This window comes from Shewanella sp. BC20 (assembly GCF_003129585.1).
Taxonomy (GTDB): domain Bacteria; phylum Pseudomonadota; class Gammaproteobacteria; order Enterobacterales; family Shewanellaceae; genus Shewanella; species Shewanella seohaensis.
The window spans coordinates 1-57,671 of the sequence record NZ_NHRI01000027.1 but is presented as its reverse complement, the minus strand read 5'-3'; the positions used below and the strand labels follow the sequence as shown (position 1 = coordinate 57,671).

Genomic DNA, 57,671 nt, shown 5'->3' with positions numbered 1-57,671 from the left:
ACCGCGCTTGCTTTCGCTGTCTGCCGTGTCAGTGGATGCGCATTATAGGCAGCAGAACTTTTTGTGCAAGGGCTTTTTTAACAAATCACGTCAAGTGAGCAAATAACCAGCAAAACTGCAAATATCGGATAAATATGCTGCAATCTTTGTCACTCGGGTTGATAAGTTTGGCATATGCGGCATCGATGTGCAGGGAATTATATAGATCGAATAGCCTTAAGAATGGGCGCTTTAAAACTTTTGTATATATAGATGTATAGGTGTCAAATGAGGAAAACGGTTCAAGAATAACGACTCTTGAACCGTAGAACAGACTCATTGAATAAAGCTTGCGAGTGTTGGAACTGTCGGACTAAGGATTATCCGTAGAATTTGTCGAACTCTTGGTATCCTCTCCCGTGCCTTGTTCCTTTTCATGATCGCCATCGCCCACAATGTGCGCCACTTTTAGTTTTCTCACGGTGCGAATGGTGATCACAGGCCCAGAAATGGCGTAGAGGTAAAAACCGATACAGAGAATTAATGCTGGTTGCACCGACACCACCACAAACACGCCAACCACAAATAAAATCGCAATGAAATTCACTTTGCCGCGCCAGTCAATTTCCTTAAATGAGTGATAACGGAAATTACTCACCATTAATAATCCCGTGGTGGCCGTAATCAATCCGGCAATCCAACTGATATTCTTACCATCGAGGTTGTACTGATTGCCAAGCCAAATGCTACCGGCAATAACTGCCGCAGCAGCGGGACTCGCTAAGCCTTGAAAATAACGTTTATCAGCAACGCCGACCTGAGTATTAAAACGTGCCAACCTTAATGCGGCGCCCGCACAATAGATAAATGCTGCGAGCCAACCAACTTTGCCTAAATCCGCAAGCGCCCAATTGTAGGCGAGTAAGGCAGGCGCCATACCAAAAGACACCATATCCGACATGCTGTCATATTCGGCACCAAAGTCACTTTGCGTATTCGTTAACCTTGCCACTCTGCCGTCTAAGCCATCGCAAATCATGGCCACAAAAATCGCAATCGCCGCCGCTTCAAAGTTAGCATTCATAGAGGCAATCACAGCATAGAAACCAGAAAACAAGCCTGCGGTGGTGAATAAATTCGGCAGTAAATAGATACCTTTATTCTTTACTGTTTGATTTGAGGAATTTTGCATACACTTATAAAGCTATGAGCTGAAATGGAAGTAGGCTTCAAGATAGCATATTTTACTATCATGTCGATGGTGACCCTTAGGGATGATTTTTATGTTAAGAAAAGCCAAGGTTAGCGCAATGTTTCTGCGGATTGCATGCTTAATGCTGCTCACTCAGCCCGTATTCGCCGGGGTGATTTACACTTGGGTCGATGAGAATGGTGTCACCCATTACAGTCAGCAGCCACCGGAGCAGGAACAACCCAAAACGCAGCAACTTTATAGCGAAGATATCGAGCCTGGTAAAATTGGCTATATCGCTCCCGCTAAAAAAGATGCGCCCCCTGAAATGTCCGAGTCCGAAAAGTCAGCAGCGTTAATTAAAGAGAAAGACGCTAAGCAAGCCGAAACGATTTGTGAAAACGCTAAACATAATTTAGATGTGTTAACGACTCATACCAAGCTCACCCGCCAAGAAGAAGGTAATAAAGAGCCGGTCGCAATGACTGAAGAAGAGCGCCAAGCGGCAATTAGCGAGAATCAGCAGCGGATAAAACTGTTTTGCGATAAGAAATAATGCTCTGCGTTTGTTGTAGCTGCATGCAAACCTTGATAGTCACGCCACACTATCGCGTGCTGCTCTTTTAGGGTTACAGCACATTTATCTGTAGCGTGTAGATATAAAAAACCGAAGTCTAAGACTTCGGTTTTTTTATTTAGGTTAAGCTGCATTTAGCACGGTAAGCATCCGCGTAAATTATTGCTCGAATACCAACTCACCACCGGCGCAACTGACCTTAATCGGTTTACCGGGCAGCAAATCGCCACGCAATAATTTTTGCGCTAATGGGTTTTCCATCTCTTGCTGTAAGGCACGTTTCAGCGGTCTTGCGCCATAGACTGGGTCGAAACCAATTTCGGCGATTAACGATAATGCCTCGTCGGTGATCTCCAGCGTATAGTCTTTCTCTGCCAAACGCTTACGCAATGAAGCAATTTGGATAGATGCAATATGCTTGATATTTTCCGCATCCAAGGGATGGAATACCACAGACTCGTCGATCCGGTTTAAAAACTCGGGTCTAAAGCTATGGGTCACCACATTCATCACCGCGCTCTTCATTTCGCTATAACTTAGGTGACCGAATCCTTCTTGGATAATGTCAGAGCCTAAGTTTGAGGTCATGATGATCACCGTATTTCTAAAGTCAACGGTACGACCTTGACCATCAGTTAAGCGGCCATCATCCAGCACCTGCAGCAAAATGTTGAACACGTCTGGGTGAGCCTTTTCCACCTCATCGAGCAATATCACTGAATAAGGCTTACGACGCACCGCTTCGGTTAAGTAACCGCCCTCTTCATAGCCGACATAGCCTGGAGGCGCCCCCACTAAACGGGAAACCGCATGTTTCTCCATAAATTCAGACATGTCGATGCGCACTAAGGCCGATTCCGTATCGAAGAGGAACTTAGCCAACGACTTACATAACTCAGTTTTACCCACACCGGTTGGTCCTAAGAACAGGAACGAACCAATAGGACGATTCGGATCGGCCAGCCCTGCGCGGCTACGGCGAATCGCATTGGCCACCGCATCCACGGCTTCGTTTTGGCCAATCACCCGCTCATGCAGTGCCACTTCCATTTGCAGCAGTTTTTCACGCTCGCCTTCAAGCATCTTAGAAACCGGAATGCCCGTCGCCTTTGAGAGCACTTCGGCAATTTCTAAGTCAGTAACTTTATTGCGTAGCAGCGTCATATCCTGCATTTCGGCTTGCGAAGCTAAGTCCAGTTGCTTTTCAAGCTCTGGAATACGGCCATATTGCAGCTCGGACATACGGGTCAAGTCGCCCGCGCGGCGCGCCACTTCTAAATCCATCCGCGCCTGCTCAAGGTCGGCTTTAATATGCTGAGTCCCTGCAAGCGCCGCTTTTTCGGTGCGCCAGATTTCATTAAGCTCCGACGCCTTAGCCTCAACATCATGCAACTCGACACGTAAATGTTCGAGTCGACGGCGGCTCGCCTCATCGTTTTCTTTGGCTAATGCCTGCTCTTCCAGTTTCAATTGGATAGCACGGCGCTCCAATCTGTCGAGGGATTCAGGCTTAGAATCCATCTGCATACGGATGCTCGATGCCGCCTCGTCAATCAAGTCGATGGCTTTGTCGGGTAATTTACGGTCCGACACATAACGGTGCGACATGGTGGCCGCTGCCACAATCGCCGGATCGGTAATTTCCACATGGTGATGCAGCTCGTAACGCTCTTTGAGACCACGCAAAATCGCGATGGTATCTTCAACGCTAGGCTCATCCACTAATACTTTTTGGAAGCGGCGCTCAAGGGCGGCATCCTTTTCAATATATTGACGATATTCGTCGAGAGTGGTCGCACCCACACAGTGAAGATCGCCACGGGCCAACGCAGGCTTTAACATATTGCCCGCATCCATGGCGCCATCACCTTTCCCCGCGCCCACCATAGTGTGCAGCTCGTCGATAAAGAGGATCACTTGGCCTTCTTCCTGCGCCAGCTCGTTAAGCACGGCTTTTAAACGCTCTTCAAACTCACCACGATATTTAGCACCCGCAATCAGTGCGCCCATGTCTAAGGATAAAACGCGTTTATTTTTAATCCCTTCAGGCACTTCACCGTTCACAATTCGCTGCGCGAGGCCTTCAACAATCGCGGTTTTACCCACGCCAGGCTCACCAATCAGCACTGGGTTGTTTTTACTACGACGTTGCAGCACTTGAATGGTGCGGCGGATTTCATCGTCGCGACCAATCACAGGGTCAAGTTTGCCTTGTTCGGCACGCTCAGTGAGATCGACGGTAAACTTTTTCAGCGCTTGGCGTTGATCTTCCGCGTTAGGATCATCCACATTCTGACCGCCGCGCACTTGCTCAATGGTTTGCTCGAGCAGCTCTTTGGTGGCGCCGGATTTCTTTAAGCATTGCGCCAAGGCATCGCTGCCTTCGAGTGCCGCTAAAACAAATAACTCACTGGAGATATATTTGTCTTTGCGCTTTTGCGCCAACTTGTCGCACAGGTTTAATAAGCGAATTAAACCTTGGGATAATTGTACATCGCCGCCCGTGCCTTCGACCTGCGGTAGACGTTCAAGCTCTTGGCTCAACAGCGAGCGCAGCGCACTCACCCGAATGCCAGCTTGGGTTAATAAAGGATGGATAGAACCAGAATCCTGGTTCAGCAGCGCCATCATCAAATGTAACGGTTCGATAAACTGATGATCACGCCCGAGCGCGAGCGACTGGGCATCTGAGATGGCAAGCTGAAATTTATTGGTCATACGATCGAGTCGCATACAGCCTCCTAAAACTCACAAATTAGGTATAACATTTTGTTAGTTAAAAGATGGGGGCTATTTAACCGATTTCAAGCAAGACGGCGGGAAATTAATACAAATTGTAGGGGAATAAACCTAAGACTTAAGCCAGATCAATGAAGCCATGCGGCCAGTGATTTTATCGCGGCGATAAGAGAAATAATCAGGGTTAGAGACAGTGCAGATATCGGCACTGTAGACCTGCGTAATACCCAGTTTCTTTAAGCGCAATTTGGCTAATCCGATAATATCGGCAAGGTATTTGTCAGGCTTAGTTGCCTGACATTGAGCGACAAAGCAGTTTGCAGCGTTTGGATCTGTTGCCATAAAAGCAGCACGCACCTCGGCGCCAACCTCAAAGGTCTCTGGCCCAATGGCAGGCCCTAGATAGGCAATCAGCTCGCTTGGCTTAGAGGCAAACTTAGCCACACTCGCCTCAATCACTCCATCACAGAGTCCACGCCAGCCGGCATGGGCAGCGGCGACTTCTGTACCTTGTTGGTTACATAAAAGTACTGGCAAACAATCGGCGGTCATCACCACACACACACGTCCTGCGAGGTCGGTATAGCTGGCATCGGCCACCAAAGGTGGCGTATCTTGCGCGGCCACACTCTTAGATTGAGCTTCTTGGGTAAGATTGATTGGGGCGATATCCGCCAAATCAACCACCTGAGTGCCATGGACTTGCTCCAACCACACAGGATCAGTCGCAAGCCCCAACTGTTTCGCCAACATGCCACGATTAGCCAATACCTGCTGCGGCGCATCCCCCACATGTAGCCCTAAGTTCAGGCTATCGTAGGGCGCGAGACTCACACCGCCGTGGCGGTCAGTCATCGCAATTGCCACATTATCCGGTACAGGCCAATCGTGAAGCAGCATAGCTTAGTACTCGACTGGGTGTTCTAAGGTGTCTTGACGCAGCGCTTTAGTCAGAATCACCATGTCTTCAGGGATAGGCGCGGTCCAGCTCATGATTTCACAAGTCACAGGATGCGCTAACTCCAAACGCACCGCATGCAGTGCTTGGCGTTTAAAGTTTTTCAGGATCTCGAAAAACTCAGGACTTGCTGCCTTGGGTGGTTTTGGACGGCCACCATAAACAGGATCGCCCACCAACACATGGCCAATATATGCCATATGCACACGGATTTGGTGAGTACGGCCCGATTCTAAACGCAATCTTAAACGGGTGTGATTACGGAATTTTTCCGCCACACGGTAGTGAGTCACCGCGGGTTTACCCGAATGATGCACCGCCATATGGGTACGTTTTGTCGGATGACGACCAATGGGCTCATCGACTGTACCACCCGCCGTCATAGTGCCGAGGACAATCGCCTCATACTCACGGGTGATTTCACGGGCTTGCAGCGCGGCCACTAAATGGGTTTGCGCTTCAACCGTTTTGGCCACCACCATCAAACCTGTGGTGTCTTTATCCAAACGATGCACAATACCCGCACGTGGCACGTGCTCGATATTAGGGCAATGATGTAGCAGCGCGTTCATCAAAGTGCCATCGGCATTGCCAGCACCGGGGTGAACTACTAAGCCCGCTTGTTTATTGATGACTAAGATATCATCGTCTTCATAGACAATATCCAGCTCAATGGCTTGCGCGGCCGCATGCACTTCTTCTTCGAGCGTGGCATTAATTTCAATGCGCTGCAGCTCGAATACCTTTTCGCGCGGCTTATTCACCATCACGCCATCAACATAGACTGCATCAGATAGGATCCATTCCTTGATGCGCGTGCGCGAGTAATCTGGGAACAACTCAGCCAGTGCTTGATCCAATCTCAGGCCAGTTTGTGTTGCCGAAATCTCGCTTTTTAGATTAATCTCTTGTGTCATAGGAACCGTATCCCCATTTTGGGGTCAAAAAATGTGTGCTATCTGTTACAATCGAATGCTTTCTATTTTATCGTGAAATGGAAAAATTCTTAACTACAACTTATAAAGAATTGAATTCAAGTATGTATAAATTCTCCAAAGGCTTAACCTTAGTCCTATTTTCGCTAGCGTTATCAGCCTGTAGCAGCAGTCCTGAAGATAACGATATTGCCGCCAAAACCTCACCTGATGTGCTCTATTCTCAGGCAAGAACCTCCATGGAACTTGGCAATTACTCTAAAGCCGTCCGTTCATTGGAAGCGTTAGACTCACGCTTTCCCTTCGGACCACATAAAACTCAGGTTCAGTTAGATCTGATTTATGCCTATTACAAAATGGACGATGTTGCCTCTGGCATTGCCAACATTGACAGATTCATCCGTTTAAACCCAACCCATCCCAATATCGACTATGTCTACTATATGCGTGGACTCGTCAATATGCAGGCGGATAGCTATCTGTTCCACGATATGTTGAATATCGATAGAACCGACCGCGATCCTAAAAATGCCCAAGATGCCTTTAAGGATTTTGATCGTTTAATCAAAACCTATCCCAACAGCAAATATGCTGCTGATGCGCAAAAACGCATGTTGTCGCTGAAAAACCGTTTAGCAAAATATTCCATTCAAGTTGCTGAGTATTATATCAAAATGAACGCTTGGAGTGCTGCGGCCGTTCGTGCTCAATCTGTGTTGGAAACATATCCCGGCACTCCTTCAACGGAACGTGCACTGGAGATTATGGCAGAAGCTTATGGCGAGTTAGGTCAGAACCAACTGAAGCAAAACGTGCTCATGGTAATGCAAGCTAACTTCCCAAACAACGAAATCTTATCGAACTAAGCGTAAATGCCCCTTTATAAGGGGCATTTTTTTATCCTTTGTTCGGCGTTTCACGCCCCCTCCCTTTTAGGTTCCACAGCGCGCTAAGTTCCTTTTCAGCTGGGTAAGAGCCAATAAATACGCTATTCGAGTAAAACTTATCCAACCGCACCACTTTTTACATTATTTCGTAAAAATCAGTTGACTCAAAAGCCGAAAAGCCTTTAAATTGCGCCCGTCGCCCGAATAGCTCAGTCGGTAGAGCAGAGGATTGAAAATCCTCGTGTCCCTGGTTCGATTCCGGGTTCGGGCACCATCTTTAAATTGGTTGCCTTAGCGACCAGTGTTAAAGAATCGCAATAAAGTACAGTGCAGGTGTGGTGGAATTGGTAGACACGCTAGCTTCAGGTGCTAGTGCCCTTGCGGGCGTGGAGGTTCAAGTCCTCTCACCTGTACCAAATTGCGATTCAAATTAAAATTCGACACAATGTCGGATACTAATGCAGATGTGGTGGAATTGGTAGACACGCTAGCTTCAGGTGCTAGTGCCCTTGCGGGCGTGGAGGTTCAAGTCCTCTCATCTGTACCAACATTTAAACCTCGCTTAGCGAGGTTTTTTTGTATCTGCGATTAAATTTCCTTAAGTAACTTATCACCTTCCTTAAATTTGCTATAACTATTCATACAGACTCATCATAGGGACAGCTCGAGCTCTGCCTAAAGGACTCCCTTGTTTCACCGAGGAAATCCATATGAATGGTCTACAAATAAAACAAAAGATGTTTATTGGCATTCTCGTGCCACTTGTGATGCTGCTCACTATCGGTTTTATCGCTATCAATATGATGGGAAAAATCGAATATGGCGTCGAACGTATCTATAACGACCGCGTCGTCCCCCTTGATGATCTTAAAGTTATCGCCGACAAATATGCCGTGGATGTAATTGATGCGGCAAACAAGGCCAATGCGGGCGGGTTTAGTGCTTCTCAAGCCATTGATGCCCTTAGCAGTGCCAAATCTACCGTCAATCAACGCTGGCAAAAGTATCTCGCCACAGAGCTGACCAAGGAAGAGTCCCAACTCGCCCAGCAAGCCGAACGCTTATTTATTCCAGCCAACGATCAGATAGAGCAATTAATCACTTACCTCAGGGGCTTTAATGGGGATGTTGTCCATCAACTGAATGACAAAATATTGCCATTATATAACGCCATCGACCCTATCAGCGGTAAAGTTTCCGAACTGATTGACCTGCAAATTAAGATTGCAGGGCAAGAAAAAGATAACGTAAACAGCATCTATCATTCATCCATTTCGATTTTTATTATCCTCGCGGGTATCGCCATGCTGATCAGCATAGTGATTGGACTCTGGGTCAATCGTAGTGTGATGAATCCTATTCGCGACATAGTGCAAAACCTGAAGATCATTCGGCAAGATTCCGATCTCACCGTCAAATTTAAAACCTTCAACGATGATGAACTCGGACAGATCTCCACTAGCCTGACTCAGGTTATTGAACATTTACGAGGAATTTTGCACTCCATCGCTGAGGCGGCAAATACTGTGAACAGCTCGGCCACCGAGCTTGGTAGTTTTACCCAAGAAACCAACAAACGAATGCAGCAGCAACAGGCTGAAACTGAACAAACCGCCACCGCCATGAATGAGATGACGGCCACGGTCGCCGAGGTGGCTCAAAGCGCCGCAGCAGCAGCGGATTCAGCTAAGGATGCCGATAATTACGCCGCCAATGGTAATCACATTGTGATGCAGTCCATTACCAGCATGTCGCAACTTTCTGAGCAAATTCAAAAAACGGCGCAAGTGATTGGCTTTTTATCCAATGAAAGTCAAAACATCGGTCGAGTATTGGATGTGATCAAAAGTATTGCCGAACAAACCAATCTACTGGCATTAAATGCGGCGATTGAAGCGGCCCGCGCCGGAGAACAAGGTCGAGGCTTTGCGGTCGTAGCCGACGAAGTCCGGACATTGGCACAGCGCACCCAAAAATCGACCCAAGAGATTGAAGCGATGATCGCCACTCTGCAACAAGGGGTTAAAGAAGCGGTGAATGCAATGGAAGTAGGGATTAATCAAGTTGATGATGCCAACGACAAGGCGAATCAGGCTGGCCAAGCGCTGAAAGAGATTGTCGCATCCGTCGACAATATTACTGAACTGAATACCCATATCGCCACGGCTGCCGAGGAGCAAAGTAGTGTGGCCGAGAGCATCAACCGTAGCATTATTGCCATTAGCGATATTGCCGAACACTCCACCAATTCGGCCTTAGAGCTGAGTGAGTCGGTGATCAACTTAACCAAGCTTGCCAACAGTATGCGTAATCAGGTGAGTGCATTCAGACTCTAGTTCATATCGCTGGCACAGGCCTGCTGTGCCAGCCCTATTCCTTCGTGCTGTTACCACTCTCAGTCTACTATTCATCCAATACCTAACAGCTTTAGCTGTAATTATTATTGATCTAAATCAAATGAATCTTTAAACTCAAATAACATTCATAAATAAAGCATGTTAAGGATTCACTATGTTGGATAGCCGTACCATCCAAATCATCAAGAGCACGATTCCCCTTCTCGAGTCAGCAGGTCCTGCACTCACCCAGCATTTTTACCAACGGATGTTTGCCCATAATCCTGAGTTAAAAGACGTATTTAACTTGGCTCATCAGCATTCTGGCGGTCAACCTGTAGCCTTATTTAATGCAGTTGCAGCCTATGCTAAGAACATCGATAACCTAGGTGCATTAGGTACGGCCGTCGAGCGCATTGCCCAAAAGCACACAGGATTTTTAATTCAGCCGGAACAATATGCCATCGTCGGCGGTCATCTACTGGCCACGCTAAAAGAGTTGGGGGGAGAGGCGGTTACCGAAGAAGTGCTCACCGCATGGGGCGATGCTTATCAGTTTTTAGCCAATATTTTTATCCAGCGTGAAGCGCAGATCTACCAAGAAAGCGCAGAGCAAGATGGCGGTTGGTCTGGTGAACGTGAGTTTGTTATTCGTGAGAAAACAGCCGAGTCGGCCGTGATTACCTCGTTCGTATTAGCGCCAGTCGATGGGCAAGCGGTAAAAGATTTTATCCCAGGACAATACCTCAGCATTAAGCTGCAACATCCTAAGCTCGATTTCGATGAGATTCGCCAGTATTCGCTGTCCGACGCACCTAACGGGAAAAGCTACCGCATTAGTGTAAAACGTGAGCCTAATGGCCAAGTGTCGAACCTGCTTCACGATGAGTTAAAGGTGGGCGATATCCTTGCTGTTATGCCACCAGCAGGAGACTTCACCCTAACGGCTCAGCCAGAGACACCTGTAGTGTTAATTTCGGCGGGTGTTGGACAAACGCCAATGAAGAGCATGTTGAATCAGCTACTAAAACTAAAACACCCAAGCACAGTGACTTGGTTGCACGCTTGCGAACATAGTGACGTGCATGGGTTTAAAGCAGCGATTAACACTAAACTCGCTCAACACGCTAATCTTGTCAGCCATGTGTGGTACCGCGAGCCGAAAGTAACTGACATCTTAGGCCAAGATTATGATTTTAAAGGAATGATGAACTTAACCTCCGTCGCCGATATAATCGTGGCCAACGCACATTACTATTTCTGTGGCCCCATTGGCTTTATGGCTTCGATCAAGCTGCAATTACTCGCCCTGGGTGTACCTAGCGCGCAAATGCACTATGAAGTCTTTGGCCCCCATGCCGAACTCTAAGGCTGCAACTTCGTTATCCATCATCGATAGATAACGAAAGTATGAAGCCATCTTCCCGCAAGGTAAGGTGGCTTAATACTTATTCCATAAGCACAGAGTTAAGCTGACGTCCCTGCAAGATAAACTGAAGCCACCTCCTCTGCTGTCAACATACGATTCTCGCCCGGCTTTAAGGCTTCATCCAAGGTAATCTCACCGATAGAAAGGCGATGCAATCCCACTACTGGATTGCGGAAGCGACCAAACATCCGTTTGATTTGATGATACTTTCCTTCCCTTAAGGTCACCTCTGCAACATGGGGGTCGAGGATAACAAGCTTTGCCGGCTGCGTGGTAATATCTTCAAAGCCAAAATACATGCCCTGCGCGAATGCCGAGATATAGTCTTCGCTCAAAGGATTTGCCAGAGTCACCCGATACACTTTATCCACTTTTTGCTCTGGCGACATGAGTGCCTCGGACCAACGGCTATTATTGGTCAGCAGCAATAAACCCGAAGAGTTTAAATCTAACCGCCCTGCAATATGCAGCTCATGGCGAGCATCACAGTCGAGTAAATCAATCACTGTTCGATGCTCTGTGTCTTTGGTGGCACTCACTACGCCAACGGGTTTATGTAGCATCAGATACACAGGCTTATTGGCCTGTAAGACTTGCCCATCAAACACTATATGGGAAAATTCATCCACCAGCAGATCGAGCGCTTTTGCAGGCGCGCCATCCACATACACTCGCTCCGCCAGCAAGAGTTCTCGCACGGCTTTACGGTGAATTTGCAGCTTAACGGCAAGATATCTGTCGAGACGACCACGTTTTGATTGCATAACCCCACCCAGCGCTAAGATAAAGGCGCAATGCGATAGGCGCAGCGACGGGCGCCGTCGATGATATGCTCTTCACGGCTTACAGTGGCGATATCGGCAAATAATTGCTGGAACTGTTGCAGTTCGGAGCGGCAAAAGTTTTGGCACTTAGTCGCAGCACTGCAAATTGGGCAGTGATTCTCAAGCAGCCAGAAAACCCCATCCGCTTGTTCCTGCGTCGCCATATAGCCCTCGAGGGTACGCAGCTCCACCAGTTTAGTTAGGCGACTGGCAATATCCGTCATGCCGAGCATCGCGCTGCGATACTGCTGCAAGGCCGTTTGTTCCCTATGCTCGATCAGTTTATCTAGGCCTTGATCGCCAAATATCATTTTAACAGAATCAATCAATTGCAAACTAAGCTCACTGTGGCGATCGGCAAAGTGAGTCCGACTCTGCTCGGTTAATCCCCAATATCGAGTTGGGCGTCCACGGCCCTCGACTCTATCTTCAATATCAACATCACCCGCATCCTCTAAGGCCTGCAAATGCTGCCGGACGCCCATGGTCGTCAGGGCGAGTTCTTCTGCTAGGGTCTTTGCCGTTAAAGGACCGTGCAACTTGAGTAATTGAATAATCTTATCAGTGGTTTTCATATGCGCTCTCCGCTCTTCACCTCGGATTATCCCTCAATCGCCCACCTTTTAACAGAATAAATAAAGTTTTTTATTTATTTTATCCTTTACAAGATTAAATAAAGTAATTACCTTATAAATGATTTATAAACAAATAGGTTTACATAATGAACTTACTCATCATCAGCACCAGTCAAAGAGCCAACTCGCAAAGCGCTAAAGTCGCGAAATACATAGCCGAAACCAGTTTTTTATCGCCCCATAGTGTCGGTTACGACGCTATCCATCATTTAGAACTTTGCCAGTTCAATCTGCCATTTTGGGACGGTGAAGAGGACAACAAGGGCGAACATTGGCCTGAGATTGAGCAAAGAGTCGATGCCGCGGATGCCCTCGTTTTAATTACGCCCGAATGGGGTGGAATGGCATCGCCACTGCTTAAAAACTTCCTATTGATGTGTAGCCGTCAAGAAACCGCCCATAAGCCAGTGTTGCTGATTTCAGTTTGCAGCGGCATTAGCGGCGCCTACCCTATTGTGGAAGTCAAAATGAATGCACTCAAAAACAATAAACTGGTGCCGATCCCCGACCATTTGATCATCCGTAATGTCGAGAATGTACTCAACGATACACCCCAAGGCACACGGGATATCAACCTCAGGGAAAGAGTGCAATATAGCCTGTTTATGTTGCATCAATACGCCCAAGCCTTAGCGCCGATACGCCAACGCCATATTCATCAACCCTACCCCAAGCAGCAGGAATACTGCTACGGTATGTAAGCAGCTTGGATGTGAATCACACTGATTAAAATCATTACAAGGAACGCATTATGATCCACTTAGAACACATCAACCTAGTCGTCGACGACATCCCCAAAGCACTCACTTTTTATCAGGCAGCCTTCCCACATTGGCGTGTCCGTGGCGGAGATAAAGGGACTTGGTACGGCAAGCCGCGCAATTGGATCCACTTTGGCGATGATTATCAATACATTGCCTTTAGTGATAACGGTGAGGGCGAAAACCGCGACTTAATGGGCCATCAAATTGGCTTAGCCCATTTTGCCTTTGTGGTGAGTGATCTAGATGCAGTGATAGCAAGGCTGACCCAAGCTGGTTTTCCGATAGCTAAAGATGGTATGGAAGACCCCTTCCGCCGCAATATCTACTTCTTCGATGCCCATGGCTTTGAGGTCGAGTTTGTCGAATATCTCAGCGATCTGCCCAATGAACGCAATCGCTATTAAGCCGTAAGGTTAATTGGCGGCGGGATACATAAAACCAGTATTCCGCGCCAGTTATTCCCATCTACGCCAGCCTAAAAATCGTTACTTTGGCAAGCTAAACCGCTAAACTAGCGCGTAATCAGGCTTTCCAATATTAGATAACTCGATGACAACACCTTATTGTTATTCCACTACTTATATCTTAGATAAAGCGCATTTTGACGAGTGTTACACCCAGTCAGTCAAACCCGATCCCACGCTCAAGCCTTACTATAAAGCCATGGGGTTTGGACTCATTGGTATTGCACTGATTTTTGCGGATGTCAGCCTCTATCTAGCCTATTTCTTTGTCGGGCTTGGAGTCATTGAAGCCTTGAATGTGAAATACAACAAAGCCTGGTGGTTGATGCGGCAGATGATGAGTAAGGCCGCCAATAATGAAGTCACGCTGGTTGTCGACGATCAAGGCATTAGCACCCAATCACAATACGTTAAGAGCCAGATCCTCTGGACGGATATTTACCGGATGGTGCCAACGGAAAAAGGTTTTCTGATCACCCATAAAACTGGTACTAGTTATATTTCGAATCGCAGTTTAGATGAGACCTGTAGCGCATTTATTAAGGCAAAAATCTAACCTAAACGGTAGTTGCTTCCAAAAACAAAAAGGCTGAATCATTCAGCCTTTTTGTTAAACACTAAGAATGACGCTTAAGCCTTTGCTTTTAACTCGCCAATCGGCAAAATCGTGCGGCCATATTCATTGTTAAGCACTTGCGCCATGGCGAAGTAAATCGCACTCGCACCACAGATAATCCCTTCAAAACCCGCGATAGTGCCAATCAAGGCGCTGCCAGTGAAATCTCTTGCCGCCAACAGGAAGAACAAAATAGTGAGCGAGGCAAACACAAACTGTTTCGCTCTTGGGTAGCGTAGCGAGCCTACAAACATAAAGGCGGTAAAGCTCCCCCACAGGGTTAAATACCATCCCATAAAGTGGGTTGGGCTCGCCGCAATCCCGGCATTAGGCATTAAAATCAGCCCGACTAAAGTTAGCCAGAATAAACCGTAGGAGGTAAATGCGGTTGTCCCAAAGGTATCACCCCGCATAAAACACATAATGCCGACGATGATTTGGCCTAGTCCGCCATAGAAAATACCCATCGCTAAAATCATTGCATCAATCGGAAAATAACCCGCATTGTGAATGTTCAGCAGGATAGTCGTCATACCAAAGCCCATTAAACCTAATGGAGCAGGATTCGCCAGTTTTGTCGACACAGAAAGTCCCCAAAAATAAATAAGTTAATCTCAGTACCTAGCCAAATTCTAGGTACTTATTGTTTTATAAAAAGCGGCGAATTTTAGATAACTACCAAAGGGATCACAATCAAAATATCAATACCGAACAAAAACAATAATTAACCATTAAAAATCATATAGATAAAAACAATTAAATCAAATTAAACCTAAAGTTTAAAAATTAATCCAATAAGATTCAAACAACTACAAAACATCGACACAAAGAGTGCGCCACATCTGATTTATCGGTTAATTTTGCTCGACTTCAAACTTCCCATTTCCCCACCTAAAAATAACGTTAGCCCGCGTAGAGGGAAAGCCTCAAAAACATTAACTTCATCCCATAACGCTATCAAAGATGAGATAAGTCTAGTTTTAGACAAATTCATAACATTTAGACGCGTGTAGCAAGGAAACTTAAGCCGTTTTAGAGAGTCTTAATGGAAGCAGCCAAAGCTTGGCGCAAGAGTGGACGCGATTGAGTGGCGACCGATTGAGTGGCATTGTGCGGCGAATTCATCTTTGTAAAACAGGTCTCAAGCGTCGATAAAATTGCCCATAAAATAAGCGACTTTTGCTGGCAAAAATGGCTCACCAAATTAGCGAAAAATTATTTATATCTAAAAAATAATAGCAGTGATAGATTGCTATCTGTTGACGCAGCGGCATGATGGGAAACCAGTTAGGCTGTTGTTAACTATCAATAACTAAAGGAAATAAAATGAAAACCTTATCAGCTGTTATCACACTGTCGGCACTTATGAGTTTCGCAACCTTTGCCGACGAATCGACTCTTCCACCCGCCCCTGCAAATGATATCGCTCAACTGACAGAAGTGTGCCAACAAATGGCCTCTGAAGATCAGGTCGAAAATGCCGAGCTTAAGCAATACGTGCTCGACTGCGTGAATGATCAGCTCACTGAAATGGGTTATCAAACCGTCAAAGAACTTAACTGATCGTTTTTACTTCCTTTAGCCTATAAGCTCTTTCGGGTTTTAGCGCCTTGTCCTGATGCCATTCACATTCTGAATGGCATTTTTATTGGCAATAAGCAAGTCGCCAACAATCACCACAACAAAAGCCAACAGATAAGACACAAAAATCCAACCGCGAAAAAAGTGTTAAACGACGGCCTCTGAGGCTTTTATTTTGTCTTTCAATTGATTGCGTAATCTACATATCAGCTATTTATATGATATCTGTATCATTTTGCATCCCTTCAGGTGAAAGCACTGTGGATTTAAGCATAAAATGCTAATCTGTTGACCATTACCGACCGACATTACACCCGAACGCAAAATCATGTATCGAAGACTGTTTATCTTACTCGCCGCACTTAGCCTACCTTCAATAGGAATGGCGAAAGAGCCGTGCGTCACTAAAGATGAATGCATTGAAATGCGTAACTGGGATTTAGGCGTGGCGGTCGGCTGGGGACAAAAGACCAATCCATTGCGGGATTTTGATGATATTCCGGTCTTTTTTATTCCGACCGTAGCTTACTATGGTGAACATTGGTTTTTTGATAATGGCAACTTAGGCTATAGCCTGCTCGAGAAGCCTTATTTCAGCTTAAATTTAGTCACTAGCTACAGCATGGATAGAGCGTATTTTTATCGCTGGGATCCCTCGAATATCTTTTTGAAGCGCAGTTCACAGGAAGAAGCCAAGATGCTCGCCACCAATACGGCCCTCAGCACTGAGCCTGATCCCGTATTCAACTCCTTAGAATCGCGAAACTTTACCATGCTGGGCGGTGCAGAAGCCTTTATTTATAGCCCGTTAGGTGTAGTTAGATTAGCCTACACCCATGATATGTTTAACGTACATCAAGGCGCTGAAGCGCAAATAAAATGGACCTATGGTTGGCATTTAACCCGCTGGGTCGTGGATATGTCGCTCGTATTTGATTGGAAAAGTACCAATGTCGTCGACTATTACTATGGTGTACGCCCGAGTGAAAACGCTTATTGGAGCCAACATTACCATGCAGACGCTGGTTGGAATAAAGGAATAGAAATGACAGCCCGTTATATCTTAACTGATAACTGGGATCTGCTGTTTGCGTTCCGCTACACACAACTTGCAGACGAAATTGCCGCCAGCCCCTTGCTCGATCAAGACTATAGCAGCACATATTTTATTGGCGCAGCGTATAGGTTCTGACACTAGTGACTCCCCTTCATATCAGGATGCTGTGCTGGTTAGGCCTAAGCGTGAGCTTGATGGGGCCAAGCCATGTACTTGCCGCATCGGATGAAGAGTCAAAGTTAAAACTGACCCCGGAAATTTGTATCACAGGAGATGAAAGCCAAGCCTGTGAGATCCGTGTCGAGTTACAGTGGCAACTCGCCCACGACGAGCTAGTCTGTATCTTGTCCGATAATAACGCCTATCCCAAATGGTGTAGCGAATCGTTAGAGCAACACGAAATCACTTTGAATATTAGTACATTAAACGATATTCAATTTGTCTTAGTGAGTAAGGACACCAATCAAACACTGGCTGGAGCCAAATTAAAAATCACGTCAACCTCGCAGCCTCAGGTGCGCAGACGTTACCGTAACCCTTGGAGTTTATTTTAATGACGAATCCACAATCACCCCACAGAGTGTTATTGGTTGAAGACGATGTCCGTCTTGCGAATTTAATCGTAGATTATTTGAAATCCCACGGCATGCACGTAGAAGTCGAGCGCCGTGGTGACACAGTCCTAACCCGCTTAATCAACTACAAGCCCGATATCATACTGTTAGACATTATGTTGCCAGGTATCGATGGCCTAAGCCTGTGTGAAAAGCTGCCCGATTACTTTGCCGGCCCCATCCTACTGATGAGCGCTCTGGGCTCTAGCGAAGATCAAATCAAAGGTTTAGAACTCGGCGCCGACGACTACGTGGTGAAACCCGTCGACCCTGCATTACTGGTTGCCCGTATCAACAACCTATTACGTCGCCAAAACCAACCGCCTCAGGCTGAATCCCACTGCCTGACCTTTGGTAAGCTGAGCATCGATCCCCACACCCATGCTATACGCCTCGACAACAAAGAAGTCGACCTCACCAGCCATGAGTTTGAACTCCTGTGGTTGCTGGCCTCACAGGCGGGACAAGTGCTGAGCCGTCAATACATCTATCAATTACTGCTTAACATTGATTTTGATGGTAAAGATAGAAAGATAGACGTGCGCATTTCAAGACTGCGTAAAAAGCTCAACGACAATATTGAAACCCCCTTCAGAATTAAAACCGTCTGGGGACAGGGTTATCTCTTCGCCCCCGAGGCTTGGAACAACTAAGAGCTCCCGTGAAACGTCTCTTTATCAGCTTATATTTACTGCTGAGCCTCAGTTTTCTAGGCATAGGCTGGACACTGGACAGCCTGTGGCAGAAAAATGTGGATGAAAATAATGCGTTAGACGCTCCTCTAGTTGCGTTAGCCCAGCTGCTAACCCAACTGCCAGAGGAGAATCGTAACGCCTATCTTGAGGCGCTGCCCAGCCATGCTCAGTTGCCCCTCAATCTGCTCAGCCCAGATCAAATCGCGTTAGCCAAAGACCAACAGCTCACGCCCAATCATGTGGTTACCACCACGACCAGCGAGGGCGAACAATTCCAGTTTATTCAGGTAGGCGAGCAAGTGTTAATGGCGGGTCCCATCGAGATAGACCCTAGAGCCTCGCTGCGTAATCTGTTTACGCTGTTTTTCTATCTCTCGCTGGCGTTAGTTGCACTGATTTGGGTCGGCCCGCTGTCGCGGGATTTAAGCATTCTACGTAAGGCCACCAAGGATTTTGGCGAGGCCAAATGGGATACACGCATTAGCCTTTCAAACCGCTCCCAGGTTAAACCCTTAGCGAACACCTTTAATGAAATGGCGCGCCATATCAGTGCGTTAATCGAAAACCAAAAGCATTTATCCAATGCGGTTTCCCACGAGATCCGCACACCACTTGCGCGGCTGAAATTCGCCCTCGCCTTAATGCCCATGTACTGCCAGCCCGATTCTGACGAACAAAAGCGTCAGGACTTTCTCAATGAGATGCAACTCGACATTAAAGAAATGGAGAACCTGCTGCAGGAACTGCTGACTTACGCCAGTCTGGAGGCTCAGCGCGAAGGCACACCGTTGGATGAATACGATCTGCTCAGCTTAGTTAACCAGTGCATTAAACGTTTAAGCAGCCTAAGTGATACTCCCATCCGCTTACAGACGGAGATGACGAGCCTCCCCTTGGTCGGCGAACCTGCACTAATTGAACGCGCCCTGCAAAACCTACTGACCAATGCCCAGCGTTTTGCCCGCCAGCAAATCTTGGTTGAGATAAGCCAGACCCCGCAAAGGGTGACGTTGAGTGTGAGCAATGATGGAGAGCCTATCCCCGAGGTGGATTTACCTATGGTGTTCGAGCCCTTTTACCGTAGCCAATCGGTGCAAAATGGTAACAAGGGGCATGGCTTAGGGCTGGCGATTATCAAACGGATCATGCAGCGTCATCAGGGCGAAGTGAGCGTCGGCAGCAATCCCACTCAAACGTGTTTTACCTTAAGCTGGCCAAAAAAGCGGGAGATTTAAGCGCTTAGTTGGTGCTCTCAAAGTTAGATTATTCCTCGAGATCAAAATCCCCGAGGTCCAATTCGGCGGCATCTTGCGGCGCAAAATCGAGTTGGGGATTAAGCGCCGCTCTCTCCTGCTCAAGTGCTTGCTGACGGGCTTTGTATAAGGCCAACTGCCGCCGACGTTTACGTTGGTGGCATAAACGGATCACATCGTGCTTTTGCGCGTCGGTAAAGTGCAACCAATTGAATCGCTCATCACGACTACGCAGGCAACCTTTGCAATAGCCGCGGGCATCGGTTTGGCACACACCAATGCAAGGACTAGGTATTTCGAAAAAGGCTAACTGTTCCATGATGTTGAGCTACTCTGGCAAATTAAGCACTTAAAAATGCGTGACCTTAAATACACAAGTAAAACAATACAAAAATTAAACACTTTTCACTAAATTACTTGCAGTATTGTTGTTAATCAAGGCACATTGAACAGAGTTTGTACAACTTGGAGTGTCATCATGGGATACAAAAATATCGCCAGTCTGTTTGTCGCCTTGGTCTTAGTCAGCGCCTGCAGCAGTAAGCCGAAAAACGATTACGATCTCAATTACGACTTTAAGGCATTACAGAGTTTCAGCCAGCTCGCTCCCCAACCTAGCGACGACCCACTCAGCGCCCAGCGCATTCAAACCGAAATCACCCAACAATTAAGCCAAAAAGGCTTTACTGAAAATGCCACTGCCCCCGATTTTAAAGTCGCCTATGGGTTATTAACCCAAGATAAGCCTAAAGACTCGGGTCTCTCCATAGGTTTAGGTACGGGCAGTTTTGGCCGTTCTGGCGGCATTGGCGTAGGCACAAGCGTCGGCGTACCACTTGGCAGTGACACGGAAAAAATTCAAACTATTCAAATTGATATTATCGATACTAAAACCAATAAGCTGATTTGGCGCGGCACAGATAGTTTCGATTTTGACGGGGGCGGCGATAAAAAAGCCCAAGACACAGCCAAGGCCGTTAGCCGGATTTTGGCGCAGTTTCCACCGCAGCCATAAGCCAGTGCTAAGTGTTAAGTGCTATTGATTGGTCTGATGGTGGTTAACCTTTGATGATTTGAACTACAATGACTTGAACCACAATGGCTTAAACCACCGTGGCTTATGCAATAGTCAATAAAAATGGGCGATTAACGCCCATTTTTATTGCCAAAGGAAGGTCAAATCCTAAGCGTGAAGCTTAGTCAGGGTTAAGAAAATAACCCAGATGACAGATAACGGTCGCCCCTATCACACACAATCGCGACCACAACGGAACCCGGATTCTGCCTCGCAATCTCGAGCGCCGCAAACACAGCCCCGCCAGAACTCACGCCAGCACAAATACCTTCTTCACGGGCCAAGGTTCTTGCCATGGCTTTCGCATCTTGCTCCTCAATATCCATCACGGCATCGACACGGGCAGCATCGAAAATACCCGGTAGATATTCCTGTGGCCAGCGGCGAATCCCCGGAATCGAACTGCCATCGGCGGGTTGTAGCCCGACAATGGTGACATCGGGGTTGCGGCTCTTTAGGTATTTCGACACACCCATAATAGTTCCTGTGGTACCCATGCTAGAGACAAAGTGAGTGATCTTACCTTGGCTCTGCTGCCAAATTTCGGGGCCAGTGGTCTGAAAATGGGCGTTAGCGTTATCTTGATTATTGAACTGATCCAGCACCTTACCTTTGCCTTGTGCCTGAAGATCTAAGGCTAAATCCCGCGCGGCTTCCATATTGTCCACCAGCAGCAGCTCGGCGCCATAGGCCTGCATGGCATCCTTACGCTCTTGAGTCGAATTCGACGGCATGATCAGGATCATCTTGTAGCCTTTAATCGCCGCCGCCATGGCTAAGGCGATACCCGTATTGCCACTGGTCGCTTCAATCAGGGTATCCCCAGGGGCAATCTCTTGGCGAAGCTCCGCCTGAAAAATCATATTCAGCGCCGCGCGATCCTTTACCGAACCCGCGGGGTTATTCCCCTCCAGCTTTAACAATACCGTTGAGCTACCACAATCAAGTCGCTGCAAACGTACCAGCGGAGTTTGCCCAATACAGGCTTCAATAGTCGGAAAGTCAGACACTCGGATGATCCTTTTAATAAAAGCGATTCAGCATAGGGTTATTTTAAGGGGGTTAGCCACAACAAACACGATGAATCTCACCCGAGGCATACAATTATTCGCTCATAGTTATTCAAAAAAGTTCTATTTGTGTGGCTTTTTATAAATAAAATCTTCTATTACTCTATTCCTATACACTGACACAGTTGCCAGATTAAGGAGTACAAAATGCCAGTAAAATTGACTAAGGCCCTGCTGGGAACCCTATTGCTGGGAACCACCCTCAATGTGGCAGCCGCCGATCAGACACTCTTAAATTCCTCGTACGATATCGCGCGGGAATTATTCAATGCCTATAACCCTGTTTTTGCTAAACATTGGCAAGAACAAACCGGCAAGACCGTTGAAATCAAGCAATCCCATGCGGGTTCTTCCGCCCAGGCTCGCTCGATTCTTCAGGGCTTACCCGCCGATGTCGTGACCTTTAACCAAGTCACCGATGTGCAAATTCTGCATGACCGCGGCAAGTTGATCCCAGAAAACTGGCAACAACTGCTGCCTAATGCTAGCTCACCTTACTACTCTACCATCGCGTTTTTGGTGCGTAAGGGCAATCCAAAGCAAATCAGCGACTGGAATGATTTAGCCAAAGATGACGTTAAGTTGGTGTTCCCGAACCCAAAAACCTCGGGTAATGCGCGTTACACTTACTTAGCGGCCTTAGGTTATGCCCAGAAAAACTATGGTAAAGATAATCAAGCCTCATTAGATGAGTTTTTGAAGAAGTTCCTCGGTAACGTTGCCGTATTTGATACGGGCGGCCGTGGTGCAACCACGTCGTTTGTTGAACGTGGCATCGGCGATGTGCTGATCACCTTCGAATCTGAAGTGAACAATATTCGTCAGCAATATGGTGCCGATGATTACCAAGTTGTCGTGCCAAAAACCTCGATTCTGGCAGAATTCCCCGTTGCCGTAGTTGAGAAAAATGCTAAGCGTAACGGCACGCAAGAACTCGCGACCGAGTATTTAAACTACCTTTACAGCGAAGAAGCACAACGTTTGTTAGCCGGATTTAACTATCGTGTTCACAACGAGAAGGTTGTTGCCGAATTTACCAAGCAATTCCCTGCGGTTGAGTTAATGACCGTTGAGCAAATCATAGGTAACTGGGACAACGCGATGAAGACCCAATTTGCCAATGGCGCTAAACTGGATCAGTTATTAAAGCGTTGATCATCCGCTTGGGTAGCTAAATCACCAAATCCACAACCCGGGCAATGTCCCGGGTTTTGTGGTTATATCGCGGCAACGGACAAGGTCGCTATCACAAGTTGTCTTTATCGCGATTGAGCAATAATGTGCTAATGGCATAATAATATTGGATTAACTCCATTAACCTTATCGGGTGGTTATTCAGTGATATTTAATAATGGGCGCTTACGCCACAAGCGGGTTTTGCCGGGGTTTAGTATCAGCCTAGGTGTGTCTTTGCTGTTTGTCAGCTTGATTCTCTTACTCCCCACCACAGGCCTGATTATGCAAACCAGCCAGATGAGCTGGGCAGAATATTGGGGCGTGATTGCCGATCCCCGCGTGCTGGCAAGTTATAAAGTCACTATTTTATCTGCACTGGCCGCATCCCTGTTTAACGGTCTTTTTGGCCTGTTACTCGCCTGGGTGTTGGTGCGTTATGAGTTTCCGGGTAAGCGCATCCTCGATGCCTTAGTCGATTTACCCTTTGCCTTACCCACCGCCGTCGCGGGTATCACCTTAGCGACCCTGTACGCCGAGAATGGCCAGATTGGTAGCCTGTTGGCCGAAATCGGTATCAAAGTGGCCTACACGCCATTGGGGATTGTGGTTGCGATGATCTTCACCAGCATTCCCTTCGTGGTACGAACCGTTCAGCCCGTACTGGAAGAGTTGTCCCACGATGAAGAAGAAGCAGGCATGACCTTAGGCGCAACCGATGGCGCCGTGTTTTGGCGGGTGATTTTACCTTCCCTCTGGCCAGCCTTAGTGGTCGGTACGGCGCTGTCTTTTACCCGCAGTCTGGGTGAGTTTGGCGCGGTGATTTTTATCGCGGGCAATATGCCCTATATCAGTGAAATCACCTCCCTGATGATTTTCGTTCGTCTACAGGAATTTGATTTTGCCGGTGCCAGCGCAATTGCCTCCGTTGTACTGCTGACGTCGCTGTTGCTGCTACTGCTGATTAACCTGTGGCAGGCGCGTTATTTACGCCGCATTCACGGCCGATAAGGAGCCACCATGAACTCATTTAAACCGTTAAGAGTCGGTGAAGCGCCCCTCATCAAATGGAGCCTAATCACCCTAGCCGTGTTTTTGGCCATGGTGTTGTTGCTGCTGCCCTTAGTCAGTATTTTCCAGCAGGCCTTCGTCGGTGGTTGGGAGCGTTATATCGAGCATCTGAGCCAACCCGACTCACTCCACGCCATCGGGTTAACCCTGATGGTTGCAGCGCTGACCGTGCCGATTAACTTAGTGTTTGGGGTACTGCTCGCCTGGAGCGTAACGCGCTTTGAGTTTCCGGGGCGTAAGTTGCTCATCACCTTGATTGATATTCCCTTTGCCGTATCGCCCGTGGTCGCAGGCTTACTCTATCTACTGCTTTACGGCAACAGTGGCTGGCTCGGCGCTTGGCTATTTGAGCACGATTTACAGATCATGTTTGCCTGGCCGGGCATTTTGTTAGTCACCATTTTCGTGACCTGCCCCTTTGTTGCCCGAGAATTAATCCCCTTGATGCAGCAACAAGGCGCATCGGAGGAGGAAGCCGCAGTCATTCTTGGCGCTTCATGGTGGCAACTGTTTCGCCGCGTGACTCTGCCCAATATCAAGTGGGCACTGATTTATGGGGTGATCCTCACCAACGCCAGAGCCGTAGGTGAGTTTGGTGCCGTTGCCGTAGTATCTGGCAATATCCGTGGTGAAACCAACACCTTACCTTTGCATGTGCAATTACTTTACGAAGATTATCAGGCCGAAGCCGCCTTCGCGAGCGCGTCACTGCTTGCCTTGATCGCCCTATGTACCTTACTGCTAAAAGCCTTAGTAGAGTGGCGCCAACAACGCAGCTTATCCGCCAATGACAACCAAGAGCAGAGCCAATCATTATGAGTATTCGTTTAACTAATATTTCCAAAAAATTTGGCCAATTTCAGGCGCTCTCGCCGCTCAATCTGGATATTCAAGAAGGCGAGATGATAGGTCTTCTCGGCCCTTCCGGCTCGGGTAAAACCACCCTATTGCGGATTATTGCCGGCCTTGAAGGCGCAGATAGCGGCCAAATCCATTTCGGTAATCGCGATGTAACCCAAGTGCATGTGCGCGACCGCAGAGTCGGCTTTGTGTTTCAAAACTACGCCCTGTTCCGCCATATGACGGTCGCCGATAACGTCGCCTTTGGACTCGAAGTCATTCCGAAAAATCAGCGCCCGTCTAAGGCCGAAATCCAAAAGCGCGTCAGCCATTTACTCGAAATGGTACAACTGGGCCATTTAGCCCAGCGCTACCCTGAGCAGCTTTCGGGCGGACAAAAACAGCGTATCGCCTTGGCCCGCGCCTTAGCGACTCAGCCCGAAGTACTGTTACTCGACGAACCCTTTGGCGCCCTCGATGCCAAGGTGCGTAAAGAACTGCGCCGCTGGTTGCGCAGCCTTCACGATGAGCTGAAATTCACTAGCGTGTTTGTGACCCACGATCAGGACGAAGCCTTAGAGCTTTCCGATAGAGTGGTGGTGATGAGCAACGGCCATATTGAACAGGTTAATACGCCCATTGAGTTGTATGCCCAGCCCAATAGCCGCTTTGTGTTTGATTTCTTGGGTAACGTCAATCGGTTTGAAGCAAGCTGGCAACAGAATCGTTGGACCAATGGTGACGCTTTCTTAGTGCCGCCAGAGCAAGCGCCACTGCAACAAAACGGCGCGCTCTATGTGCGTAGCCACGAGCTGGCACTGGCGGATAAACCCAACAGCCAAGCCCATATTCCCTTTACCATAGTGGCAATAACACCAGTTGGCGCAGAAGTGCGCGTCGAACTCGCGCCTATCGGCTGGCAGAGTGAAGAACTGTGGGAAGCCACCTTTACCCACCACCATCTGCAAGAATTAGGACTGCAAAAAGGCAGTGTGGTCTACGCCACCCCAAGAACGGCTTATTTCTTTGGAGAACAAAGTGATGGCTCGCCTATTCGTCAAAGCTGGCCCTTCCTCCCACCGGGCAGTTTGGCCTTCGATATTTAATCGCAGCCAGCATTCACCAGCTGCATATAACAAAAAAGCGCTAACAGTCTTGTCAGCGCTTTTTTATTCACTCTTGGACAGCTTAAAACCAGATCCAAGCAAAGTCGTTAGCGTAAAACTTCGCTAGTGCCCATCGAAGAACAGATAGTTTAACCAGCCCTGCATCCGCAGCAGCACTTTACGCATCACGGCGACATGATGGAAATGTTCAGTGTACACAGCCACTTGTCCCGCAACGCCCGCTGGGAATTGGCGGCGTATCGCATCGTCTTCAATATCGATTAACACGATAACCCGCCCTGTTTGGAATAGCTGATTGGACGATTGCAGCGTGCCATTCATCTGGATCTCGCCTTCGGCCATCGCTGGGAGAACCTTAGCGACTTTGCCCTTAAACACTTGTCCAGGCGCCGCATCTAATACCACTTCCGCCTCATCCCCTTCCTGTAATCGCAGCAGGGAATTTTGCCAGAATGCGCCGGCAAAATAACGCTGCTCGTCGGGGATAAAACTCATCACCGGCCGTAAAGGCAAAGGCACCGCCATCGCACCTGGGCGCAGCGCCATTTGAGTCACAATACCATCGGCTGGTGCCCGCACTACGGTTTGCTCGAGATTATAGAGCGCGCTTTCAAGGTCACCCTGTAGTCCCGCCACTTTAGAATTGACCCCATCCACATTGGACTCATAGGCAAGACGTGCGCGTAACTCTTCCGCCTGTGCGGCTGTTAGCTGAGCCTCTGAGGCTAAAAACAGTTGGCGTCTATTGTCTAATTCCAGCGCTGTGAAGGGTGAGTTCGCCCCACCTTTGCGGTGGCCTTGCTCATAACGGTCATAGGCCGATTTATTACGTTCCCTATCCGCTGCCACTCTGGCCACATTCGCCTTGGCAGACTCCCAAGCGGCCTCAAGTTGTGGCACTTCCTGCTCCGCCGCTAACAGAGCGGCTCTTTTGCGTTTAACCACGGCTTCAAAGGGAGTGGGATCGATTCGAAACAGCACATCCCCTTGTTTCATCGGCGTATTAGGCTTAGCTTCCACCGAAATCACTAATCCTTTTACCGCTGGCGTAATCGGGATTGTGACATAGTATTCCCGCGCAAAACGCGAATAGGGGTGGTTGTAGTTCATGATAAGTAACAGCGCACCGATGAGGATCACGCCCCCGAGTACGGCGGTCGGCACTGTCCATTTGTTCATCGGGATCTTAAAGACTTTAAAGATCACAATGCAGAACGAGGCGTAGGTCAATATCAGTAGTAAATCCATGTTACACCTCGGCTTTTGGGCTAGTTTCTGTCACGCTAGCTTCTGTTGTTATCGCATCCATTGGCTTGTTTACCGCTGGTACGGCTGGCGATTCGAGCTGCTCAAGCTTTGCCTGTAAGGCCAATACGGTTTCCCTTAACGCTTTAACATCCTCCTCCAACGCCTGCTCGCGCTTCATCACAGTGCTAAAGCCCCATCCCCTATCCTCTCGGTACAAGGTCGCCCAAATCCACAGAAATGGCCAAATAGCATGTAAGGTAAATAAACTGACCCAACCCGCGATATGCAATGCATCCTGCTGGGGATGATTGCGCTTTTTCGCAATTTCATAGGGGATGTCGTGAATCGCAATCACGCCATAAAAAATCACCACAATGACAAAAAACAAAATGCCTAAGGCAAAATAGTCCAAAAACATGCTCTGCTCCCACTCCCTTCCCAATCTTAATTTCGGTAAAACCACCCATACCAAAATCGTGCTTTGTCCCGCCGTGTCGTTCAATTTGCGACACAATATAGATCTACACCAGAATGACAAATTCGCAACAAACCCATCTAAATAGCTTGATCAAAAACACAATTGTTTATTTCGATGAAACAAATGACATCCAAGGAAAGGCAGTCACTAACGACAAGTCGCGTACGCCCAGATGTGTTGACGAACCAGATATGTTGACGAATGTGTATTAGCCCAGATGTGTTCACCAAGAAGTGAATTGTTTGCCAAATGCAGCAAACGGCGGGAAAGGGATGCTCCAACGTCTAGGCCTTTAAATCTTGTATCAAGAAGGCGCTAGCGTGAGTGAGCAAAGCGTAATGCAAACAAAGGTTAAGTTTTTGCGGGAAGCAAATGTCAGCTTAGTTTTTTTATGGGGTAACACCCGATGTTGAGGCGATCAAACCAAGGTTGGATACGATATGACAGCTCCCCCTGAGTATCAGCCCGAGAATACAACCGCCCAAACGTTTCATTTAAAAGGTGTTTTATTTCAAACGAGTTAGCATCGTTCTTGCCACTGACTCTCGACTAAATTGAACTCATAGTGGCTGTCATGGGGGGCGATATTGGCCTTTAACTTAAAGTTTTGGCCGCCTGCGGCAATCCAGCACTGGGAGAACCATTCAATAAGCGCGCTTGTCGCGATATGCCAAGGGTCAAGGTCCTCATCCTTTTCGATATATTCCTCTTCAAACTCATCGGGATAGACATGGTCTATGTCGAGCAAATTTGGATTGACTGGGGACGGGTATGCGGCCTTGCCATCGATATCAATAAAATACTCGGTGTTATCTTTATCCATAAAAAATACCCGCACCGGAAATTGCGATGAAAAACTATCGACAAAGACTTCAAACGCCAGCGTGACCACCTCTTGGGGATAATCATGCTCAATCAGTTGCTTAAGAATGGGCTGTAACTTATCGGTGAGATTGTCTAAGTAGCCACCGACTTTTTCTGTAAACTCTTGCTCGAAACTCATCTCTTCCCTGCTTATCATGCTGTACGGCTCAAACGGCGAATATTACTCACACTAAAAACTTGCCATTAAAACTGAAAAATAATCTATATCGACCAGCAAGTTAACACCGGCGGTGATGATATCCAACTCTTTCCCCAACCCAAAGCCAACACTAAAATCTAAAGCCGCTTATCGTGGATAAGGCTCAGCCGCCCCATACGCCGCCCATACGTCACCAGAATGCGATCAGTCATAGCGGGTTAAGTTGCTACTCATGGGCATTGACTGTGCGCCCTGCGGCCCATTGTCTTAGGGCATTAATCTTATCGCCCATCACTATGGATAAAGGTTTAGTTTTGGTCAGCTCTTCTAGCAACATGTCTTGGTCGAGCGTTCGCGCTAAACTGCGGGCGCTGTACATGGCGGCGATAACGGCTTGCTCGATTTCAGCTCCCGAAAACCCTTGGCTGTGGCGCGAAAGCTGCGCAAGGTCGAGCCGAGTCACATCAATACCACGGCGCTGGCAATGGATCAGGAAAATCGCCTGACGTATGGTCTCGTCGGGTAAATCGACAAAGAAGATTTCATCCATTCGCCCCTTACGCATCAGCTCAGGCGGCAGGGCTTGAATATCGTTAGCGGTGGCGACCACAAATACCTCAGACTTACGCTCCGCCATCCAAGTTAACAGTGTGCCAAGAATGCGGGTCGAAGTGCCCTCATCACTGCTACTGCCGCTTAAGCCTTTCTCTATTTCATCAATCCAAAGGATACAGGGCGACATCATATCGGCCAGCTCGAGAGCATTACGCAGGTTCTTTTCGGTTTCGCCTATGTATTTGTTATATAAGGCGCCCATATCGAGTCTGAGCAAAGGCCGTTGCCACACACCCGCTACCGCTTTGGCCGCAAGGCTCTTACCGCTGCCCTGCACTCCGAGTAATAACACGCCCTTGGGCGCATCGGGTTGTACAGTAGCCTTGGCATCGGTGGTTATCTGCACTGCGGGCGCGCGCTGCTTTAACCATTTTTTGAGATTATGTAATCCGGCAATCTGCGAAAAATCACTGGTGTCGTATTCAAATTGCAGCACACCGTTAAGATCGAGTAATTGGAATTTGGCTTTATTGATAAGGTCCACATCCGAGTGGGTAATGGCGCCATCATCCACAATCGCTTTATGGATCAATCGTCTGGCATCATCTAAGGTTACACCGCGCAGGTTTTCCGCCAGTTTGACCACGGCTTTATCATCCACAGTAAGCGGCATGCCTTGGCCGCGCACTTTATCCACTTCAAGGTAAATCAAGTTCTCAAGCTGGGAGGTACTCGGCAGGGTAAGCTGAAAATAGGCGCAATAACGCTTAATTTCGGGCGGGATCTCAAAAGCATGACTCACTAGCACCAGCGTATGTTGCAGCGCATCGTATTCGAGGGCGATTTCTTTAAGCAAACGGACATTCTTTGGCGCATCAACCACAAAGGGATGAAAATCACAGAGCACATAGATGCCCTGCTGGGTCGTCGATTTAATTTGCCCTAGGATATCGCCAGGTTCAGTATTAAATTTCTGCGCCGCCATGGGTTTATCGACCCGCGTCAGTCCTTGGGTAATGCTCCAAGTAAATAAGGGCTGATAGATCACATTCGCCACCCGCTTAAGCATGTCTACAACACGGTATTCTTCGTAGGTTTCAATCACTACGATAGGCGTTTTAGAGCGTAGTACAGTGGTCAAATCGCGAATGTCTTGCATCTTAGGTTCCCATAATCCGTTATGAAACGAAAAGTTAACATAAAACACCGCCACAAACAGGATTTTTACTATGCCCAAGCACTAATAGCTTGATCGAAAACACAGTTGTTAATTTCAGTCTCATGCTTTAGCGCCAATCGGGGTAGACTATGGCCCAAGAACGTCCAAAGGCGTCAATTATCCCAATATAAAAAGGTACCCACACCATGATAGGAACTCCCTACACAGAGGGCGCTCGACGCGCCATGTTGCTTGGCTGCGGTGAGCTAGGTAAAGAAGTCGCCATCGAGCTACAACGCTTAGGTGTTGAAGTGATTGGCGTCGATCGTTATCCCAATGCCCCTGCCATGCAAATTGCCCATCGCTCCCATGTGATCAATATGCTCGACGCTAAAGCGCTTCGCGCCATTATCGAGCTAGAAAAGCCCCACTTAGTGATCCCCGAAATTGAAGCTATCGCCACTCAAACCTTAGTTGAGATGGAAGCCGAAGGCCTCAATGTGGTGCCGACAGCGCGCGCGACTCAGCTAACCATGGACAGAGAAGGCATTCGTCGCCTCGCCGCCGAAACCTTAGGCCTACCGACCTCGCCCTATTTCTTCTGCGACACTGAAACCGAGTTTAATCAAGCCATTGGCAAGATTGGCGTGCCCTGCGTAGTCAAACCCGTGATGAGCTCATCGGGCAAGGGTCAAAGTGTTATCCGTGATGTATCCCAAAGCGCCAAAGCCTGGCAATACGCCCAAGAAGGTGGTCGAGCGGGCGGTGGCCGTGTGATTGTCGAAGGCTTTATCCCCTTCGATTACGAAATTACCCTGCTGACCATTAGCGCAGTGAATGGCATCCACTTCTGCGCGCCAATTGGCCACAGACAAGAAGACGGCGACTACCGCGAGTCATGGCAGCCTCAAGCCATGTCTGCCGACGTGCTAGCAAAATCCCAAGCAATCGCCAGCAAAGTGGTGGAAGCCCTCGGCGGTTACGGCTTATTTGGGGTCGAGCTGTTTGTGAAGGGCAGTGATGTGTACTTCTCTGAAGTCTCGCCTCGTCCGCACGATACCGGCTTAGTCACCTTAATTAGCCAAGATTTGTCCGAGTTTGCACTGCATGTCAGGGCAATTCTTGGCCTGCCAATTCCGAATATCCACCAACATGGCCCCAGCGCCTCGGCGGTAGTATTGGTGGAAGGTAAATCGAAAAACATTCGCTATCAAGGTATTGCCGATGCCTTGGCGGCGGAGAATACTCAGCTCAGATTATTCGCTAAGCCTGAAATCGATGGTCGCCGCCGTTTAGGGGTTGCCCTCGCCCGCGATAAAGATATCGAAAGCGCAGTCAACAAAGCGCTGGATAGTGCATCTAAGGTAAAAGTGATTTTCTAGGCTTGAATGCTTAACGACTTGTCGCCAATACCTTGGCGACAATCACTGCGCCCAGCCCTGTTGCTGGGCGCGTTATTAAGGCATTTAAACCGAGTTAACCGCCATCTCTTATTCACTCAAATTGATTTCGCGTCTAATGCAAAAGCCTGATGCAATCCAAGGTGGTTTTGAGGCATAGTAGTCCTCTATTTGGCATGCCCCACGCTAGGCTTTTACTCTTATCCCATGGATTTACGCAGTCGTTATTCCACTCTCTTTCATGCTAAGCGCTTTCACTCTAGGCGATCTCACTCTAGTCGCTTTCAGTCCAAGCACTTTGAGCACAAGCACTCAAAATCCTTGCAAGCGGTAAATCGCACCCTTTCACTATTGCTCAGGTTATCCAAGCTACTGGCGTTATCCTTTGGCTTAGTTTTCCTTAGTGCCTGTCAGCCTGCGAATCAAGATACTCCGAGCATCAAAACAGCCACCACCGCCCCGCGTGAATTAACCCAAGAGGTGTATGTGTGGCAGCGGCAATGGCGCGATGCCAATCAAAGCGCCTTGGTCGAAAGCCAAAACGCCTTTAATGGCGTGCGCATTCTGGCATTGCAAGCCCACCCTAAACCCAATGGCGCGGATATCTGGTTTGAAGTGCAGGTCAATCATGCCTGGTTACAGGCCGATCCTCGCCCTAAAGTGGCGGTGATAAGATTAGATGGACAACTAACGCGCCTAAATAATCGCGAAGTCATCCAAAAAATCCTCGCACTAGTTCGAGACTGGCAGGCAAAGGGCACCAATCTTGCGGGAATTGAAATCGACCACGATAGCGCCAGCAGTAAACTCGCGGCCTATAACGCTTTTTTACGCGAGTTAAAAAGCCAATTACCTCATACGCTTAAACTCAGCATCACCTCCTTACCCGCTTGGTTGAGCAGCCCTGAGTTTCCGCCGTTGTTTGACAATATCGATGAGCTGGTACTGCAAATTCACAGTGTCAGCGATCCGCGTTTAGGGCTGTTCGACGCCACCCAAGGTTGGCAATGGGTCGAGCAGCTGTCACGGTTAGCCAAGGTGCCATTTCTGATTGCCCTGCCATCCTACGGCTCGGCGGTGTATAGCACGGCATCGGGTTATCGAGTGGAGAGTGAAGTGCCGATGCGAATGCCTTTGGCAGACACGGCATCTTCGCAGCATCTTGCGCACCAAGAGCTGATGGCCGATCCACAGGTATTGCAGTCCTTCGTTAAAAAACTGCACACCTTTGCTGACCCAAGGCTTAAGGGAATGATTTGGTTTCGATTACCCCTCGAAGGGGATAAACGGGTTTGGCCACTCTCGACCCTGATTGCGGTCGCCCAGCAGCAACCACTCGCCCCGCACATTGAGCTAGAAATCTTAAGCCAAGCCAATACCTATTCGGCCCAACATGAGGCGCCGGGAAGCCACTTATTTCAACTGGTGTTAGTCAATAAGGGCAATCTTGCGGGCAAGTTACCGAGCCAGTTGTCCCTAGCGGCGCAGGCGTGCAGCGGGTATGATGCGCAAAACGGTTATCAAGCCAAATTAACCCAAGGAACATTAGTGTGGCAGTTACCGCAAGCCACCTCATCGGAGCGCGCAACCGCGCCAGCCTCCTCGCAGTTTGCGCCGAATTTAATCTCAGCGGTCGAGCTAAGCCCAAACGGACGCAGAGTCATAGGCTGGGCACGTTGTGAGTCATTACATTTACAGGGAATTTATGCGCCATAAGCCACATTCATTGCCAGCGAATCCTCTCCCTCGCTGGAAAACCAAATTAAAACAAACCAGCCTGATTGGCTTAAGTCTTTTCTCCCCTGCGCTATTAGCCTGCGGTCCAGACTTTCCGCTGCAATTAACCCAAGACAGGCAATACAACTTAAGCTATTTACCGCAAACCAGCTTTAGCCAGCAAATCAATGAGCTTGCTAAGCCGTTAGCTTGGCAATTTCAAGATGAGCCCGCAGCGCAGGAATATCTCTGGGATGAGGTGCATAGTCGCTATCTATCCCAGACTCGCGCCTATGAAAACAGCGAGTTATCCGAGGCGCAGCTCGCGCTGGTCAAAAGTCTGCGTGATGCGCAAAGCTTGGCAGAAGCCGAGCAAATCGCCGCGCAGTTAAAAGAGAGTTTAGCGCCCGCCTTAACCTGGTACAGCCTTGGCGCTATGGCGTTTGATGCCAAAGAGTACGATAAAGCCAGCGATTACTTTAAAAAAGTCATCGCCCTACCTGAGACTGAGCGCGCGGGTCGCAGCCTATGGGCGCTGTATAGCTTGTCTCGTATCGAGCTGATTAAGAGCAAAACCGCTAGCGATAATAGCCACTTTGTCCAAGCTAATGCTTACTTGCAGCAACTGCAAACTGAGGTGACCCAAGGCGCCGCCGATCCGCTACGCTTGAGCTTAGCCGGCCTTGGCGAGCAGGCTTATATCCTGCTGCATCAAGGCCAAGCTCAAATCCAAGTGGCTCATGGGGAATATGAGCCGCCAAAAATTGATGTGGCCTTAAATCCCGCGACGCTGGATAAGATTATCGAGCTGTATGCCACTCAATCGGCCGAGGGCGACAGCAGCGGTTATGATTCGCTGTTGATGTTAAGCCGCACCTTAATGGCGAAAGATATCACTGAGATTAAGCCCTTATTGCAGCAACCAAGTGTGCAGCAGTTGCTTATCGCCTACTGGCAGAGCAGCGCCAATGACTTAGCCTTTGATGGACAGCTTACAGAAATGGGTCAACAGGTCGCTAAAACGCTGACAGTCTTCCCAACCGACGGCCTGATGCTGAGCCAAGGCGATAAGTTAGCCGCGATTTATTATCAGTTGGGCGACTATGCCAGTGCCGAACGCCTCATTGCCCTCGCAAAACCCAGCGGCCTCACTTGGTGGCTCACGGCAAAATTAATGATGCAAAAAGGCGATCAAGCCCAAGCCGCCAAAGCCTATGCCGAAGCGGTGCGCCATTTCCCAACGGATATGAACGCTACTGCCGCAACAGGTAGCCAACAGGATGCCCAGCAGCAGGCCATTAAAGCCGATGCCGAGCAAGCCACCTATTGCCGTATTCGCGCCGAGCAGGGCGTGTTATCCCTTGAGCGGGGCGAATATGTTGACGCTCTCAGCCAACTGTTCGCCAGTGGCGATGAGTATTGGCAGGATATTGCCTATGTGGCCGAGCGCGTGCTCACTACCGCCGAGCTTAAGCTGTTTATCGACGAGCATGTGCCGGTAATGACTTTCGAGTATCCCAAGGACAGCGATTGGTACGACAGTGTCGAGCCAATCAACAATCGCCTGCGTTACCTACTGGGTCGTCGCTTACTGCGTGAAGGTGCCATTGCCGAGGCTCCTGTTTATTTCAGTAATCCCACACTCAACGCCAACATGCTGGAGTATGGCAAGGCGCTGACCACAGCCAAGAATAGCAAGGGCATTGAGAGCGCCCGCGCCTATTGGGCGGCTGCCGAACTCGCGCGTCATCAAGGGATGGAAATCTTAGGCTTTGAATTAGCGCCGGATTATTCGATTTATGCTGGAATGTTCGACTTAAGAGATTGGTATGCAGCGGATAAGCTCAGCGATAAAGAGCAGCAACGCATCAGCGCCAGCCAAGCGATTCCCGATAAACGCTTCCACTATCGCTACCAAGCCGCCGAACTAGCAAGCAAGGCCGCCGACTTAGTCCCCCACAACAGCCAAGCCTATGCGGCGTTATTGTGCCAAGCCACAGGTTGGGTGTTATATCGCGATGATGAACTCGCCCAACGCTACTATAAAAAATACGTCGCCAACGGCCCCTTTGTGCCTTGGGCGGAGAATTTTGGTACGCAGTGTGAAACCCCAGACTTTGACCGCGCCGTCGAACGGGAAAAAGCCAACCAAATCGCCGAGTGGAATGCGATTTACCACAAACTGAAAAAGCCAGTGGCCGTTAGCTTTGCCATCATCGCCGCCCTACTCGGCGCTTACGCGTGGCGCAGAAGAAAGCGTAAACAGTAATAATGCAAAGCGCCTTGCTTATATCACCAAAGAAAGGCGCTGGTACTAAACGCTGAATCGCATAGTTCACTGAATACATTGCTCTTAACCATTTCATTCAGGCATAAAGCTTTTTACCCAAAGCAAGATTTCTGAAGAGTATACGGCGTTATACACATTGCCATTGTTTCCCCTGTGACACGCCGTGCATATATCCCTATAGGCTCGACGGCGGCATCCATGCCGCCAACGGTCACAGTTACAACAATGGCAATTTTGACGAACATTAAACTGTTCATATGGCCAAGAGCTTATGCCCCATTAGCCTCAAAGTTCAAAAAGCACAAAAGGCGAGTAAAGATGTGGCTACAGAAAAACTAGTGCGATGTGGTTATTTTCAACCTAGAAGCTATGCCCGTTCGATCTTTCACATATGAAGCTAAAGGCGTGGCGGAATGACTGATAGCGAAAGCTAGCAACTTTATGAATATAAGTCGATAAGAGTCTGATATGAATTTGGACCTCAATGCAATGTCCAATGAGCATAAATCAGTTAAAAATGAGCTTAAAAGAATGATAAAGCTAAAACAATATCAAGAGATTACTCAATGAACTGAATAAAAACTGCTACCTCAAAAAAGAAAACTCCTATAGCATCATTCATACCTACTTACTAGATGTGGTTGCCACCAAGTCAAATAAACGATTGATTTGCAGCATACAACGCATTAATACTAAGACTTTAGGCTTCAAACATAATGACTCTCGAACTGAAAATTTCAGTCCTATCTGCAATTGCAGCACTGGGCTCAGCTTATTGGGCTTGGAATAGTGCTCGAACAGCTCGTAAAGCTTTAGCTCTTACTGAAGAAGATGCCATCACAAAGAGAGAGGCGTTAAAGGGTGATTTAATCAATTCACTTCGCTGGCAGCGAAATGATTGCGAGTACATTTCGCTCTCATGCTCATATATGAATTCCTCAAGCTACCCAACCACCATCGAACGTGTCGAACTAGTTGTACATGGATTTGCTCTTGAAGGCACTGGGTCACAACTCCGTCAGTCTCCAGAATATGAAAAGCCTGATAGGTCTGATTTTTCATTTTTGGTACTGCCAATAAACTTATCAGCCAGAGCGACCTCATCTGGCTGGCTTACATTTCGCTTGCCAAAGCCTTGGTTGAATCGCTACCTAATTGATAAATATGAGCTTGTAGCGACCACTTGGTCAGGCCAAAAAGTTACAATTGAATCTTATATCGTGATGAAACAAGCTCATGAGTAATAAAATGACCCAAATTCTGCAAGTAGGTGCCATTGGCCACCCAGATGTCAGTGACGGAAGACTACTACCATATATCACAATTGATTGCACAAACTGCCCCGATGTAGAAAATTTCATTGACGTTCATGGCGATGTTCCGGTGCCCGGTGACGTCATTTCAACTTGGGGATGGAAATACTTTAATAATTCAAATGTCTATTTACGACTTGATTTCGAAAGACCTATTGCAACTACAACGCATTTGATTATTCCTGTTGCGACAAAGGGCTATGTGGTTGAATGGATTATGGCAGTTAGAGGATTCTATCTTCAGTCATCTAAGTATGGGAACTGTGCCTCTGAAGGCTTTGGGAAACCAGCAATAATTATCGAAGTTCCAAGCGGAGCAACGTTCCCTCCATGGCAAAAAATATACAAAAAAAGCCTAACTAAGCGTTTTAAAAGTCAAGGCTTCAAAGGTAAGGCAATCGATGATGCTATTGAAGCCTATAAGGCTAGGCAAAAGGAAATTTGGTTTAGGCGTCCAATTGTTCACCATTCAGGTGTCTAACCAGATAGCCAGAGAGCAGGACAACCACTTATTTTTGCATGGAAAGGATGAACTCCTTGGCCGTAACTATGTGCGCAATCCAGATTTACTCATTTAAAATCAAAAGATTACAAAAAACACTGAATTAATATTTGTATATATACAGTGATATGAGTCAACGATGGGGTTGCATGTGTGAGTTTAAAAAACAACACAACAGCGGTAAATGGCGTAAAGATAAAGCCTCAAGTCAAGCGTTAGCTCCTTAAGCTCATCACACCTATTATTCACCCTCAGGGATTGTTTTCGTTTATCCGAAATAAGGTAATTCCGCGTAAAACGCAGCATGGTTTGCCCCCAAAAAATGTGGTGTTTTACTTTCTTAAAACTTACAGGCTACGCCGATGCTAAATAGGTGAGCCATGGTGATTAGCGAGACGACCGTCCGCCCCACGGACGGGGCGGTCGAGCATCCACGGACGGACTTGCTGCGTGTCGGTGAGCGAATACCATGGCCCACCTATACTCAGCACTTAAAGAGTTAAATTTCCAAGATTTATCCCTTTAACGTCACTATCCACTCCATGTATTACACTCTTCAGCACACAATAGAGTAGCTTTGGAATAAGCGCATTATCTCTTATCAAAAGAAACGTTCTAACCCACAAGCCTTATGGATTCACCCAATTCACTCTATCGCCAGCTAGATAAGCGCTGAGATTTGCCGTTGCGATATTAAGTAGGTTCTGCCGCGCTTCTTTGGTCGCCCAAGCATTGTGGGGGCTGATACTGATATTGGGCGCAGTTAGTAGCGGATTATCCGCGCTCGGTGGTTCGGTAGAGAGTACATCGACGCCAGCAAAGACTTTGCCCTGCGCTAATGCCGTAGCCAGCGCCGCCTCATCGATTAAGCCGCCGCGCGCGGTGTTGATCAGTAGCGCCTGCGGCTTCATTAATTCGAGGGTTTGAGCATTAATCAGCTCGGTTGTCTCAGGGGTGAGAGGACAGTGGAGCGAGAGAATATCGGACTCCTTAAATACCGTATCACGGGATGTCCAACTCACGCCTTGGGGTAAATCGCTAGGTTCGGTGCGGGTATTCACTAATACCTTCATGCCGAAGGCTAAGGCAAGTTTAGCCACCTGCTGACCAATATCCCCATAACCAATCAAGCCTAAGGTTTTGCCTTTAAGGGATTGCAGCGGCATTAAGGTAAAACAAAAGTCACTGCAATTACTCCACTGCCCTGCGGCAACGGCTTGATGGTGCGCCGCAACGGCCTGCGTGTGGTGCAAAATATGGGCAAACACCATTTGTGCGACGGCATCGGGGCCATAGGCGGGCACGTTGGTGACCACTATGCCTAACTCTTTTGCGGCGGCAAGATCCACCACGTTAGTGCCCGTGGCGAGCACGCCGATATATTTAAGCTTAGGTAGTTGGGCTAAGGTGTTGGCATCGAGGGGCGTCTTGTTGGTGAGCACTATCTCGGCATCCTGAGCGCGGGGGAGAATCTCCGCCGAGGGCGTGCGGGCAAAACAGCTAAATTCCCCTAATGCGCTGACCGCTTGCCAGGTTAAATCCCCAGGGTTTAAGGTTTCACCATCGAGTACGACTATTTTCATCTTTACCTCTTAACTGCGTTTGCACCTTGCCCGAAAGCTGAGAAATTAAAAACTGAGTTTGACCCCAATATTGGCTTGCACTTGCCACATGACATCCGATGTTACATGCCATAGGCATTGGTCTTCATTGCAAAAAAGTGAGCTGTCACTGTCGATAAAGGTGGCGTAGCCACGCAAATCCGCAAACAGGGCGAAGTTTTGCGTCATGCGGTATTCGGCGCCACCACCAATGCCCATGGAGAAACGGGTTTCCGTTGACCAATCATCGGGCATCATCCGAGTCACCCCGGCACTGGCGGTAATGTAGGGCTGAAAATCGCCACTTGGGAAAAATAAGGTACCGCCAAGGTGGATATAGTCCACATCTAAGGAGGCGACTAAGTCTGGGGTAAACAGGCCGCCACTTTTCAGCTCGGAGGATTGGCGACTGTAGAGCAGGTAAATATTGCCGGGATCGTTAGTGCCAATCCCTAACATGATGCCGTAATGGCTCGCCTCTTCGATACCCACACTCTGCTTATTATCGGTTTCAGCCTTGTTCGCATCGAGTTCATTGATATCGAACGAGCTGCCACCAAAGCTGTAACCACCGTAGGGGGCGACAAACAGCTCGGGTTCGGCATAGGTTGGTAATGCGAGAGCGAGGGGCAACAAACCAGCAATCACAGTTAATCGGTTAACGTATTTCATCTTAATCCCTTATCTGTCGTTATTATTCCTTGCGTCGACAACGTTAACCGAAGCGTTAGCGCATGCCGCGCTCCGATTTCACCCTGTCGTACGCAGCTTGGATGTCCTGCGCTTTACGATTGGCAATTTCCATCATCTCGGGTGGTAACCCCTTGGCGATTAACTTATCGGGATGGTGTTCATTCATCAACTTGCGATAAGCCCGTTTCACCTCTTGATCCGTCGCCTCGGCATTAATGCCGAGCAAATGATAGGCGTCGGTAATCGAGGTTTTGTTGCCATTAGAGGTCTGGTGGAAACGGTATTCCGCTTGCCAACGTTTAAGTAATTCATCGAGTTGCCCACGACCATAACCTAACTCTTGGGCCACCGTCATCAGGATTGCATGCTCAGCGGGATCGAGCTCACCGTCCGATAAGGCGGTTTGAATTTGGATCTCAATAAACATTTGCACCAGCTCTTGGCGGCCTTGGGTCACGGCGCGAAAGGCTTGCAGACTGTTACGTAGGTCAAAGTCTGGCTCTTTACCCTCACGGAACGCCTGCTGCGCCTCTTTACGGGCTTCACCCGTAAGGCGCATCTGGTCCATCAACATAGTCGCGATACGAATATCGGTTTCAGTCACTCGACCCGACGCCTTGGCCACATGGCCCATCACGGCGAAGGTGGTGTTAAAGAATATCCCCTGTCGATTCTTGGCTTGACCTAAGATCTGACTAAAACTGGCGCCACCACCGGCGCGTTTGTCGTAGAGATGCCCAAGCCATAAGCCCAGTAGCGCACCGAAAATACGGCCAAACATAAACCCGATAACAAATCCAAAAAACTTACCCCAAAGGCGCATCTTAATTCCCAATTTGATAATTTATTCAGTCACTCAATCGACATCGCGAGTGAAACCGTTCACTCAAGGCGCTAAACGTTAGGCGATACGCCATTTCGCCAGCGCTGACTCTAATGCTTGCAGACGTGGAATCGTCCCAACATCGCACCAGAGTCCATTAAAGTGTGCTCCGGTGATCAGGCCATCGGCCATTTTAGCCCGCAGCAAAGGCCCAAGGGCAAAGGCACCATCCGGCGTGCCGTCAAATAATGATGGCCGATATAAGCCCATGCCAGAGAAAGTGTATTTTTGCTCACCCTGCTCACGTACAAGGCTCTGCTCCAAGGCAAAGTCACCGTTAGGATGTTGCTCGGGATTCGGCACCAACCACAGATGCGCCAGAGCAGTATCCGCTAAGGGAACAATCGTCGGCAAGGCATCGATAAACACATCGCCATTGAGCACTAAAAACGCTGCATCCGAGTCGCCGTCAGTCAGCAGGGGCAATGCCTGCTTAATTCCGCCACCGGTCTCGAGGGCCGATGCTTCGGCGCTATATTGGATCTTGACCCCAAAGGCCTGACCATCGCCTAAGGTTTCGACCAGCTTATGCCCAAGCCAAGCGTGATTTATTACGATATCCACGATACCCGCCGCGGCCAACTTCTCAATATGGTACACAATCAGCGGTTTACCTAAGACGGGCACTAAAGGTTTGGGCAGGGTGTCGGTCAAAGGTCGTAAACGCTCTCCCCTGCCTGCCGCGAGGATCATGGCCTTCATTGCTTGTCTCCCTGCAGAGAATTCTTTCCCTTAGCCGCAAACGCAGGCACAACGCGCGATTGTACCCAAGCGGAAAATGGCGCCAACTCAGGATAAAGGCTGGCAATATCCACAATGTACGACAAGGTTAACGGAATATCGGCCATATAGGCGGGCTTGTTATCCCGATAATGTAAACGCGCAAAAATACCCGCCGCCTTGATATGGCGCTGCAGCCCCATTAAATCAAACCAGATTTGATACTGGGTAAAGGATGTCTGCGCCGGGATTTGCCCCAACTCAAGCACTTGCTGATAATGCTGCTGCATTAATTCCTGCACCATGGTTTGCGGCCAACGCACATAGCAATCCCGCAGTAAAGACACTGCATCGTAGGTCACAGGCCCTAGCACCGCATCTTGAAAATCAATCACGCACAATTCGCCCTCTTTGAGCATCAAGTTACGGCTGTGGTAATCGCGGTGCATGCCCACCTTAGGTTGCGCGAGGGCATTTTCCACTAATAGGTCAAAGCTTTCTTCTATAAGCGAGCGTTCCTCGTCGCTAAGTTCGAGCTGTAAATGTCTCTCTAAAAGCCACTCGGTAAAGATCCCCAGCTCACGGCGCACAAACGCCTCATCATATAAAGGCAATGGCTGCGTGCTGCCAGTGACAGGGTCAAGGCTCTCAACCACTGAGGCCACCTGAGGCAATAATGCCAAGGCGCGGCGATAGTAGTCAGCCACATTCGCATCGGTCAGCACAGACAACAACTGAGTATCCCCGAGATCGCTCAGTAGCATAAAGCCTTGCTCGGCATCGGAGGCGATGACTTTTGGAACTGTCAGTCCCGCCGCTGCATAGGCTCTGGCGAGGGCGATAAAAGGTGCGATAGGCACTAAGGTGGGTGGTGAATCGGCAACAATGTAGCTTGCATCGCGGTCCGTGACCCGGAAATAGCGCCTAAAACTGGCGTCACCGGAAATCAGAATCGGGGTCACATCATAGGAAAAATAACGGTTCAGCCACTGATTAAGGGAAATAAATCTCGAGTCGGATAAAGTCATTTCATGGCTCTTATAGAAAAATTGCTTTATTATAGCTGGCATATAATTTGGAAACAGCTAAGAAATTGAGAGATTTATTTGCTGCGTTGCACTTGTAGTTTGCAACTTTCCCCGTCGATACTTGTCCAGACAAAGAAATCATTATTGACCTAAGATGCAGATCCGTTACTTTCTGGCCTTGAGCCTGTTACCGCAACTAGTCCTGGCAGACGAATCTCCAACAGCCTCAGCGTCACAATGTGTCATCGAACCGCCAGTACCTCGTATCGTATCTCAACCCGGCCTAAGCGCCGCGGATCAAGAGAAAATTCGTATTGTTTCGGATCGCTCAAACGCCGAAATGGGCAAACAAGCCATTTTTACCGGTGATGTGGTCTTCAGTCAGGGCGACAGACACATTGCCGCCGATGAGGCGATTCTCGATCAGGCGACCGAGCAGTTCGATGCCAATGGCAACCTCGTCTTCCAAGACAATATTTTTACCGTTACCGCCGATTCGCTGCAGGCACAGATGCGCAGCAACCGCGCCACCCTAAAGGGTGCCCAGTATTGGCTCCATGGTCAGCAGGTTCACGGCGATGCCGAAAAACTGCAAATCACCATGAATAACAACCTTATCTTGACCAACACTAACTTCACGACCTGCCCGCCGGACAATGTCTCTTGGCTGCTCGAAGCGGAAAAAATTAAGATTAACAGTGAAGAAGAATGGGGCGAGATTTGGAATGCAAAGCTGAGAATTGCCGATATTCCGGTGTTCTACATTCCTTATATGACGGTGCCAGTTTCCGATAAACGTAAAACCGGCTTCCTCTACCCTAGCTTTAGCACTAGTACCACCAACGGTTTTGAAGTTTCCGCGCCCTATTATTGGAATATCGCGCCTGAGTATGACCTCACCTTTACACCTAACTATATGTCTAGTCGTGGTTTATTCACTAAGACAGAGTTTCGCTATCTCGCGGGTGAGGCCCAAAGTGGCCGCTTGAATTTAGAGTATTTGGGCAACGATCAGATGCTCAGCGGTAGTCCAAATCGTTACCTCTATAACTGGCAACACCAAGGCGCCATCGATAAAAACTGGCGGGTACTCGCCAACTTTACCGAAGTGTCTGACAACAACTATTTCAACGACTTAAAGTCTGATGTGAACCGCGCCACCGATAACCAGTTATCGCGGATTGGTGAAGTCAGCTACTTTGAGCGTAACTGGGATATCAGCACGCGGGTGCAAGACATTAAAGTACTGGGTGAGGACGAAAAGCCTTATCAAGTGATGCCACAGGTTAACTTTAACTACCGCGCCGCCGACTTTTGGAACAACTTGGACTTTGGCTTTAACTCGGAGCTGACCAATTTCGCCCATCAAGACAGCGACATGAATACCGCTACTCGTCTGCATATGGCGCCTAGCCTGACGCTGCCTATTCATGGTCCATCTGGCTCATTGACCAGCCAAGTAAAGTTGATGCAAACCAACTATTGGCAAGAACAAAATAACAGTGCTTTCGATGACTTAGACGATACGGTGAGCCGCACGATTCCACAGGTGCGGATCAATGGTCAGATTAACTTCGAGCGCTTTACCGAACTGTTCGATCAAAACTACCGTCAGACGCTCGAACCTCAGTTCCAGTATTTATACGTAGGTTATGAAGATCAACGTGGTATCGGTATTTACGATACTGCACAGTTACAGGACGACTTCTTTGGTCTGTTCCGTGACCGCCGCTTCTCAGGCCTTGACCGTATCGCCGATGCAAACCAAGTCACCCTAGGTGTGACCACGCGTTTCTTCGACGATCACAACCAAGAGGCGACTAAGTTCAGCCTAGGTCAGATCCTCTATCTGCAGGACAGCAAACTGGGTTACGAAGATAACCTCTTCGAGCAAAATCAATCGACCTCAGTATTGGCCGCCGAGCTAGATACCCGCTTAAGCCATGACTGGTATTTAGGTGCCGCGATTCAATACGACACCAACTCGAGCGATAACAAGAAGACCGAAGTCACCTTAGACTTCCGCCCCGAAGCCAATAAACTATTGCAGCTCAGTTATCGTTATGTGCCGGATCTATTGAACTCAAACACCAACGATCTAGTAAATATTTCCCAAGCGGGTGTGCGTGGTGCATGGCCGATTAACGACAGCCTGTATTTTGTCGGTAACTGGTACTACGACCTCAACGAGAGCCGCAGCATAGAAACCTATACAGGTTTCCAGTATGAATCATGCTGTTACGCAATCCGTCTCAGCTATCACTACCGAATTAAGACCAATTACGATGACAACATTGGTTCGGCCGTTATCGATGAGCGCGAGCAATTTGAAAGCGGTGTTTACCTGAATTTAGTCATCAAAGGACTCGGTGGTTCAGGCCCATTAGGCGTATCGGATATGCTCAATGATGGTCTGTTTAACTACAGAAAACCGCTTTATCTGAGGAATTAGCAAAGATTTGTGGTAGATTGCTGAACCTCAACAAGGACTGAGAGTCCAAACAGGTTAATGAAAGCCGTGCGCTCCTCCCCAAAAAAGTCTCGGAACGCACGCTTTTAGAGTTACTAACAAAAGAACATTTAGGCAACTCACTGTAATTTCGATATAAATGGTAAAGTTAACTTAAATAAGCCGTCGAATTTGACCTTAGAACGTGCCAAGGATTTTGTGGATGAAACCCAGTAAACATCTGATTTTTGCTTTATTTGCACTCGCTATCAGCCAGCCTACTATGGCCGCTCCCCAGCCAATCGACCGTGTTGCCGTTCAAATCAACGATGGTATTGTGCTCGAAAGTGAAATCACCAACATGATTGACACTGTAAAAGCCAATGCGAGAGCCGCGAATCAATCGTTGCCATCCGACAGTGCACTGCGTACTCAGGTTATCGAGCGACTCATCCTCACTCGTTTGCAGTTGCAGATGGCGGATCGTATAGGTCTGCATATCGGTGACTTACAGTTAGACCAAGCAATTGAAAACATTGCCCGCGAACAAAAAATGACCGTGGCGCAAATGCAGCAAAAAATCGAGAGCGAAGGGTTAAGCTTCAGCCAGTACCGTGAACAACTGCGTGAAGAAATCACCCTAGGTGAAATCCAACGTATCCAAGTTCAACGCCGTATCCAAGTGTCACCACAGGAAATTACCGGCCTGGTAAAACTGATCCAAGAGCAAGGCATGAAGGACGTCGAATACCAAATCGGCCATATCCTGATTGACGTACCTAACAACCCAAGCAGTGAACAACTGGAAGCCTCGAGCAAGCGCGCGAACGCCGTACTCGAGCGTTTAAAGAGTGGTGAAGATTTCCGCCGCACCGCCATCGCCTCTTCATCGGGTCCTAAGGCGCTGGAAGGCGGTATCTGGGATTACATGAACATCAACGAGATGCCAACGCTGTTTGCGGAAGTCATCAATGGCGCCAAGAAAGGCGATATTATCGGCCCAATCAAGAGTGGCGCGGGTTTCCACATCATCAAGATCATGGATGCCCGTGGTTTACAAACCAAAGAAATTGAAGAAGTTAGAGCGCGTCATATCCTGCTCAAGCCATCGCCAATTCTGTCGGAAGACCGTGCTAAGGCCATGTTAGAGCAGTTCTTAAAGCAAATTCGCTCTGGCGAAGCCAAGTTTGAAGATTTAGCGCGTCAATATTCTGAAGATCCAGGTTCAGCAGCCAAAGGTGGTGAGCTGGGTTGGGCAGAGCCAAGCATTTACGTGCCAGAGTTTGCGCAAACGCTGAATAGCTTAAGCCAAGATCAAATCAGTGAGCCTTTCCGTACGACCCACGGCTGGCATATCACACAACTGGAAGAGCGCAGAAAAACCGATGCTACGGATCAATTTAATACTAACCGTGCGCACCAACTGATCTTCCGTCGCAAATTTAATGAAGAACTGCAAAACTGGCTAGACGAAATGCGTGCTGACGCATACATTGAAATCTTTCAGCCTGAGTCAAACCGAGGTTAAGGTAAATTGACCACTAAACGTATTGCCGTTACCCCCGGAGAACCTGCGGGTATCGGCCCCGATTTAGTCGTGCAACTCGCTCAGCAGGCTTGGCCTGCTGAGTTAGTCGTTTGTGCGGATCCCGAATTATTAGCCAGCCGAGCTAAACGACTCGGCCTGAATGTCACGTTTCGCCCTTACTTGCCCGAGCAACCTCCTAAACCGCAGGAAGCGGGCACACTCACCATTGCGCCTTTCAAACTGGTGACCGACGCCGTTTGTGGCCAGCTCGATGATCAGAACAGTGCTTACGTGGTTGAAACCCTGCGTTATGCGGGTGAAAAAAACATGAGCGGCGAATTTGATGCCGTAGTCACTGGCCCAGTCCACAAAGGGATCATCAACCAAGCGGGGATTTCCTTTAGCGGCCATACCGAGTTTTTTGCCCATCAGGCCAACTGCCCCGATGTGGTCATGATGTTAGCAACCCAAGGTTTACAGGTGGCACTGGTGACCACCCATATCCCTCTGGCCTATGTGGCAAAAGCCATTACTCGCCAGCGTTTGCATCATATTATCAAGATTTTACATGCTGACCTTATCAGCAAGTTTGCCATTGCTTCCCCTAAAATTTATGTCTGTGGCTTAAACCCACACGCGGGTGAAGACGGCCATCTTGGCCGGGAAGAAATCGATGTGATTATTCCGGCACTGAACGAACTGCGTGAAGAATATCAAATGAACATTGTCGGCCCTCTGCCCGCCGATACCCTGTTCCAACCTAAATATTTACAGGACGCGGATGTCGTGTTGGCCATGTACCATGACCAAGGCTTACCCGTTCTAAAGTCACAGGGATTTGGCAAATCGGTAAACATTACCTTAGGTTTACCTTATATCCGTACCTCGGTTGACCATGGTACGGCGCTCGATCTTGCGGGAACTGGCAAAGCCGATATTGGCAGTTTTGTCTGCGCCTTGAATAAAGCCATTGAGTTATCCTCAAAAAACTAAACGATTAGATATTAATGAGTAGCAAAGTACATTTAGGCCACACGGCCAGAAAGCGTTTCGGACAAAACTTCTTAACCGACGACAATGTGATTAACCGCATTGTGGGTGCGATCGCCCCCGATAATGACCACGTGATGGTCGAAATCGGCCCCGGCCTTGGCGCCTTAACCGAACCTGTCGCCACGGCGATAGATAACCTGACCGTGGTCGAGTTAGACCGCGATCTGGTTGAGCGCTTGCAAAATCACCCTGTACTTAAGGATAAGCTCACGATTCACCAAGGCGATGCGCTGCAGTTCGACTTTAGCCAGTTGGTGGTACCGGGTAAAAAACTCAAAGTGTTTGGTAACTTACCCTATAACATTTCAACGCCTTTGATGTTCCATCTGTTCGAATTTGCCGAGCAGATTGAAACCATGCACTTTATGCTGCAAAAAGAAGTGGTGCTGCGTTTATCGGCAAGCCCAGGTAACAAGGCCTATGGCCGCTTAACTGTGATGGCACAGTACTTCTGCCAAGTGGTTCCCGTGCTCGAAGTGCCGCCCCATAGCTTTGCGCCACCGCCTAAGGTCGATTCTGCCGTGGTACGTCTATTGCCCTATGCCGAAAAACCATTCCCTTGTAAGGATGTGAATGTACTGCGCCAGCTGTGCACCACGGCCTTTAACATGCGCCGTAAAACACTGCGTAATAACCTCAAGCAAGTATTGAGCGATGAAGAGTTTGAGCAACTAGGCATAGATCCTAACCTGCGCCCTGAGCAAATCAGCGTTGAACAATATGTCGCCATGGCGAATATGGTGTGTGATAAGCAGGCTTAAGCAATATCAGTTTGATGGGCACTTTAGGGTGCCCTATCTTATTAAAGGGAGCAGCATGAGCGCATTGGATGACTCAATCCGAGTCGAAGTCAAAACCGAATACATTGAACAACAGTCCTCGCCCGAGGATCAGAAATACCTCTTTAGCTACACTATCACCATAGTTAACCTCGGCGAGCAAGCTGCCAAACTCGAAACCCGCCACTGGATTATTACCGACGCCAACGGCAAAATCAGTGAAGTGCAAGGCGCAGGCGTCGTCGGCGAAACCCCAACGATTCCCCCCAATACCGCCTATCAATATACCAGCGGTACCGTACTCGATACACCCCTTGGCATTATGTATGGCACTTATGGTATGGTCAGCGAATCTGGCGAACGTTTTAAGGCAACGATTAAGCCCTTCCGTTTAGCACTCCCCGGTTTATTACACTGATTTATAAATAGAAAGGATATTGTGGCCCATTATTTTGTTGGTGATGTGCAAGGCTGTTTTGCCGAATTAAAACGATTACTTGCTGAGGTCGACTTTAACCCATCCCGCGATGAACTCTGGGCGGTGGGCGATTTGGTCGCCAGAGGTCCCGATTCATTAGCCACGCTGCGCTATTTTCAGTCCCTAGGGGATGCGGGCAAAACCGTCCTCGGTAATCACGATCTGCATCTGCTCGCTCTCCATGGCAAACTCAAGCGGGATAAACCCAGCGATAACCTCGCGCCACTGTTAAATGCGCCCGATATTGCCAGTTTAATCGATTGGTTAAGGCAGCAACCCTTAATGCGGGAGTTACCAGAGCACAAGGTCATCATGACCCACGCTGGTGTGCCCCCACAGTGGTCATTAGACGTCTTAAGGCAAGAGTCGCAACTTGTCAGCCAAGCCCTCAAGCAGAGTGATTACCTCGAGGCATTGATAAGCCAAATGTACAGCGATACTGCGGAGCGTTGGGATCCAAGCGCCATTGGCTTAAACCGCCTGCGCTTTTGTATCAATGCCCTGACCCGCATGCGTTATCTGTATGTCGATGGTCATTTAGATTTTGACTGTAAACAGCCACCCGAGGACTGTAACAATCCACAGCTACGCCCTTGGTTTGAATTTACCTCTGCGTTACGCCAGAGTCACACTTTGGTGTTTGGACATTGGGCGGCATTGATGGGTAAAGTGAACGATCCCAAATTAAAAGCGCTAGACACAGGCTGTTGCTGGGGCGAATATCTAACCCTATGGCATCTTGAAAAAGACCAAAAAATTACCCAAAAAAAGTTAAAAAAGGGTTAAACTAAGCCCGAGAGTGGTCGATATACGACAGTACCCTATGCCCTGAATTTAATAATCTTTTCATTCGGAATAATATAATAATAACCGGAGTATCCTATGAAAGTTAATGTAGCCACCCGAGTCATTGGCGGGTTTAGTGTTGTTACACTTTTACTTGTGTTGTTAGGATTTACCTCGTACCTGACGAACATTAGCCTCAAAGATAGTTCGGCAATGATGCAAGAGTTAAGCTTGCCAGCCCTGAAGGCCACCACTCATTTAACCGAATCCTTGAGCGAACAACAGCGCCAAGTGCTCATTGCTTTTCATGCGCCAAAATCCTCTAACATTCCCGATATCCGTAAAGTCTTTAGCGACCACGGTAGCCAGTTTAAAAATGAGATCAGTAACCTGACGCGACTGGTTCAAGGGCAAGCGAACCTTTCATCGTTGATCTCACAACTGGATGGCAGTTTCTCGACCTTCGAGCGTGACAGCCTCGCCATGCTCAATGAGCGCGAAGCCACCCTCAGCAAACAAGAGCAACTCATCGGATTAAAGAAAAAGCTGGAAAATGCCGCCGATGACGCCTCATCCGGATTGCTAGATATTATCGACCTAGAAAACAGCCAAAACCCCGATGCTCAGAGTCTTGCGGCATCGGCAAGCGCTATCGATACCAGCATGGGTAATATCATCACCACCATTACCGATTTAGTCACCAATGACGAAATGAGTAAGCATGAGCTTATTTCTAAAGAACTCGACTACATCCTGAGCGAGAGCCAAAACAAGCTTGAGTACGTCAACCGCCATGCGCAGGATATTGTGGATGCGGACACCTTAAAATCAGTCAACGAAGATATTAAAAAAGTCCTTGGGCTGCTCGAAGGCTCTGACTCTATGGTGCAACTTAAGGCGAGCCAATTAACCCACGCTCAGGCGGCGGCAAATCAACTGGCCATCATTGAGAAAGACGTCAAAGTCATTGACCGCAATATGGAAGATGTAAGTAATAACATTGAGTCGGCAGCCGCTGAAATGAGCCAAGCCACCATAGCCAAGATTGATTCGGCCAGTATCCGTACCATTATCGTGGTGCTAATCGCTATCGTTGCCGCCGTCATCATCAGTTTTGCCGTGGTTGCGCCATTGAAGCGTTCACTCTACCAAGTTAACAATGCACTTAACGTGTTAGCCTCTGGCAATTTAACTCATAAACTGGATGACTCTGGCCACGATGAATTTGCTGAACTGGCGAAAAACTGTAACCGTTTAGTCGACAGTTTACGCAGCCTAATCGTCGGGATCTTGGACCGCTCTAACCAGCTAGCTGCAGCTGCCGAGCAAACCTCGGCAATCACGGCGCAAACCACGACGGGCATTCAAGAGCAAAAGAACCAAGTTGACCAAGTTGCGACTGCGACCACAGAGTTAAGCTCCAGCGCACAACAAGTGTCGATGAGCGCTGACGATGCGCTCGCGCAAATCAAGCAGGCCGATCAAGAAGCCAAACACATGCGCACCATCGCCGAAGAGAATAAGCGCACTATTTTAGCCCTCGCTGACGAAGTCGCTAAAGCTGGCCAAGTGATCAACAAAGTGCAATCGGACAGCGCCTCAATCGGCTCGATCCTCGATGTTATTCGTGGCATTGCCGAGCAGACTAACCTGCTGGCATTAAACGCAGCCATTGAAGCGGCGCGCGCCGGAGAACAAGGCCGTGGTTTCGCAGTCGTTGCCGATGAAGTGCGCAGCCTTGCATCGAGAACCCAAGTGTCGACCCGCGAGATCCAACAAATGATCGAAGTGCTGCAACAGGGCGCCCAGCAAGCCGTGGCAGCAATGGATATGGGCCGCGCCCAAGCCAATGCCTGCGTCGATAAAACCGAGCAAGCTAACCTCGCCCTAGAGACCATCAGTCAGTCGGTGCACAAGGCCTATGATGCGGGCACGCATATTGCCCATGCTGCGCAGGAGCAGAATCTAGTGAGTCAGCAAGTGTCGGAGAAACTTGAGCATATCGCCGCAATTTCGGAAGAAACCGCCATCGGCGCCGACCAAACCGCGCAATCGAGCCATCAGGTGGCTAAGCTTGCCGAAGAGCTACAAGCTTCTGTCGGTGAATTTAGAGTGTAAGCAAACACTCAGGCATCAATAGGGTCGCGATTGCGGCCCTTTTCTTTGGTTTGCGCTTTCGCGGCGAAAATAATAGCTCAAGCAATATACTCAGTTTCGACACTCATCAGCATCATACTCAAGTACCCTGCTCAATATTCGGTAAAAACGGCCAAAACGACGCGCATAAAAAATGCCGAACTCAGTTCGGCATTTTTAACTATCATTTTTTCCTTGTGTAAACGCACATTAAAAAATGATGGGACAGATGATTACTCTTCTTCACCGCCAGCAGCAGCGCCTAAACGCTCTTTGACTGCCGCTGTGATAGGGCTAGCACCGTGACCATTCGCTTCAGCCCAAGCTTGAATCGTCATGCCATCGGCTTCTGGTACGCTCAGTTCGTTAACTGATAAACGCTTAGCCACAAACTCACCGGCATCATTCGCATTCGCGGCATAGGCAGTACGCAACAAGCTTTGACCATCACAGCTAATCCCGCTGTACACTTGACGTAACTTAACACGGCTTTCTTTTAGTTTTTTACGTAAACGGTTTTTATCGTTCGCTTTTACGTAATCACAAATACTCGCGACAAGTGGATCAGCTTCGGCTTTTGCCGTGGTTGGCACAGAAACATAGCTAAATCCGATTAGTGCAGCCAAAGCTACAGGCATAAGACGCATCCGATACTCCTTAATACTTTCTTATAGTTTTATTATGTTTTGTATGGTTTGCGTCTATCTCTAGCGGATATCGGCCTCCTAGGAGTCATCAGTAAAGAAGCCGTAAAAAACCGCTATCTCAACTAAGTCAGGCCTATCGGATCTAATACCTTAGACATATTGACAATCCATACGCACAGGGTACACAACAGAACAACGTAATTTAACATTTTTTTGTCAAATTGATAAAGCGATATTCCAGCCCATCGCCATTTATACTAGTTACCGATTCGGTTTCTTGCCATTTATCGCTCTCCCAAGCAGGGAAAAAGGTATCGCCTTCAACATCTAAGCTAATTTGCGTCAGATAGAGTGTGTCGGCTTGAGGTAATAATTGCTGATACAACTGCCCACCACCGATAACGACTAACTCTTCACACTCGCCCGCCGCCAGTTTAGCGTCTTCAAATGAGGTCACACAGGTCACACCGTCAATCTGCAAATCCGCTTGGCGGGAAATCACAATATTGTGGCGCCCAGGCAGAGGGCGACCAATGGACTCAAAGGTTTTACGTCCCATGACTACAGGTTTGCCTAAGGTCATGGCTTTAAAATGGCGTAAATCTTCGGGCAGATGCCATGGCATTTTGTTGTCTTTTCCGATGACTCGATTGTTTGCCATCGCGGCTATCATAGCAATGCGCATGGGCACTCCTTCGGTATTGTTTTTATTGAATAACAGGGCGGGTTCTAAAATACAGCAGACTCGGTAAGGCAAGGCCCACCGACAGTGCACCTAAGATAAACACCGTTTTTAAGCCGTTACTTATCACTTGCCCAGTCAGCTCTTGGCTAACCTGCGACTGCGCCGTTAATTGCACTAAGGCAATCACGGTATTAAAGGCGTAGGTCCCAGGGATCATCGGGATAATCGCGGCAACGGCATACATCAACGGCGGCGCAAGATGACGCTTAGCAAAACCGATAGTGATAGTACCTACCAAGGCCGCAGCGGCAAAGGTCGCCCATTCGATAGGCAAGCCAAATTGCAGCATTAGCGTGCGCGAGCTGTGCCCTATGGCGCCTGCAAGCGCGCAGTAGGGTAAGAAACGTTTCGGCACGTTAAACACCATGGCAAAACCCACTGCGGGAATCGCCGAGAAAAAGGCATCGTGCAACAGCGTCCACAGTAAGGCGATCATAGGAAGATCCCCCCAATCTGCATCGCAATGGTGATGCCGATAACGGATGACACTGTAAGCAAGGTGGCATGGCCCCAACGGGAAATGCCCACGTTCATATGGCCTTTGACCATATCAGAAATCGCATTGATCATCGGAAAACCCGGCACCAGCATCAACACACTGGCCGCCATGGCCGCCTGCGGAGTCTCACTCAAGTTAAACACATAACCTGTCTGCGCCAATAAACTGGTGACAAATGCCGTCACCGCAAAATTAACCAGCAAATTAAAATGCCGCTTGGCGATCGCAAGGCGCACCGACATCCCCACTGCTGAGGCAAAAAAAGTAATGATTGAAGCCGCGACATCGCCATTAAATAGATGACAGAAGCTTGCACAGGACAGTCCTATCATCAATACAACCAAATATGGTGGGTAGGTCTTAGGTTCAATCCGCGCTAAGCGCTTACGCACTTCGTTGGGACCATAGAGACCTTTTTCCGTCAATAAACAGATGCGCTGCAACTCGCAGACTATGGTCATATTGATGCCATGCTCGCGGATCCGACGCGTCGTCGTGATACAACGACCATGCACTAAACTGGTTAACACGAGGGAATTAGAGGAGATGGAAAGCTCAACACTTGCCAATCCTAAGGCCTGACCTAGGCGCTGGCTGATTTCTTCAACTAAATCAGATTCAGCACCGTAGGCCAGTAGCAGTTGTGCGACACGCACAACCTGCCGAGTAATATCATTTTGAGTATCTGCGTACACGGGACTCTCAAAACTTAGGTTGGGATATTATCTTTGGTAGATCACTTCTACATCGTAGTCGTCATCATCAAAGTCATCGTCGAATTCATCGTCATAGTCTTCATTGATCGCATCAATGTTGGCTTGATGATAATTGTCCCACTTGAACTCAACCTCTGCATCTGGGTTCGCATCTTTATCTTCCGGAGGAAGACTTTGAATGAAGTCCAGCAGCTTGGTCGCTAATTCTTTAGTGCCATCGCGGCTATAGGCAGAAATGGTGTAAACGTCACCTTCCCAACCTAATTCCTTAACAACACGAGCGACCTTCTCTTTTAGCTCATCTTCGAGCAGCAGATCGGCCTTGTTAAAGACTAACCAACGTGGCTTGCTTGCCAATTTTGGCGAATATTTTTCCAGTTCACCGACGATCGCACGGGCAGAGTCCACAGGATCTGTGCCATCAATTGGCTCAATATCGATGATATGCAACAGAATACGGCAACGTTCTAAATGCTTTAAGAAACGAATCCCTAGACCCGCACCTTCTGCCGCGCCTTCGATCAAACCAGGAATATCGGCGATCACAAAGCTTTGACCAGGGCGAGGGTTAACCACACCTAGGTTAGGTACTAACGTCGTAAAGGGGTAATCGGCAACCTTTGGCGTTGCACGTGATACCGCGCGAATAAAGGTCGATTTACCCGCGTTAGGCATACCGAGCAAGCCAACGTCAGCTAACAACAGCAGCTCTAATTTCAGGCTACGGACTTCACCCGGAGTACCTAAGGTCTTTTGACGTGGAGCACGGTTAGTACTGCTCTTAAAGCGCGTATTACCTAAGCCGTGGAATCCGCCTTTAGCCACTAATAGCTTTTGGCCATGGGTGGTTAAATCGCCGAGGACTTCCTCGGTCTCATCGTCAATAGCACGCGTACCGACAGGTACTTTTAAAATCAAATCTTTACCGCTATGGCCGGTACAGTCACGGCCACGGCCGTTTTCACCACGCTCTGCCATGTGAAAACGTTCAAATCGGTATTCAATCAGGGTGTTGTGGTTTTCATCGGCTTGCAGATAGACACTGCCACCATCGCCACCATCACCACCATCAGGACCACCATCAGGGATATATTTTTCGCGTCTGAAACTCACGCAACCGCTACCGCCGTCGCCTGCTTCGACCCTAATTACTGCCTCATCGACAAACTTCATACTTACTCCTGGCATCACTGAATGAAGGAATTATACCGTTTAACTTCATCGGTCGCCAAAAAACTCGAGATACTTGCTCCCAATCTTACCAGCCAACGCCCTCAATTTGATAAAGATTTACCAAACTCACCAGAAACGCAGGTAAATAGAAGCATAAAAAACAGAAAGCCCCACCAATGGCGGGGCTTTACAGTATAAGCTAGACTCGAAAATTAAGCTTCGATGCTAATAAACTTACGGTTATTAGGACCTTTAACTTCGAATTTTACTTTACCGTCAGTCAGAGCAAACAGAGTGTGGTCACGACCAATACCCACGTTTACACCAGCGTGGAATTTAGTACCACGTTGACGAACGATAATGTTACCAGCTAAAACTGATTCACCGCCAAAGCGCTTAACACCAAGACGTTTACTTTCTGAATCACGGCCGTTACGAGTAGAACCGCCAGCTTTTTTATGTGCCATGAGTTAGACTCCTATTATGCGTTGATAGCAGTAATTTTAACTTCGGTGAACCACTGACGGTGGCCCATCTTCTTGTCGTGGTGCTTACGACGACGGAACTTAACGATAGTTACTTTCTCGCCACGACCATGACTTACTACTTCAGCAACGACTTTACCGCCAGCTACTAAAGGAGCACCAACGTGCACTTTTTCACCGTCAGCGATCAGTAATACTTGATCGAATTCAACAGTTGAACCAGTAGCAACTTCTAATTTTTCTAAACGAACTGTGTGGCCTGGGGCTACACGGTGTTGTTTACCACCACTTTGAAAAACAGCGTACATAGCTATTTTACTCCGATATTCCTAACACGCTGGCTCACACTATGGGAGGCAGGGTGCTACAAAAACTTTATTGACAATGGGCGCGGAGTTTACGCGAAGAATCCTTATCTGGCAAGCCCTAATTAGGAAAGAATAAAAAAAGGCCGGAATAACTCGCACATTAGTAGTGTGAGTACTGTCATATGTCGGAATTTTAGGTAAAATTCATTCTATATAACACGTGAGCCTAAAATAGAGGCCGGGTACGTAATGGCCCCACAACCAGAGTCTATTATGGATTTAAACGCTATTCGTCAACTGGCTGACACTGATATGCAAGCAGTCAATCAGCTGATCTATAAACAGCTGGAGTCAGATGTCGCCCTGATTAACCAGTTAGGTTTCTACATTATTAATGGTGGTGGTAAACGTCTTCGTCCTTTACTGTCCGTCCTCGCAGCGCGCGCCGTCGACTATCAAGGTGAAGCCCACCTTAAGCTTGCCGCGATTATTGAATTTATTCATACCGCTTCATTACTGCACGATGATGTGGTCGATGAATCGACCCTCAGACGTGGTCGCGAAACCGCTAACGCACTCTTTGGTAACAGCGCCAGTGTATTAGTAGGTGACTTCCTTTATACCCGCTCATTCCAAATGATGACCGAACTCGACAGCATGCGAGTACTGCGTGTATTAGCCGATACCACTAACGTATTGGCCGAAGGTGAAGTATTACAGCTAATGAACTGTAACGACCCTAATACCACAGAAGAAAGCTATATGCGGGTGATCTATTGCAAGACAGCTAAGCTATTCGAAGCCGCCACGTTACTGGCCGCGGTATTAGCCGGCGCCACACCCGAGCAAGAAACCGCATTAGGCGACTATGGCAAATATTTAGGTACAGCCTTCCAGTTGACCGACGATTTACTCGATTACACCGCCGACAGTGAAGAGTTAGGTAAAAACATCGGTGATGATCTCGCAGAAGGTAAGCCTACCTTACCGCTGATCTATGCTATTGCCCATGGCACAGAAGAAGAGCAGCAACTCATTCGCCAAGCGATTGAGCAAGGTGATGGCACCCACGCAATTGAGAAAATTGTTGCCGCTCTGCATCACTGCGGCGCGCTCACTTACACTCAGCAAAAAGCCATTGAAGAATCCAACAAGGCGATTGCAGCGTTGTCGGTATTACCCGACAGTGACTTCAAAACCGCATTAATTTCGCTGGCAAAAATCTCCGTTGATCGTAACCACTAATTGGCAGCGATAAATCAGTAAAGAATCCGCCTTCTTAGAAGGCGGCTTTGATTTGCCCCTGGAAGGGGCTATTTCCTTACACCTACTTCATCTGTAGCGACAATTGAGCATCATGCTCTAGATCTTGCTTATCTTGATGGCGA

At 48.3% G+C, this 57,671-nt stretch carries 55 protein-coding genes, 3 tRNA genes and 1 pseudogene; 34 read left to right on the top strand and 25 right to left on the bottom strand.

From position 1 onward, the window contains the following. Positions 1–352 precede the first annotated feature (352 nt). Complete coding sequence (gene pssA, locus CBX96_RS20220; protein ID WP_109287876.1) at positions 353–1,171, bottom strand: CDP-diacylglycerol--serine O-phosphatidyltransferase; 819 nt, start codon at positions 1,169–1,171, stop codon at positions 353–355. A gap of 91 nt (positions 1,172–1,262) precedes the next feature. Between pssA and CBX96_RS20215 the strand changes: the two genes are divergently transcribed. Then, on the top strand, positions 1,263–1,727 hold the full coding sequence (locus tag CBX96_RS20215) for a DUF4124 domain-containing protein (RefSeq protein WP_109287875.1): 465 nt from the start codon (positions 1,263–1,265) through the stop codon (positions 1,725–1,727). Between the two features lie 180 nt (positions 1,728–1,907). On the opposite strand, the gene clpB is transcribed toward CBX96_RS20215, so the two are convergent. From clpB to rluD, 3 genes are all read right to left on the bottom strand, one after another. Next, the gene (gene clpB, locus CBX96_RS20210; protein WP_109287874.1) at positions 1,908–4,481 is read right to left on the bottom strand and encodes an ATP-dependent chaperone ClpB; all 2,574 of its coding nucleotides are present in this window, start codon (positions 4,479–4,481) and stop codon (positions 1,908–1,910) included. A 117-nt stretch (positions 4,482–4,598) separates the two neighbouring features. After that, complete coding sequence (gene pgeF / locus CBX96_RS20205; RefSeq protein ID WP_109287873.1) at positions 4,599–5,387, bottom strand: peptidoglycan editing factor PgeF; 789 nt, start codon at positions 5,385–5,387, stop codon at positions 4,599–4,601. A 3-nt stretch (positions 5,388–5,390) separates the two neighbouring features. After that, positions 5,391–6,362, bottom strand: coding sequence for a 23S rRNA pseudouridine(1911/1915/1917) synthase RluD (gene rluD / locus CBX96_RS20200; protein ID WP_011623739.1), 972 nt, complete (start codon positions 6,360–6,362; stop codon positions 5,391–5,393). A 122-nt stretch (positions 6,363–6,484) separates the two neighbouring features. On the opposite strand from rluD, the gene CBX96_RS20195 reads away from it, so the two are divergent. The 6 genes from CBX96_RS20195 to hmpA all read left to right on the top strand — a co-directional run bounded on the left by CBX96_RS20195 (position 6,485) and on the right by hmpA (position 10,972). After that, the gene (locus CBX96_RS20195) at positions 6,485–7,246 is read left to right on the top strand and encodes an outer membrane protein assembly factor BamD (protein ID WP_039978513.1); all 762 of its coding nucleotides are present in this window, start codon (positions 6,485–6,487) and stop codon (positions 7,244–7,246) included. A gap of 219 nt (positions 7,247–7,465) precedes the next feature. Further along, positions 7,466–7,541, top strand: a tRNA-Phe gene (locus tag CBX96_RS20190). A gap of 55 nt (positions 7,542–7,596) precedes the next feature. Then, positions 7,597–7,683: transfer RNA gene (locus tag CBX96_RS20185), tRNA-Leu, on the top strand. A 44-nt stretch (positions 7,684–7,727) separates the two neighbouring features. Next, positions 7,728–7,814, top strand: a tRNA-Leu gene (locus CBX96_RS20180). 163 nt (positions 7,815–7,977) lie between these two features. Next, positions 7,978–9,603 carry a methyl-accepting chemotaxis protein gene (locus CBX96_RS20175; RefSeq protein ID WP_109287872.1) on the top strand — a complete coding sequence of 542 codons (1,626 nt, stop codon included), beginning with the start codon at positions 7,978–7,980 and terminating at the stop codon, positions 9,601–9,603. A gap of 175 nt (positions 9,604–9,778) precedes the next feature. After that, positions 9,779–10,972 (top strand): NO-inducible flavohemoprotein, encoded by a 1,194-nt coding sequence (hmpA, locus tag CBX96_RS20170; protein WP_109287871.1) that lies wholly within the window; start codon positions 9,779–9,781, stop codon positions 10,970–10,972. A 98-nt stretch (positions 10,973–11,070) separates the two neighbouring features. On the opposite strand, the gene CBX96_RS20165 is transcribed toward hmpA, so the two are convergent. Both CBX96_RS20165 and CBX96_RS20160 read right to left on the bottom strand, forming a co-directional pair. Then, the gene (locus CBX96_RS20165) at positions 11,071–11,796 is read right to left on the bottom strand and encodes a pseudouridine synthase (protein ID WP_109287870.1); all 726 of its coding nucleotides are present in this window, start codon (positions 11,794–11,796) and stop codon (positions 11,071–11,073) included. A gap of 14 nt (positions 11,797–11,810) precedes the next feature. Then, positions 11,811–12,431, bottom strand: coding sequence for a metalloregulator ArsR/SmtB family transcription factor (locus tag CBX96_RS20160; protein WP_109287869.1), 621 nt, complete (start codon positions 12,429–12,431; stop codon positions 11,811–11,813). 146 nt (positions 12,432–12,577) lie between these two features. Between CBX96_RS20160 and CBX96_RS20155 the strand changes: the two genes are divergently transcribed. From CBX96_RS20155 to CBX96_RS20145, 3 genes are all read left to right on the top strand, one after another. Then, complete coding sequence (locus CBX96_RS20155; protein ID WP_109287868.1) at positions 12,578–13,192, top strand: NADPH-dependent FMN reductase; 615 nt, start codon at positions 12,578–12,580, stop codon at positions 13,190–13,192. A 50-nt stretch (positions 13,193–13,242) separates the two neighbouring features. Further along, positions 13,243–13,659: a VOC family protein gene (locus tag CBX96_RS20150; protein WP_109287867.1), complete on the top strand. Its 417-nt coding sequence runs from the start codon at positions 13,243–13,245 to the stop codon at positions 13,657–13,659. A gap of 145 nt (positions 13,660–13,804) precedes the next feature. Beyond that, the gene (locus CBX96_RS20145) at positions 13,805–14,275 is read left to right on the top strand and encodes a YcxB family protein (protein ID WP_109287866.1); all 471 of its coding nucleotides are present in this window, start codon (positions 13,805–13,807) and stop codon (positions 14,273–14,275) included. A 74-nt stretch (positions 14,276–14,349) separates the two neighbouring features. Here the strand turns inward: CBX96_RS20145 and CBX96_RS20140 are convergent, their stop codons facing one another. Beyond that, positions 14,350–14,919, bottom strand: a complete 570-nt coding sequence (locus CBX96_RS20140) for a GPR1/FUN34/YaaH family transporter (RefSeq protein ID WP_109287865.1) — start codon at positions 14,917–14,919, stop codon at positions 14,350–14,352. Positions 14,920–15,661: 742 nt separating this feature from the next. Here CBX96_RS20140 and CBX96_RS20135 point away from each other — a divergent pair. The 5 genes from CBX96_RS20135 (at position 15,662) to CBX96_RS20115 (ending at position 19,517) form a co-directional block, all read left to right on the top strand. Further along, on the top strand, positions 15,662–15,898 hold the full coding sequence (locus CBX96_RS20135) for a hypothetical protein (protein ID WP_011718003.1): 237 nt from the start codon (positions 15,662–15,664) through the stop codon (positions 15,896–15,898). A gap of 346 nt (positions 15,899–16,244) precedes the next feature. After that, positions 16,245–17,108: a MipA/OmpV family protein gene (locus CBX96_RS20130; protein WP_109287864.1), complete on the top strand. Its 864-nt coding sequence runs from the start codon at positions 16,245–16,247 to the stop codon at positions 17,106–17,108. Between the two features lie 26 nt (positions 17,109–17,134). After that, positions 17,135–17,527: a DUF3019 domain-containing protein gene (locus CBX96_RS20125; protein ID WP_164717969.1), complete on the top strand. Its 393-nt coding sequence runs from the start codon at positions 17,135–17,137 to the stop codon at positions 17,525–17,527. Continuing rightward, a complete protein-coding gene (locus CBX96_RS20120; protein ID WP_011073412.1) occupies positions 17,527–18,240 on the top strand; it encodes a winged helix-turn-helix domain-containing protein in 714 nt (237 codons plus the stop codon). The genes CBX96_RS20125 and CBX96_RS20120 overlap by 1 nt, the downstream gene beginning before the upstream one ends. Positions 18,241–18,248: 8 nt before the next feature. Continuing rightward, a complete protein-coding gene (locus tag CBX96_RS20115; RefSeq protein ID WP_109287862.1) occupies positions 18,249–19,517 on the top strand; it encodes an ATP-binding protein in 1,269 nt (422 codons plus the stop codon). A gap of 28 nt (positions 19,518–19,545) precedes the next feature. Here CBX96_RS20115 and CBX96_RS20110 read toward each other — a convergent pair whose 3' ends face one another. Further along, complete coding sequence (locus CBX96_RS20110) at positions 19,546–19,854, bottom strand: DUF1289 domain-containing protein (protein ID WP_011626998.1); 309 nt, start codon at positions 19,852–19,854, stop codon at positions 19,546–19,548. A gap of 159 nt (positions 19,855–20,013) precedes the next feature. Here CBX96_RS20110 and CBX96_RS20105 point away from each other — a divergent pair, with 159 nt between their 5' ends. After that, a complete protein-coding gene (locus tag CBX96_RS20105) occupies positions 20,014–20,550 on the top strand; it encodes a DUF4136 domain-containing protein (RefSeq protein WP_109287861.1) in 537 nt (178 codons plus the stop codon). 191 nt (positions 20,551–20,741) lie between these two features. Here the strand turns inward: CBX96_RS20105 and cysM are convergent, their stop codons facing one another. Continuing rightward, entirely contained in the window at positions 20,742–21,620 is an 879-nt protein-coding gene (gene cysM, locus CBX96_RS20100) for a cysteine synthase CysM (protein ID WP_011627000.1), read from the bottom strand. Positions 21,621–21,827: 207 nt separating this feature from the next. Here cysM and cysP point away from each other — a divergent pair, with 207 nt between their 5' ends. From cysP to CBX96_RS20080, 4 genes are all read left to right on the top strand, one after another. After that, the gene (gene cysP / locus CBX96_RS20095; protein WP_011627001.1) at positions 21,828–22,835 is read left to right on the top strand and encodes a thiosulfate ABC transporter substrate-binding protein CysP; all 1,008 of its coding nucleotides are present in this window, start codon (positions 21,828–21,830) and stop codon (positions 22,833–22,835) included. 183 nt (positions 22,836–23,018) lie between these two features. Next, positions 23,019–23,864: a sulfate/thiosulfate ABC transporter permease CysT gene (gene cysT / locus CBX96_RS20090; protein WP_109287860.1), complete on the top strand. Its 846-nt coding sequence runs from the start codon at positions 23,019–23,021 to the stop codon at positions 23,862–23,864. Between the two features lie 9 nt (positions 23,865–23,873). Further along, positions 23,874–24,743, top strand: coding sequence for a sulfate ABC transporter permease subunit CysW (gene cysW, locus CBX96_RS20085; protein WP_011627003.1), 870 nt, complete (start codon positions 23,874–23,876; stop codon positions 24,741–24,743). After that, positions 24,740–25,870, top strand: coding sequence for a sulfate/molybdate ABC transporter ATP-binding protein (locus CBX96_RS20080; RefSeq protein ID WP_089067165.1), 1,131 nt, complete (start codon positions 24,740–24,742; stop codon positions 25,868–25,870). The genes cysW and CBX96_RS20080 overlap by 4 nt, the downstream gene beginning before the upstream one ends. Before the next feature lie 123 nt (positions 25,871–25,993). Here the strand turns inward: CBX96_RS20080 and CBX96_RS20075 are convergent, their stop codons facing one another. From CBX96_RS20075 to CBX96_RS20060, 4 genes are all read right to left on the bottom strand, one after another. Further along, positions 25,994–27,139, bottom strand: a complete 1,146-nt coding sequence (locus CBX96_RS20075) for an HlyD family secretion protein (protein ID WP_109287859.1) — start codon at positions 27,137–27,139, stop codon at positions 25,994–25,996. 1 nt (position 27,140) lies between these two features. Continuing rightward, positions 27,141–27,557: a DUF3302 domain-containing protein gene (locus tag CBX96_RS20070; RefSeq protein WP_109287858.1), complete on the bottom strand. Its 417-nt coding sequence runs from the start codon at positions 27,555–27,557 to the stop codon at positions 27,141–27,143. Between the two features lie 580 nt (positions 27,558–28,137). Further along, positions 28,138–28,620, bottom strand: coding sequence for a hypothetical protein (locus CBX96_RS20065; RefSeq protein WP_109287857.1), 483 nt, complete (start codon positions 28,618–28,620; stop codon positions 28,138–28,140). 247 nt (positions 28,621–28,867) lie between these two features. Then, complete coding sequence (locus tag CBX96_RS20060; protein ID WP_109287856.1) at positions 28,868–30,355, bottom strand: AAA family ATPase; 1,488 nt, start codon at positions 30,353–30,355, stop codon at positions 28,868–28,870. Between the two features lie 206 nt (positions 30,356–30,561). Between CBX96_RS20060 and purT the strand changes: the two genes are divergently transcribed. The 6 genes and pseudogenes from purT to CBX96_RS21710 all read left to right on the top strand — a co-directional run. Continuing rightward, positions 30,562–31,737 carry a formate-dependent phosphoribosylglycinamide formyltransferase gene (purT, locus tag CBX96_RS20055; RefSeq protein WP_109287855.1) on the top strand — a complete coding sequence of 392 codons (1,176 nt, stop codon included), beginning with the start codon at positions 30,562–30,564 and terminating at the stop codon, positions 31,735–31,737. A 225-nt stretch (positions 31,738–31,962) separates the two neighbouring features. Beyond that, positions 31,963–33,471 carry a DUF3142 domain-containing protein gene (locus tag CBX96_RS20050; protein ID WP_109287854.1) on the top strand — a complete coding sequence of 503 codons (1,509 nt, stop codon included), beginning with the start codon at positions 31,963–31,965 and terminating at the stop codon, positions 33,469–33,471. Beyond that, positions 33,461–35,740 (top strand): tetratricopeptide repeat protein, encoded by a 2,280-nt coding sequence (locus CBX96_RS20045; protein WP_109287853.1) that lies wholly within the window; start codon positions 33,461–33,463, stop codon positions 35,738–35,740. Before CBX96_RS20050 ends, CBX96_RS20045 begins: the two co-directional genes overlap by 11 nt. A gap of 737 nt (positions 35,741–36,477) precedes the next feature. Continuing rightward, the gene (locus CBX96_RS21510) at positions 36,478–37,005 is read left to right on the top strand and encodes a hypothetical protein (protein WP_146194350.1); all 528 of its coding nucleotides are present in this window, start codon (positions 36,478–36,480) and stop codon (positions 37,003–37,005) included. Then, positions 36,998–37,555 (top strand): hypothetical protein, encoded by a 558-nt coding sequence (locus tag CBX96_RS20030; protein ID WP_109287850.1) that lies wholly within the window; start codon positions 36,998–37,000, stop codon positions 37,553–37,555. Before CBX96_RS21510 ends, CBX96_RS20030 begins: the two co-directional genes overlap by 8 nt. Positions 37,556–37,695: 140 nt before the next feature. After that, positions 37,696–37,803, top strand: a pseudogene (locus tag CBX96_RS21710) (transposase); the annotation flags it as partial. A 402-nt stretch (positions 37,804–38,205) separates the two neighbouring features. Here CBX96_RS21710 and CBX96_RS20020 read toward each other — a convergent pair. From CBX96_RS20020 to CBX96_RS20000, 5 genes are all read right to left on the bottom strand, one after another. Further along, positions 38,206–39,159, bottom strand: a complete 954-nt coding sequence (locus tag CBX96_RS20020; protein ID WP_109287849.1) for a D-2-hydroxyacid dehydrogenase — start codon at positions 39,157–39,159, stop codon at positions 38,206–38,208. Positions 39,160–39,204: 45 nt separating this feature from the next. After that, on the bottom strand, positions 39,205–39,849 hold the full coding sequence (locus tag CBX96_RS20015) for an outer membrane beta-barrel protein (protein ID WP_109287848.1): 645 nt from the start codon (positions 39,847–39,849) through the stop codon (positions 39,205–39,207). A gap of 55 nt (positions 39,850–39,904) precedes the next feature. Next, a complete protein-coding gene (djlA, locus tag CBX96_RS20010; RefSeq protein ID WP_109287847.1) occupies positions 39,905–40,693 on the bottom strand; it encodes a co-chaperone DjlA in 789 nt (262 codons plus the stop codon). A gap of 78 nt (positions 40,694–40,771) precedes the next feature. Continuing rightward, complete coding sequence (gene murU, locus CBX96_RS20005) at positions 40,772–41,455, bottom strand: N-acetylmuramate alpha-1-phosphate uridylyltransferase MurU (protein WP_109287846.1); 684 nt, start codon at positions 41,453–41,455, stop codon at positions 40,772–40,774. Then, positions 41,452–42,543 carry an aminoglycoside phosphotransferase family protein gene (locus CBX96_RS20000; protein ID WP_109287845.1) on the bottom strand — a complete coding sequence of 364 codons (1,092 nt, stop codon included), beginning with the start codon at positions 42,541–42,543 and terminating at the stop codon, positions 41,452–41,454. Before CBX96_RS20000 ends, murU begins: the two co-directional genes overlap by 4 nt. Before the next feature lie 112 nt (positions 42,544–42,655). Here CBX96_RS20000 and lptD point away from each other — a divergent pair, with 112 nt between their 5' ends. From lptD to CBX96_RS19960, 7 genes are all read left to right on the top strand, one after another. Beyond that, the gene (gene lptD, locus CBX96_RS19995; RefSeq protein WP_109287844.1) at positions 42,656–44,953 is read left to right on the top strand and encodes an LPS assembly protein LptD; all 2,298 of its coding nucleotides are present in this window, start codon (positions 42,656–42,658) and stop codon (positions 44,951–44,953) included. Positions 44,954–45,173: 220 nt separating this feature from the next. Beyond that, positions 45,174–46,478, top strand: a complete 1,305-nt coding sequence (gene surA, locus CBX96_RS19985; RefSeq protein WP_109287843.1) for a peptidylprolyl isomerase SurA — start codon at positions 45,174–45,176, stop codon at positions 46,476–46,478. Between the two features lie 6 nt (positions 46,479–46,484). Beyond that, the gene (pdxA, locus tag CBX96_RS19980) at positions 46,485–47,471 is read left to right on the top strand and encodes a 4-hydroxythreonine-4-phosphate dehydrogenase PdxA (protein WP_089067145.1); all 987 of its coding nucleotides are present in this window, start codon (positions 46,485–46,487) and stop codon (positions 47,469–47,471) included. Positions 47,472–47,485: 14 nt separating this feature from the next. Continuing rightward, positions 47,486–48,292, top strand: coding sequence for a 16S rRNA (adenine(1518)-N(6)/adenine(1519)-N(6))-dimethyltransferase RsmA (gene rsmA / locus CBX96_RS19975; RefSeq protein WP_011627022.1), 807 nt, complete (start codon positions 47,486–47,488; stop codon positions 48,290–48,292). Between the two features lie 55 nt (positions 48,293–48,347). Next, on the top strand, positions 48,348–48,728 hold the full coding sequence (gene apaG / locus CBX96_RS19970) for a Co2+/Mg2+ efflux protein ApaG (protein ID WP_011621699.1): 381 nt from the start codon (positions 48,348–48,350) through the stop codon (positions 48,726–48,728). Positions 48,729–48,749: 21 nt separating this feature from the next. After that, on the top strand, positions 48,750–49,574 hold the full coding sequence (locus CBX96_RS19965; protein ID WP_109287842.1) for a symmetrical bis(5'-nucleosyl)-tetraphosphatase: 825 nt from the start codon (positions 48,750–48,752) through the stop codon (positions 49,572–49,574). Positions 49,575–49,670: 96 nt separating this feature from the next. Then, the gene (locus tag CBX96_RS19960) at positions 49,671–51,692 is read left to right on the top strand and encodes a methyl-accepting chemotaxis protein (protein WP_109287841.1); all 2,022 of its coding nucleotides are present in this window, start codon (positions 49,671–49,673) and stop codon (positions 51,690–51,692) included. A 251-nt stretch (positions 51,693–51,943) separates the two neighbouring features. Here CBX96_RS19960 and CBX96_RS19955 read toward each other — a convergent pair whose 3' ends face one another. The 7 genes from CBX96_RS19955 to rplU form a co-directional block, all read right to left on the bottom strand. Further along, positions 51,944–52,357 (bottom strand): DUF3718 domain-containing protein, encoded by a 414-nt coding sequence (locus CBX96_RS19955; RefSeq protein WP_011621696.1) that lies wholly within the window; start codon positions 52,355–52,357, stop codon positions 51,944–51,946. Between the two features lie 202 nt (positions 52,358–52,559). Further along, the gene (folA, locus tag CBX96_RS19950; protein WP_109287840.1) at positions 52,560–53,042 is read right to left on the bottom strand and encodes a type 3 dihydrofolate reductase; all 483 of its coding nucleotides are present in this window, start codon (positions 53,040–53,042) and stop codon (positions 52,560–52,562) included. 22 nt (positions 53,043–53,064) lie between these two features. After that, positions 53,065–53,538 (bottom strand): threonine/serine exporter family protein, encoded by a 474-nt coding sequence (locus CBX96_RS19945; RefSeq protein WP_011621694.1) that lies wholly within the window; start codon positions 53,536–53,538, stop codon positions 53,065–53,067. After that, complete coding sequence (locus CBX96_RS19940) at positions 53,535–54,296, bottom strand: threonine/serine exporter family protein (protein WP_109287839.1); 762 nt, start codon at positions 54,294–54,296, stop codon at positions 53,535–53,537. Before CBX96_RS19940 ends, CBX96_RS19945 begins: the two co-directional genes overlap by 4 nt. 27 nt (positions 54,297–54,323) lie before the next feature. Continuing rightward, positions 54,324–55,490 carry an Obg family GTPase CgtA gene (gene cgtA / locus CBX96_RS19935; protein WP_011621692.1) on the bottom strand — a complete coding sequence of 389 codons (1,167 nt, stop codon included), beginning with the start codon at positions 55,488–55,490 and terminating at the stop codon, positions 54,324–54,326. Between the two features lie 212 nt (positions 55,491–55,702). Next, entirely contained in the window at positions 55,703–55,957 is a 255-nt protein-coding gene (gene rpmA / locus CBX96_RS19930) for a 50S ribosomal protein L27 (RefSeq protein WP_007650346.1), read from the bottom strand. Positions 55,958–55,971: 14 nt separating this feature from the next. Further along, the gene (gene rplU, locus CBX96_RS19925) at positions 55,972–56,283 is read right to left on the bottom strand and encodes a 50S ribosomal protein L21 (RefSeq protein WP_011621690.1); all 312 of its coding nucleotides are present in this window, start codon (positions 56,281–56,283) and stop codon (positions 55,972–55,974) included. 273 nt (positions 56,284–56,556) lie between these two features. Here rplU and ispB point away from each other — a divergent pair, with 273 nt between their 5' ends. After that, positions 56,557–57,528: an octaprenyl diphosphate synthase gene (ispB, locus tag CBX96_RS19920; RefSeq protein ID WP_146194349.1), complete on the top strand. Its 972-nt coding sequence runs from the start codon at positions 56,557–56,559 to the stop codon at positions 57,526–57,528. Positions 57,529–57,671 lie beyond the last annotated feature (143 nt).

Coding starts and splice junctions, on each gene's coding strand:
- pssA (WP_109287876.1), bottom strand. CDS start 1,171: ATGCAAAATTCCTCAAATCAAACAGTAAAGAATAAAGGTATCTATTTA.
- CBX96_RS20215 (WP_109287875.1), top strand. CDS start 1,263: ATGTTAAGAAAAGCCAAGGTTAGCGCAATGTTTCTGCGGATTGCATGC.
- clpB (WP_109287874.1), bottom strand. CDS start 4,481: ATGCGACTCGATCGTATGACCAATAAATTTCAGCTTGCCATCTCAGAT.
- pgeF (WP_109287873.1), bottom strand. CDS start 5,387: ATGCTGCTTCACGATTGGCCTGTACCGGATAATGTGGCAATTGCGATG.
- rluD (WP_011623739.1), bottom strand. CDS start 6,362: ATGACACAAGAGATTAATCTAAAAAGCGAGATTTCGGCAACACAAACT.
- CBX96_RS20195 (WP_039978513.1), top strand. CDS start 6,485: ATGTATAAATTCTCCAAAGGCTTAACCTTAGTCCTATTTTCGCTAGCG.
- CBX96_RS20175 (WP_109287872.1), top strand. CDS start 7,978: ATGAATGGTCTACAAATAAAACAAAAGATGTTTATTGGCATTCTCGTG.
- hmpA (WP_109287871.1), top strand. CDS start 9,779: ATGTTGGATAGCCGTACCATCCAAATCATCAAGAGCACGATTCCCCTT.
- CBX96_RS20165 (WP_109287870.1), bottom strand. CDS start 11,796: ATGCAATCAAAACGTGGTCGTCTCGACAGATATCTTGCCGTTAAGCTG.
- CBX96_RS20160 (WP_109287869.1), bottom strand. CDS start 12,431: ATGAAAACCACTGATAAGATTATTCAATTACTCAAGTTGCACGGTCCT.
- CBX96_RS20155 (WP_109287868.1), top strand. CDS start 12,578: ATGAACTTACTCATCATCAGCACCAGTCAAAGAGCCAACTCGCAAAGC.
- CBX96_RS20150 (WP_109287867.1), top strand. CDS start 13,243: ATGATCCACTTAGAACACATCAACCTAGTCGTCGACGACATCCCCAAA.
- CBX96_RS20145 (WP_109287866.1), top strand. CDS start 13,805: ATGACAACACCTTATTGTTATTCCACTACTTATATCTTAGATAAAGCG.
- CBX96_RS20135 (WP_011718003.1), top strand. CDS start 15,662: ATGAAAACCTTATCAGCTGTTATCACACTGTCGGCACTTATGAGTTTC.
- CBX96_RS20130 (WP_109287864.1), top strand. CDS start 16,245: ATGTATCGAAGACTGTTTATCTTACTCGCCGCACTTAGCCTACCTTCA.
- CBX96_RS20125 (WP_164717969.1), top strand. CDS start 17,135: ATGCTGTGCTGGTTAGGCCTAAGCGTGAGCTTGATGGGGCCAAGCCAT.
- CBX96_RS20120 (WP_011073412.1), top strand. CDS start 17,527: ATGACGAATCCACAATCACCCCACAGAGTGTTATTGGTTGAAGACGAT.
- CBX96_RS20110 (WP_011626998.1), bottom strand. CDS start 19,854: ATGGAACAGTTAGCCTTTTTCGAAATACCTAGTCCTTGCATTGGTGTG.
- CBX96_RS20105 (WP_109287861.1), top strand. CDS start 20,014: ATGGGATACAAAAATATCGCCAGTCTGTTTGTCGCCTTGGTCTTAGTC.
- cysP (WP_011627001.1), top strand. CDS start 21,828: ATGCCAGTAAAATTGACTAAGGCCCTGCTGGGAACCCTATTGCTGGGA.
- cysW (WP_011627003.1), top strand. CDS start 23,874: ATGAACTCATTTAAACCGTTAAGAGTCGGTGAAGCGCCCCTCATCAAA.
- CBX96_RS20080 (WP_089067165.1), top strand. CDS start 24,740: ATGAGTATTCGTTTAACTAATATTTCCAAAAAATTTGGCCAATTTCAG.
- CBX96_RS20075 (WP_109287859.1), bottom strand. CDS start 27,139: ATGGATTTACTACTGATATTGACCTACGCCTCGTTCTGCATTGTGATC.
- CBX96_RS20070 (WP_109287858.1), bottom strand. CDS start 27,557: ATGTTTTTGGACTATTTTGCCTTAGGCATTTTGTTTTTTGTCATTGTG.
- CBX96_RS20065 (WP_109287857.1), bottom strand. CDS start 28,620: ATGAGTTTCGAGCAAGAGTTTACAGAAAAAGTCGGTGGCTACTTAGAC.
- CBX96_RS20060 (WP_109287856.1), bottom strand. CDS start 30,355: ATGCAAGACATTCGCGATTTGACCACTGTACTACGCTCTAAAACGCCT.
- purT (WP_109287855.1), top strand. CDS start 30,562: ATGATAGGAACTCCCTACACAGAGGGCGCTCGACGCGCCATGTTGCTT.
- CBX96_RS20050 (WP_109287854.1), top strand. CDS start 31,963: ATGGATTTACGCAGTCGTTATTCCACTCTCTTTCATGCTAAGCGCTTT.
- CBX96_RS20045 (WP_109287853.1), top strand. CDS start 33,461: ATGCGCCATAAGCCACATTCATTGCCAGCGAATCCTCTCCCTCGCTGG.
- CBX96_RS21510 (WP_146194350.1), top strand. CDS start 36,478: ATGACTCTCGAACTGAAAATTTCAGTCCTATCTGCAATTGCAGCACTG.
- CBX96_RS20030 (WP_109287850.1), top strand. CDS start 36,998: ATGAGTAATAAAATGACCCAAATTCTGCAAGTAGGTGCCATTGGCCAC.
- CBX96_RS20020 (WP_109287849.1), bottom strand. CDS start 39,159: ATGAAAATAGTCGTACTCGATGGTGAAACCTTAAACCCTGGGGATTTA.
- CBX96_RS20015 (WP_109287848.1), bottom strand. CDS start 39,849: ATGAAATACGTTAACCGATTAACTGTGATTGCTGGTTTGTTGCCCCTC.
- djlA (WP_109287847.1), bottom strand. CDS start 40,693: ATGCGCCTTTGGGGTAAGTTTTTTGGATTTGTTATCGGGTTTATGTTT.
- murU (WP_109287846.1), bottom strand. CDS start 41,455: ATGAAGGCCATGATCCTCGCGGCAGGCAGGGGAGAGCGTTTACGACCT.
- CBX96_RS20000 (WP_109287845.1), bottom strand. CDS start 42,543: ATGCCAGCTATAATAAAGCAATTTTTCTATAAGAGCCATGAAATGACT.
- lptD (WP_109287844.1), top strand. CDS start 42,656: ATGCAGATCCGTTACTTTCTGGCCTTGAGCCTGTTACCGCAACTAGTC.
- surA (WP_109287843.1), top strand. CDS start 45,174: ATGAAACCCAGTAAACATCTGATTTTTGCTTTATTTGCACTCGCTATC.
- rsmA (WP_011627022.1), top strand. CDS start 47,486: ATGAGTAGCAAAGTACATTTAGGCCACACGGCCAGAAAGCGTTTCGGA.
- apaG (WP_011621699.1), top strand. CDS start 48,348: ATGAGCGCATTGGATGACTCAATCCGAGTCGAAGTCAAAACCGAATAC.
- CBX96_RS19960 (WP_109287841.1), top strand. CDS start 49,671: ATGAAAGTTAATGTAGCCACCCGAGTCATTGGCGGGTTTAGTGTTGTT.
- CBX96_RS19955 (WP_011621696.1), bottom strand. CDS start 52,357: ATGCGTCTTATGCCTGTAGCTTTGGCTGCACTAATCGGATTTAGCTAT.
- folA (WP_109287840.1), bottom strand. CDS start 53,042: ATGCGCATTGCTATGATAGCCGCGATGGCAAACAATCGAGTCATCGGA.
- CBX96_RS19945 (WP_011621694.1), bottom strand. CDS start 53,538: ATGATCGCCTTACTGTGGACGCTGTTGCACGATGCCTTTTTCTCGGCG.
- cgtA (WP_011621692.1), bottom strand. CDS start 55,490: ATGAAGTTTGTCGATGAGGCAGTAATTAGGGTCGAAGCAGGCGACGGC.
- rpmA (WP_007650346.1), bottom strand. CDS start 55,957: ATGGCACATAAAAAAGCTGGCGGTTCTACTCGTAACGGCCGTGATTCA.
- rplU (WP_011621690.1), bottom strand. CDS start 56,283: ATGTACGCTGTTTTTCAAAGTGGTGGTAAACAACACCGTGTAGCCCCA.
- ispB (WP_146194349.1), top strand. CDS start 56,557: ATGGATTTAAACGCTATTCGTCAACTGGCTGACACTGATATGCAAGCA.